The sequence below is a fragment of the Thaumasiovibrio clandestinus genome (assembly GCF_047250365.1).
Taxonomy (GTDB): domain Bacteria; phylum Pseudomonadota; class Gammaproteobacteria; order Enterobacterales; family Vibrionaceae; genus Thaumasiovibrio.
Genome location: NZ_JBLBVL010000001.1, coordinates 460,519 through 518,189, shown reverse-complemented (window position 1 = coordinate 518,189; position 57,671 = coordinate 460,519). Strand labels below are relative to the sequence as shown.

The 57,671-nt window shown below is 44.7% G+C and carries 53 protein-coding genes, 1 tRNA gene and 1 other RNA gene (2 of these 55 only partly in view); 26 read left to right on the top strand and 29 right to left on the bottom strand.

Annotated elements, in window-relative coordinates; translation table 11 throughout:
• From ACKLNH_RS02445 to ACKLNH_RS02375, 15 genes are all read right to left on the bottom strand, one after another.
• Positions 1-305 carry the 5' portion of an efflux RND transporter permease subunit gene (locus tag ACKLNH_RS02445; protein WP_413110639.1) on the bottom strand. 2,836 nt of this gene lie to the left of the window's left edge, so only the first 305 of its 3,141 coding nucleotides appear in the window; its start codon is at positions 303-305; its stop codon lies off the left edge, out of view.
• Entirely contained in the window at positions 302-1,606 is a 1,305-nt protein-coding gene (locus ACKLNH_RS02440) for an efflux RND transporter periplasmic adaptor subunit (RefSeq protein ID WP_413110638.1), read from the bottom strand. Before ACKLNH_RS02440 ends, ACKLNH_RS02445 begins: the two co-directional genes overlap by 4 nt.
• Positions 1,607-1,795: 189 nt before the next feature.
• Complete coding sequence (locus ACKLNH_RS02435) at positions 1,796-2,590, bottom strand: ABC transporter ATP-binding protein (RefSeq protein ID WP_413110637.1); 795 nt, start codon at positions 2,588-2,590, stop codon at positions 1,796-1,798.
• Positions 2,587-3,489 carry an ABC transporter permease gene (locus tag ACKLNH_RS02430; protein WP_413110636.1) on the bottom strand — a complete coding sequence of 301 codons (903 nt, stop codon included), beginning with the start codon at positions 3,487-3,489 and terminating at the stop codon, positions 2,587-2,589. The genes ACKLNH_RS02435 and ACKLNH_RS02430 overlap by 4 nt, the downstream gene beginning before the upstream one ends.
• A 57-nt stretch (positions 3,490-3,546) precedes the next feature.
• Positions 3,547-4,512 (bottom strand): ABC transporter substrate-binding protein, encoded by a 966-nt coding sequence (locus ACKLNH_RS02425; protein WP_413110635.1) that lies wholly within the window; start codon positions 4,510-4,512, stop codon positions 3,547-3,549.
• Between the two features lie 391 nt (positions 4,513-4,903).
• Positions 4,904-5,725 carry a 23S rRNA (guanine(745)-N(1))-methyltransferase gene (gene rlmA / locus ACKLNH_RS02420; protein WP_413110634.1) on the bottom strand — a complete coding sequence of 274 codons (822 nt, stop codon included), beginning with the start codon at positions 5,723-5,725 and terminating at the stop codon, positions 4,904-4,906.
• 138 nt (positions 5,726-5,863) lie between these two features.
• Positions 5,864-7,135: a sigma-54-dependent transcriptional regulator gene (locus ACKLNH_RS02415; RefSeq protein ID WP_413110633.1), complete on the bottom strand. Its 1,272-nt coding sequence runs from the start codon at positions 7,133-7,135 to the stop codon at positions 5,864-5,866.
• Positions 7,119-9,464: an ATP-binding protein gene (locus tag ACKLNH_RS02410; protein WP_413110632.1), complete on the bottom strand. Its 2,346-nt coding sequence runs from the start codon at positions 9,462-9,464 to the stop codon at positions 7,119-7,121. Before ACKLNH_RS02410 ends, ACKLNH_RS02415 begins: the two co-directional genes overlap by 17 nt.
• Before the next feature lie 152 nt (positions 9,465-9,616).
• Positions 9,617-10,117 (bottom strand): YfbU family protein, encoded by a 501-nt coding sequence (locus tag ACKLNH_RS02405; protein WP_413110631.1) that lies wholly within the window; start codon positions 10,115-10,117, stop codon positions 9,617-9,619.
• 192 nt (positions 10,118-10,309) lie between these two features.
• Positions 10,310-12,064, bottom strand: a complete 1,755-nt coding sequence (locus ACKLNH_RS02400) for a formate--tetrahydrofolate ligase (RefSeq protein WP_413110630.1) — start codon at positions 12,062-12,064, stop codon at positions 10,310-10,312.
• A gap of 218 nt (positions 12,065-12,282) precedes the next feature.
• Positions 12,283-13,416: a hypothetical protein gene (locus ACKLNH_RS02395; RefSeq protein WP_413110629.1), complete on the bottom strand. Its 1,134-nt coding sequence runs from the start codon at positions 13,414-13,416 to the stop codon at positions 12,283-12,285.
• Positions 13,394-13,834, bottom strand: coding sequence for a hypothetical protein (locus tag ACKLNH_RS02390; protein ID WP_413110628.1), 441 nt, complete (start codon positions 13,832-13,834; stop codon positions 13,394-13,396). Before ACKLNH_RS02390 ends, ACKLNH_RS02395 begins: the two co-directional genes overlap by 23 nt.
• 106 nt (positions 13,835-13,940) lie before the next feature.
• Complete coding sequence (gene pflA, locus ACKLNH_RS02385) at positions 13,941-14,681, bottom strand: pyruvate formate lyase 1-activating protein (RefSeq protein ID WP_413110627.1); 741 nt, start codon at positions 14,679-14,681, stop codon at positions 13,941-13,943.
• 208 nt (positions 14,682-14,889) lie between these two features.
• Complete coding sequence (gene pflB, locus ACKLNH_RS02380) at positions 14,890-17,166, bottom strand: formate C-acetyltransferase (RefSeq protein ID WP_413110626.1); 2,277 nt, start codon at positions 17,164-17,166, stop codon at positions 14,890-14,892.
• A gap of 227 nt (positions 17,167-17,393) precedes the next feature.
• Positions 17,394-18,938, bottom strand: coding sequence for a DUF3360 family protein (locus ACKLNH_RS02375; RefSeq protein WP_413110625.1), 1,545 nt, complete (start codon positions 18,936-18,938; stop codon positions 17,394-17,396).
• Positions 18,939-19,514: 576 nt separating this feature from the next.
• Here ACKLNH_RS02375 and ACKLNH_RS02370 point away from each other — a divergent pair.
• The 11 genes from ACKLNH_RS02370 (at position 19,515) to purF (ending at position 30,046) form a co-directional block, all read left to right on the top strand.
• Positions 19,515-20,507, top strand: coding sequence for a hypothetical protein (locus ACKLNH_RS02370; protein WP_413110624.1), 993 nt, complete (start codon positions 19,515-19,517; stop codon positions 20,505-20,507).
• 393 nt (positions 20,508-20,900) lie between these two features.
• A complete protein-coding gene (locus ACKLNH_RS02365; RefSeq protein WP_413110623.1) occupies positions 20,901-21,671 on the top strand; it encodes an ABC transporter ATP-binding protein in 771 nt (256 codons plus the stop codon).
• 75 nt (positions 21,672-21,746) lie between these two features.
• Positions 21,747-22,520 carry an ABC transporter substrate-binding protein gene (locus ACKLNH_RS02360; protein WP_413110622.1) on the top strand — a complete coding sequence of 258 codons (774 nt, stop codon included), beginning with the start codon at positions 21,747-21,749 and terminating at the stop codon, positions 22,518-22,520.
• A gap of 121 nt (positions 22,521-22,641) precedes the next feature.
• Positions 22,642-23,382 (top strand): ABC transporter permease, encoded by a 741-nt coding sequence (locus ACKLNH_RS02355; RefSeq protein ID WP_413110621.1) that lies wholly within the window; start codon positions 22,642-22,644, stop codon positions 23,380-23,382.
• 6 nt (positions 23,383-23,388) lie between these two features.
• Positions 23,389-24,072 carry an ABC transporter permease gene (locus tag ACKLNH_RS02350; RefSeq protein ID WP_413110620.1) on the top strand — a complete coding sequence of 228 codons (684 nt, stop codon included), beginning with the start codon at positions 23,389-23,391 and terminating at the stop codon, positions 24,070-24,072.
• 89 nt (positions 24,073-24,161) lie between these two features.
• On the top strand, positions 24,162-24,947 hold the full coding sequence (gene truA, locus ACKLNH_RS02345; protein WP_413110619.1) for a tRNA pseudouridine(38-40) synthase TruA: 786 nt from the start codon (positions 24,162-24,164) through the stop codon (positions 24,945-24,947).
• 179 nt (positions 24,948-25,126) lie between these two features.
• Complete coding sequence (accD, locus tag ACKLNH_RS02340; RefSeq protein ID WP_413110760.1) at positions 25,127-26,038, top strand: acetyl-CoA carboxylase, carboxyltransferase subunit beta; 912 nt, start codon at positions 25,127-25,129, stop codon at positions 26,036-26,038.
• A gap of 84 nt (positions 26,039-26,122) precedes the next feature.
• Entirely contained in the window at positions 26,123-27,379 is a 1,257-nt protein-coding gene (gene folC, locus ACKLNH_RS02335) for a bifunctional tetrahydrofolate synthase/dihydrofolate synthase (protein WP_413110618.1), read from the top strand.
• A gap of 8 nt (positions 27,380-27,387) precedes the next feature.
• On the top strand, positions 27,388-27,939 hold the full coding sequence (locus ACKLNH_RS02330; protein ID WP_413110617.1) for an SPOR domain-containing protein: 552 nt from the start codon (positions 27,388-27,390) through the stop codon (positions 27,937-27,939).
• A 64-nt stretch (positions 27,940-28,003) separates the two neighbouring features.
• Entirely contained in the window at positions 28,004-28,492 is a 489-nt protein-coding gene (locus ACKLNH_RS02325) for a CvpA family protein (protein ID WP_413110616.1), read from the top strand.
• Between the two features lie 36 nt (positions 28,493-28,528).
• Positions 28,529-30,046 (top strand): amidophosphoribosyltransferase, encoded by a 1,518-nt coding sequence (purF, locus tag ACKLNH_RS02320; RefSeq protein ID WP_413110615.1) that lies wholly within the window; start codon positions 28,529-28,531, stop codon positions 30,044-30,046.
• 72 nt (positions 30,047-30,118) lie between these two features.
• On the opposite strand, the gene ACKLNH_RS02315 is transcribed toward purF, so the two are convergent.
• Both ACKLNH_RS02315 and ACKLNH_RS02310 read right to left on the bottom strand, forming a co-directional pair.
• Positions 30,119-30,718 (bottom strand): Yip1 family protein, encoded by a 600-nt coding sequence (locus ACKLNH_RS02315; protein ID WP_413110614.1) that lies wholly within the window; start codon positions 30,716-30,718, stop codon positions 30,119-30,121.
• A gap of 280 nt (positions 30,719-30,998) precedes the next feature.
• Complete coding sequence (locus ACKLNH_RS02310; RefSeq protein ID WP_413110613.1) at positions 30,999-31,877, bottom strand: LysR family transcriptional regulator; 879 nt, start codon at positions 31,875-31,877, stop codon at positions 30,999-31,001.
• A gap of 279 nt (positions 31,878-32,156) precedes the next feature.
• Here ACKLNH_RS02310 and ACKLNH_RS02305 point away from each other — a divergent pair, with 279 nt between their 5' ends.
• The 3 genes from ACKLNH_RS02305 to galU all read left to right on the top strand — a co-directional run bounded on the left by ACKLNH_RS02305 (position 32,157) and on the right by galU (position 34,863).
• On the top strand, positions 32,157-33,341 hold the full coding sequence (locus ACKLNH_RS02305; protein ID WP_413110612.1) for a response regulator: 1,185 nt from the start codon (positions 32,157-32,159) through the stop codon (positions 33,339-33,341).
• Between the two features lie 115 nt (positions 33,342-33,456).
• Positions 33,457-33,945, top strand: coding sequence for a transcription/translation regulatory transformer protein RfaH (rfaH, locus tag ACKLNH_RS02300; protein WP_413110611.1), 489 nt, complete (start codon positions 33,457-33,459; stop codon positions 33,943-33,945).
• Between the two features lie 24 nt (positions 33,946-33,969).
• Positions 33,970-34,863 (top strand): UTP--glucose-1-phosphate uridylyltransferase GalU, encoded by an 894-nt coding sequence (gene galU, locus ACKLNH_RS02295; RefSeq protein ID WP_413110610.1) that lies wholly within the window; start codon positions 33,970-33,972, stop codon positions 34,861-34,863.
• Positions 34,864-34,929: 66 nt separating this feature from the next.
• Here galU and folD read toward each other — a convergent pair whose 3' ends face one another.
• A complete protein-coding gene (folD, locus tag ACKLNH_RS02290) occupies positions 34,930-35,787 on the bottom strand; it encodes a bifunctional methylenetetrahydrofolate dehydrogenase/methenyltetrahydrofolate cyclohydrolase FolD (RefSeq protein ID WP_413110609.1) in 858 nt (285 codons plus the stop codon).
• 267 nt (positions 35,788-36,054) lie between these two features.
• Between folD and ACKLNH_RS02285 the strand changes: the two genes are divergently transcribed.
• The 8 genes from ACKLNH_RS02285 (at position 36,055) to ACKLNH_RS02250 (ending at position 45,649) form a co-directional block, all read left to right on the top strand.
• Positions 36,055-36,131: transfer RNA gene (locus ACKLNH_RS02285), tRNA-Arg, on the top strand.
• 593 nt (positions 36,132-36,724) lie between these two features.
• Positions 36,725-38,029: a trigger factor gene (gene tig / locus ACKLNH_RS02280; protein ID WP_413110608.1), complete on the top strand. Its 1,305-nt coding sequence runs from the start codon at positions 36,725-36,727 to the stop codon at positions 38,027-38,029.
• A gap of 96 nt (positions 38,030-38,125) precedes the next feature.
• On the top strand, positions 38,126-38,749 hold the full coding sequence (clpP, locus tag ACKLNH_RS02275) for an ATP-dependent Clp endopeptidase proteolytic subunit ClpP (RefSeq protein ID WP_413110607.1): 624 nt from the start codon (positions 38,126-38,128) through the stop codon (positions 38,747-38,749).
• A gap of 104 nt (positions 38,750-38,853) precedes the next feature.
• A complete protein-coding gene (clpX, locus tag ACKLNH_RS02270) occupies positions 38,854-40,134 on the top strand; it encodes an ATP-dependent protease ATP-binding subunit ClpX (protein WP_413110606.1) in 1,281 nt (426 codons plus the stop codon).
• Positions 40,135-40,271: 137 nt separating this feature from the next.
• Positions 40,272-42,644, top strand: a complete 2,373-nt coding sequence (gene lon / locus ACKLNH_RS02265; RefSeq protein ID WP_413110605.1) for an endopeptidase La — start codon at positions 40,272-40,274, stop codon at positions 42,642-42,644.
• Positions 42,645-42,798: 154 nt separating this feature from the next.
• On the top strand, positions 42,799-43,086 hold the full coding sequence (locus ACKLNH_RS02260) for an HU family DNA-binding protein (protein ID WP_413110759.1): 288 nt from the start codon (positions 42,799-42,801) through the stop codon (positions 43,084-43,086).
• 244 nt (positions 43,087-43,330) lie between these two features.
• A complete protein-coding gene (gene ppiD / locus ACKLNH_RS02255) occupies positions 43,331-45,178 on the top strand; it encodes a peptidylprolyl isomerase (RefSeq protein WP_413110604.1) in 1,848 nt (615 codons plus the stop codon).
• A 168-nt stretch (positions 45,179-45,346) separates the two neighbouring features.
• Positions 45,347-45,649: a ComEA family DNA-binding protein gene (locus ACKLNH_RS02250; protein ID WP_413110603.1), complete on the top strand. Its 303-nt coding sequence runs from the start codon at positions 45,347-45,349 to the stop codon at positions 45,647-45,649.
• A 30-nt stretch (positions 45,650-45,679) separates the two neighbouring features.
• Here ACKLNH_RS02250 and queC read toward each other — a convergent pair whose 3' ends face one another.
• The gene (gene queC / locus ACKLNH_RS02245) at positions 45,680-46,366 is read right to left on the bottom strand and encodes a 7-cyano-7-deazaguanine synthase QueC (protein WP_413110602.1); all 687 of its coding nucleotides are present in this window, start codon (positions 46,364-46,366) and stop codon (positions 45,680-45,682) included.
• A gap of 76 nt (positions 46,367-46,442) precedes the next feature.
• Positions 46,443-47,303 (bottom strand): acyl-CoA thioesterase II, encoded by an 861-nt coding sequence (gene tesB, locus ACKLNH_RS02240; RefSeq protein WP_413110601.1) that lies wholly within the window; start codon positions 47,301-47,303, stop codon positions 46,443-46,445.
• 126 nt (positions 47,304-47,429) lie between these two features.
• Here tesB and ACKLNH_RS02235 point away from each other — a divergent pair, with 126 nt between their 5' ends.
• Positions 47,430-47,849 (top strand): YbaY family lipoprotein, encoded by a 420-nt coding sequence (locus ACKLNH_RS02235; protein WP_413110600.1) that lies wholly within the window; start codon positions 47,430-47,432, stop codon positions 47,847-47,849.
• On the opposite strand, the gene ACKLNH_RS02230 is transcribed toward ACKLNH_RS02235, so the two are convergent.
• The gene (locus tag ACKLNH_RS02230; RefSeq protein WP_413110599.1) at positions 47,846-48,145 is read right to left on the bottom strand and encodes an MGMT family protein; all 300 of its coding nucleotides are present in this window, start codon (positions 48,143-48,145) and stop codon (positions 47,846-47,848) included. The genes ACKLNH_RS02235 and ACKLNH_RS02230 overlap by 4 nt on opposite strands.
• Positions 48,146-48,279: 134 nt before the next feature.
• Between ACKLNH_RS02230 and ACKLNH_RS02225 the strand changes: the two genes are divergently transcribed.
• Both ACKLNH_RS02225 and ffs read left to right on the top strand, forming a co-directional pair.
• The gene (locus tag ACKLNH_RS02225; protein ID WP_413110598.1) at positions 48,280-49,011 is read left to right on the top strand and encodes a VP0952 family biofilm-associated protein; all 732 of its coding nucleotides are present in this window, start codon (positions 48,280-48,282) and stop codon (positions 49,009-49,011) included.
• A gap of 130 nt (positions 49,012-49,141) precedes the next feature.
• An RNA gene (gene ffs, locus ACKLNH_RS02220) (signal recognition particle sRNA small type) lies at positions 49,142-49,238 on the top strand.
• A 656-nt stretch (positions 49,239-49,894) separates the two neighbouring features.
• Here ffs and ACKLNH_RS02215 read toward each other — a convergent pair.
• The 5 genes from ACKLNH_RS02215 to ACKLNH_RS02195 all read right to left on the bottom strand — a co-directional run bounded on the left by ACKLNH_RS02215 (position 49,895) and on the right by ACKLNH_RS02195 (position 54,890).
• Complete coding sequence (locus ACKLNH_RS02215) at positions 49,895-50,608, bottom strand: hypothetical protein (protein ID WP_413110597.1); 714 nt, start codon at positions 50,606-50,608, stop codon at positions 49,895-49,897.
• A complete protein-coding gene (locus tag ACKLNH_RS02210; protein ID WP_413110596.1) occupies positions 50,601-52,364 on the bottom strand; it encodes a hypothetical protein in 1,764 nt (587 codons plus the stop codon). The genes ACKLNH_RS02215 and ACKLNH_RS02210 overlap by 8 nt, the downstream gene beginning before the upstream one ends.
• Positions 52,365-52,426: 62 nt before the next feature.
• Positions 52,427-52,687, bottom strand: coding sequence for a hypothetical protein (locus ACKLNH_RS02205; protein WP_413110595.1), 261 nt, complete (start codon positions 52,685-52,687; stop codon positions 52,427-52,429).
• A 979-nt stretch (positions 52,688-53,666) separates the two neighbouring features.
• Positions 53,667-54,005, bottom strand: coding sequence for a cytosolic protein (locus ACKLNH_RS02200; protein ID WP_413110594.1), 339 nt, complete (start codon positions 54,003-54,005; stop codon positions 53,667-53,669).
• Between the two features lie 375 nt (positions 54,006-54,380).
• On the bottom strand, positions 54,381-54,890 hold the full coding sequence (locus ACKLNH_RS02195) for an RNA methyltransferase (protein WP_413110593.1): 510 nt from the start codon (positions 54,888-54,890) through the stop codon (positions 54,381-54,383).
• A gap of 82 nt (positions 54,891-54,972) precedes the next feature.
• Here ACKLNH_RS02195 and ACKLNH_RS02190 point away from each other — a divergent pair, with 82 nt between their 5' ends.
• Complete coding sequence (locus tag ACKLNH_RS02190) at positions 54,973-55,302, top strand: NnrU family protein (protein WP_413110592.1); 330 nt, start codon at positions 54,973-54,975, stop codon at positions 55,300-55,302.
• Here ACKLNH_RS02190 and rarD read toward each other — a convergent pair.
• The 3 genes from rarD to ACKLNH_RS02175 all read right to left on the bottom strand — a co-directional run.
• Positions 55,264-56,157, bottom strand: a complete 894-nt coding sequence (gene rarD / locus ACKLNH_RS02185; RefSeq protein ID WP_413110591.1) for an EamA family transporter RarD — start codon at positions 56,155-56,157, stop codon at positions 55,264-55,266. The genes ACKLNH_RS02190 and rarD overlap by 39 nt on opposite strands.
• A 57-nt stretch (positions 56,158-56,214) precedes the next feature.
• Positions 56,215-57,369 carry a M20 aminoacylase family protein gene (locus tag ACKLNH_RS02180; protein ID WP_413110590.1) on the bottom strand — a complete coding sequence of 385 codons (1,155 nt, stop codon included), beginning with the start codon at positions 57,367-57,369 and terminating at the stop codon, positions 56,215-56,217.
• A gap of 123 nt (positions 57,370-57,492) precedes the next feature.
• Positions 57,493-57,671, bottom strand: partial view of a maleate cis-trans isomerase family protein gene (locus tag ACKLNH_RS02175; RefSeq protein WP_413110589.1) — the 3' end only. Its footprint extends 643 nt past the window's final position; only the last 179 of its 822 coding nucleotides appear in the window; its start codon lies off the right edge, out of view — the gene reads right to left on this strand; the stop codon is at positions 57,493-57,495.

The window sequence follows — 57,671 nt, the reverse complement described above, 5'->3', positions numbered from 1 at the left end:
ACAGGCATGTCTGCATCAAATTCAACGGAGACGATAGAATAGGAGTTATATGAGCCGCTGGAAAAGCTCTTGAGTCCTTTTAAACTGACAATTTCATCTTCGAGATGTTTTGTGATCTCTTTTTCGATTTGCTCGGGTGCAGCACCAGGCCAATAAGTCATCACAATCGCGGCTGGAATTTCGAGATCTGGGTAGTTCTCTCGCACCATATTGTTGTAGCTCAGCACGCCAGCAAGAAGCAGCATGCCAAGCATGAGACGAGCAAAAAGGGTATCGACAAACAGTTTTCGGCTCATCGCAATCATTGGTTCTCTCCAATCACTTCTACGATGGCGTTATCAATAAGCAAGTGTTGACCGCGAACAACAATGCGTTCATGTGGTGCCAATCCCGAAGATATTTCGACACGGTCGATACCTTGAGACCCGATAGTGATATTGCGGCGTTCGACGCTATTTGTCTTCGGGTCAATAACAAAAACAAAGGGTTTGCCATCGCTAAATGACAAGGCATGCAAAGGAAGGGCGATAACATCTGTTTTTTCGTTGGCAGCTATCCACGCTCGAACAAATTGACCTTCTTGAAGCTGATTAATGGTCTTTTCTACACGTACTTTTACTGTTTGGGTTCGACGCTGTAGGTTGATTGATGGGCTAACAGACCAGATAACGCCGTAAGCGACATTGTCATTGAGCTTGTTATCACGCTCAGCGTGGTAAAGCCGTTCGTCATCACTGGCTAAGTAAACGATTTGTCCTTCACTGAGCAACTTGGCATCGTTTACATTGATCTCTAATTGCACTTCCAGCAAAGAATCATTCACTAACACAATCGCTGACGTCGCTTCTCGCTCACGGTCGCTGTTGCCGCCCATTGGTGGGTAATAGTGATTATTTTCTGAAATGTTCATGGCGGTAATCACACCATCAAAAGGGGCAAATAAGCTGGTTTTTTCTAAGTTGAACGTGGCACGATTGAGCTCGGAAATTAAACTGGTTATCTCAGAGGCCAATGAGGCAATGTTACTTTCAGCGGCTTTTACCGTTGCTTTAGCATTCAGATTGGCGGTTTTTATTCGCTCAAACTCATCTTGTGAAATAACACCCCGCTCATACACTTCAGCCATACGCTCAAAATTTTGCTGGCTGAGTTGGCGCTCGTTTTCCGCTTGAAGAAGACGGATTTCCATCTCATCTTTTTGTGCCCGCATACTTTGCAAGCGCGCTTCTAAACCTTGCACGACGGCCAGATTATCGCGGTTGTCAATTTGTGCGAGCAATTGGCCATTGCGAGAGCCATCGGCGGGGCCAAACACCCGGCTGCCTTCTCGCAACTGAGTGCCATCGCTTTGTGTTGCAATGCTTTCAACTTTCCCAGCCATTTCAAAGTCAAGATAGACTTTTTGTTGCGCTTGTACTGTTCCTTCGGAAAAGACCCATGTAGTCAGCGATTGCGGGCTTAGATGTAAGGCGTTCACTTTTGTCGGTGCAGAGGGTGGGCGAGTTACATCGGTAGCATCGACGGCTAGCGTATGAAAACGGTATAGCGTTAAGGCAATCAGTGAGGTGGGGATAATCAACCACCAAAAACGACGAATAAACAACATGGTAGATCTCTTGAGCGGAAAATGAACGTCATTTTATATACATTCACGCATGTATGTAAATGGTCAGTAGGCAGTGTTCGCTATTATTCGGCCTATTTAGTGAGGCAAAGTCAGGATTACGCTGTGAACAAGCAAATGGGAAACAAAAAGACCCTATCTGAGGATAAGGTCTTTAAAATTAAGAGAGTTTTAGCCAAGCAATAGACTATCGTCTGCGAGCTCTTCGCCGCGGACTTTACTAAACATCTCTAGTAGGTGCGGCACATCAAGTTGTGCCCGCTCTTTACCAGCGACATCGAGTACAATTTCGCCCTGATGGAGCATAATGGTGCGATCGCCACACGCGAGGGCGTCTTTCATTGAGTGCGTAACCATCATCACCGTTAAATTAAATTCATTGACGACTTTTTTCGTTAAATCAATGATAAACGCGGCCATGCGAGGGTCTAATGCCGCAGTATGCTCGTCAAGTAACAGCAAGCGGCTATCTGACAGTGTTGCCATAATCAGGCTTACGGCTTGTCGCTGCCCACCTGAAAGCAAGCCGATGCTGTCGCCAAGTCGGTCCTCGAGGCCAAGGCCAAGAATGCTAATGCGCTCTTGAAAGAGTTTGCGACGCTTAGCGCATAACGCTAGCTTCCAACCACGCTGTTGACCGCGTTGATAGGCAAGGGCCATGTTTTCTTCAATGGTCAATGATGCACAAGTGCCAGCGAGAGGATCTTGAAATACCCGCGCTGCATATTGTGCGCGTTGATGAACAGGCCAGCGAGTAACATCAACATTGTCGATTTTAACACTACCGCCAGACATTGGCGTTTCACCACTGACAGCACCAAGTAGTGTTGATTTACCTGCGCCATTGGAGCCGATTACAGTGACAAACTGCTTTTCTGGCACTTGTAATGACACACCGCATAGTGCTTTGTTTTCAAGAATAGTCCCGGCATTAAATGTTACCTGAACATTGTTTAGTTCGATCATGATGTTACCTTCTGAGCTCGCTTGGCTTGAATCCCTGATTTCATTTTTGGGGCAATGAGTGCAACGGCCACTAAAATTGCCGTGATCAAATTAAGATCAGAGGCTTGAAGCCCAAACATACCGCTACTAAGAGCAAAGGCGACGGCAAGACGATATAGCAGGGAGCCAATCACAACCGCAACTACCGCCATCCAGATTCGTCGTCCGGAAAGTAGTGTCTGGCCTAGAATAACGGCGGCGAGGCCAACAACAATGGTTCCAACTCCCGATGTGACATCAGCAAAGCTATTCGTTTGCGCAAACAGAGCACCAGCAAAGGCAACAAAGGCGTTAGAGAGGGCAAGGCCAAAATAGGTCATTAGCGAAGTGCTACCCCCTTGAGCGGATACCATGCGACTATTGACGCCAGTGGCACGTAGCGCTAAGCCAAAATCACTGCTCAATAAGCGAACTACAAAAAATGCACTTAATAGAGTTAGAAAGGTGACTAAGGCTAACTGACTATAGCTAGGATCTATATCTAGGCTTAGTAGTGGGGTGAAGATGGTATCCTCGCCAAGTAACGCCATATTAGGCCGGCCCATGATGCGAATATTGATCGAAAATGCCGCTATCATGGTTAAGATACTGGCGAGCAGATGGAGAATACCACAACGAATAGCAAGAAAAGCGGTGACAAGCCCACAGGTTGCGCCAGCAATTATCGCAAGAAATGTCGCGATCCAAGGGTTCACTCCTGCCACAATAGCGGTTGCTGCAACGGCAGCCCCCATCGGAAAACTGCCGTCGACGGTCAGATCGGGGAAATCGAGGACTTTAAATGTCAGGTAGACGCCAAGCGCGACTAAACCATAAATTAATCCTATTTCTAGGGTTCCAATAAACGCGAACAGAGACATTAACAACTCCTTGTCTTCTATTAATGAGAGAGGCTCTCCAGCCTCTCTAATATCAGGTTATTCAGTAATGCTTGTTGCACGCTCAACGATTGAGACAGGAATGGTAATGCCTAACTTCTTCGCTGCACTTTGATTTAGCGCTAGATCGGATCCTTTTGCGACGGTGACATCTAATTCACCGGGCTTTTCACCTTTAAGAATGGCATCAACATAGTCAGCGGTTTGAATTCCAACTTGATAATAGTCGAACCCTAGTGCTGCTAATGCGCCCTTTTGAACATAAGAGGTTTCTGCGCCAACAATTGGCGTTTTAGCTTGATTTCCAGCTTTTACCAGTGCTTCAATCGCAGATGCAATGGTGTTATCGGTGGGGGCATAAATAACATCTGACTTAGAAGCAACAATTTGTGCCGCGGAAAGAACGTCAGCCGTCTTTAATGCAGTACCTTCAACCACGATAACGCCACGCGCTTTGGCTGCATCTTGCAATAGTTCAACCAGCGCAACAGAATTGGCTTCGCCTGGGTTATAAACAACGCCAATCGCTTTTAGACCGGGTATCAGCTCCTGCATAAGTTCAACATGTTGAGCAACGTTAGATAGATCGGATAGGCCAGTCACATTACCGCCCGGCTGTGCCAGTTGTTTAACTAATTTTGCGCCAACGGGATCAGTGACGGCAGTAAAAACAACGGGAATTGACTTGGTTGATGCTGCTAATGCTTGCGCGGTTGGCGTTGCAATGCCAACAAGGACATCTGGGCGTTCGCCAACAAACTGTTTGGCGATTTGCACTGCGATCGCAGGGTTACCTTGTGCGGTTTGATAGCTGAACTTGAGGTTTTCCCCTTCAACATACCCTTTACTATTTAGACCATCGAGTAGCCCCTGACGCGCGGCGTCTAGCGCAGGGTGTTCAACAATTTGCGATACTGCCACTTTGACAGTGTCAGCAAGTGTGGTCGCAGAGAAAAGCGTTGAAGTCGCTAATATCAGTGCTGATAGTGCTTTGATTCCTTTCATTGATTACTCCTATGTTTCTACTGAGTTCAGCGATTTATATCGCATGATCGTTGTCTTATTCTTACCTTTTTAGCGCAAAACGCGCTAAATAGGTACATAAATGTTATTTAATTGTAAGCGTTTGTTTGGGCATTATAGCTGTATATTGAATAAGATTAGAAGCTGGATTTTGATTTTTGTGTAATTGTCAATATCTTACACTAAATATAAGGTTCTTGCTGGTGTAAAATATTATTAACACAATTGTGTTTTAGTCGATACAAAGAACCGTTGCTGGCGAAATTGTCATCACCTTGCTGTGTGGTCAGTAAGCGGGTTAGAGGGAGGATAGAAGAGAATGGGCCATAACGCGTGGTTATTTGAGCCCTTTCTCTTGTTGCTGGGGGCTAGGTTAAGTTAGTGCTGGTCGATAGAAGCGGATACAAAAATGTGCTTCGCAGTCAAAATGGGTGGATTGTTCTAATGTCGCCCATGTACTTTTTTTAGCTCGCCATGCGAATGGGGTCATTTGCAAGAGTGCCGTGGCCATCGTCGGCTCGAGTGACATCATGTAGTGTATATCTTCACGATCGATTAATTCAAAGCCGGGTAGTTGCTCTACCTCTGGATCGTGAAGAAGAACATCATCGTAGATTAGCGCTTTCAGTTGATAAAGGTGCCGTGCTGCTGGTGTCACTGTAACCAGCAGGCCATCCTGTTTCAGCGTACGCAGCAGCTCAGTACTTTTACAAGGGGCGTATATTTTAATGATGGCATCGAGAGTATGATCTGCAAACGGTAAGCGATGACTTGATGCCACACTAAATGAGCAGGCTGGATAGCGCTTAGCAGCATAACGTACAGCCACTTTTGATATATCCAGACCAAAAACAGCGAAGTCATCACGGTGCTTAGCTAACTCGGTCATGCTGGTGGTGTAATAACCTTCGCCACAGCCAATATCGAGAAGAGACGTTGCATCTGGCGTGAGCTTGTTATCCAATTGAGAGAGCAATGCTGCTTTTAATGGGCTGTAGTGACCACTGCCTAAAAACAGTCGCCGCGCCTGCATCATCTCTTTATTGTCCCCGGGATTTTTGGAATTTTTATGGTGCGCTGGAAGAAGATTAACATAGCCCTCTTTAGCGATATCAAATTGATGATGGTTACTGCATTGCCAGCTGTGTGTTTGCTGGATGAGGGCTTTTTGACAAAGTGGGCATTGATAAGACATGAGCGACGGTACCGGCTAGTGTAATTCGCGGCGAGTGTACAAATTCCTTAGTCTTGGTGCAATGGAAAAATGAGGTTGGGGCAGTTTTGATACTTGACCACAGAGAGATCAACTCTCGGTGGCCAGTTCTATATTGTATTATGGTCTGATTTTGTATTCCGCTTTATCTAGGTTATGTTTTTTCATGCGTAGATAGAGTTTTTTGCGCGGGACTTGTAGATAGGCAGCCACTTCATTAATACGCCCAGAAAATAAAAAGAGTGCATCCTCAATCACCTGTTTCTCATAACCGTCGACAAGATCATCGAGCGGGCTACTCAGTTGCTCTATGGGTTGAGTGCGTTCGTTGCCAGCCAGTTTGACGATACCGATAGCATAAAGCTCGGCGATATTTTTTATCTCTAATACATTGCCTTGCCAGTTATGTTGCTGTAATCGCTTTAGGTAGGCATCTTCAATGATCGGCTCTTCCTTGTTGAGTTTAATGCAGCTCTGGCGTAAAAAGTGACGGAAAAGTGGGATTATGTCCTTGGTTCTGTGCCGAATAGCGGGCATAGTAATCTTGCACTGTGAGAGATAATAATAGAGTTCGGGCAGGAGGTTGTTTTGCTCAACATCTTGTTCTGCAACGCCATCGATGACGGCAATGATTCGACACTCTTTACGCCCCAATCGATCGTTCTCTAATAATGTTTGAGATAGCCAACGCTGGGTTTCGATTGGAATAAGTTGTGGATTATGAATCAGCAATGTACCACGCGTGGCCTGTTTGATAGACGGTAGAATAACACCGAGGTGGGTCACTGTTTGCCCTGATATGCTGACAAACGGTTGATGTTTTTGTTTGCTCTCTTGATGAATAAGACGAGCTGCGGTTTGGCGACCAGTGCCAGCCTCCCCTTCAATTAATATATCCTTGTTGCTGACTGAAAATTCGCGGATTTGTGCATTGATGTGCAGCATCGGCGGCGTGTCACCGATTAGGACGATATCGTTACTGTTGTTGATAGCTAAACGGCGTTGTATTAGTTTGCGACGCACCTCGAGTAGCTCTTTCAATTTCTTTAATAATGCCGGTGGCTGTAATGGTTTAGTGAGAAAATCAACGGCGCCTTGTTTGACGGCATCGACCGCCATTGGGATATCTCCGTGCCCAGTAATAATGACAACGGGAAGCTCTTCATCAACCTTTTGCAGCTTGTCGAGTAGTTCCATTCCATTGATACCCGGCATGTACATATCGCTGACAATGACGCCAGGCCAATTATCCGGCAGGAGTGAAATAACCTGTGTAGGATCGGCACATGCTAGGGTGTTATAGCCAGACAGTTGTAATAGGTTTTGATAGGCATCAAGAACATCAGTATCGTCATCGATTAATAAAACCTGAATGTCATCCGTCAAGATCATTGTTAAATAACTCCAATACGACCATGGCTCCACCATCGAGAGTGGATGCCAAAAAAATGTTACCTTTTAACCGCGACATGATATTGCGGCAAATGTTTAACCCTAACCCGAGGCCCACATCTTTTGTTGTGGTAAATGGGGTGAACAGCTGATTGATAATATTACTTTGGAACCCATCGCCAGTATCACTAATGGCGATGAGTGTGGTTCTGCTATTTGTATGCATATGATTAATATCGATGGTTCGTCGCTTTTTCTTCGCGATAGCATCAATACTATTTACCATAAGATTGACAAAAACTTGCTCGAGTTGAACCAAATCTGCGATCACCTCAAGATCTTTAGGTAAGTTGTTGTTGAGACTTACTTTTGCATTACGTGCTCTGCTTTCAACGATGGCCCAGCTTTGCTCGGCAGCGAGGTAAGCCGTGACATGAGATAGGGTTGCATTATCTTGATTCTTTTTAGAAAAGTTGCGCAAGTTGGTTGTTTGCTGACTGATTCTTTCTACCATTGCATTAATGCGTTGCAATTGGTTTGGTAACTGATTGTATTGTTCACTGTCGATAGCAAGCTGGCAACTGTATAAGTAAGTGCTGATGGCAGATAAGGGTTGATTTAGCTCATGAGCAAGTGATGTCATTGTTTGGCCCACTGTTGCCATCTTGGCGGCTTGTAGTAGGTCGTTTTGAGTGTTGAGTAGAACCTGTTCGGTTTTCTTTCGTTCCTCAACTTCATTTTGTAGTTGGGCATTGTTCTCAAGCAAGGAGTGGGTCTTTTCTTGCACCATTTTTTCTAACCAACGTGCAGTCTTCTCTTGTTCAGTAATATCGGTAATGGTGATAATAACGTTGTGATCGCGGTTCTGCTCAAAGAGACGAAAATCTAAGCGTAAGTATTTTTCACTTTGAAAGGCACTGAATTGAAATGTCATCGTCATTGCGCCTCGACGCAGTAAGCTGCTATCCGGTGAAAAAATGCCACGGAGACGCGGCATAATATTTTTGTCAAACAGATGCCAAAGGTAGACTTGGTGTAATGAACGCCCAGAACTGAAAAGTCGCATTGCACTAGGATTTATCGTTTGGATTAACCCATTGGTTGTGCAGGTGATCAGGCTAGCCTGAGTATGATTAATGAGGTTCAGCGCATTGGTTTGTTCTATTTCCACCATCTGTTTACGAAACTTTTCGAGATGGTGACCGATGTCCGCTATCTCATCATCCCCTTCAATGCGCACGGGCTTGCTTAGGTTGCCTTGATTAACAATCATCAAGTTGGTACTAAGCTGGTTTAACCGTTTTACAATCCCTTTGCTGATAAGATCAATAGCGACGGTAATTGCGGAGAAAATGGTAATACACATCATGATGAAGATGACCATATTACCACCAGTGATAATCTGCGATATCACTTGGTTGAGGGTGGTCATGCTTAGTGCCATTTTTTCCACTGAGCTTAATAGGAGATCTTCAATGTGTTCTAGCCGATTTTGTATGGTCTGATAGGTGTCGCCAAAGGCTGTGCTGTTTTCTGCCGATAGCTCAAGGGTTTTCATAAAAACGCCTTCGTCATCGATCAGTGCGAATAACTGGCTGAGCGTCTCTTTGTATTGTTGAAAAGAGGAGTAATGTGAGAAGTACGTACTTTGCCGCGCAACACTGCTCCTCAGCGAACGGATTACTGCGGTTGAGGTGGGGTTGTCAGCAATCGCTTGTCGAACGGCGATATGCAACTCTGCAAATAGTTGGGTTTGATAATAATTGAGGCGTTGTAGCTGGCCATACTCCTGCGTGATGATATGCGAACTCGGCTTATATGACTCAATATCATATTGAAGTTGGTTAAGCCGTGCGGTCGCTCCTTGGTTCAGCTTGAATAAACGTTCATCAAGTTGATTTAGGGTGCGATTAAACTCAAGCTGCCTTCCTTTTAACCGAATCAAATGTTGAATGTCACTTTGAACACGAGCGTAGCGTTGTTTTACTATAGGAATGTCTTGCTGGACGCCACTCACATCGACTAATCCATCGATCGTATTAAAATGCGCCTCAATACGCTGGGTAAACTCAGGTAGCGAGTCAGGGTCTTGTGCAATGATAATGGCATTTAAGCGCGTATGAATTTGTGCGGTGTAATGTTCTAGCTGGTAGTTGGTGGTGAGTGTTGGGAGTTTTTGGTTAACTAATAAGTTAACGCGATCATCGAGCATCTCCCATATCACGAAGGCAATAATGCCGATACTGACTGCAAGTCCAGCAATAAAGCCAACAGACAGTATTAGTCGATTACCGATTGTATTTCTGGGTGATTGAAGCCTGGCTGACATTTACGCTTACCTAATAATAAGTTAGCGCCATTGTAGTGTGAATCAGTACAGAGATCTGCGTTTTTACATCAATAAGTGAATGACTTTTGTTCATTTAGGCAAAAGGGGTCAAAAGTAACCCCTCAAATTTGAACCTTATGAGAACGTTCTGTTTAGGCATTGATGATTTGTTGTAGCTCGGTAGCACTCAAGTGGTACTGACGAGGACAGTTGCGCCAAGTTTGTAACATGCGTAGGTATTTGTCGAACAGCGGCACCTGACTATTAAAATGATGTTCTGATTTATCAAATTGAGGATAGAGGCCTTCTTCTTCAGTTAAAAAGCGCACGTAGTGCATAAGCTGAGCTTCAGTCGCAGCATCGAAGCCTAGGAACTGCAGGCGTCGTAAATCGACGTGGTGTTGATCCTTATCGGATAGCATTTTGTATGACTCTTGCATGGCGTGATGCATTTCCATAAAGTCGATAATCGTACGGCATTTTTCTTCGGAAAGCTCCCCGAAATCCTTATCTAACTCACGCATTTGTAAGCCATAGCCTCTTTCGACAATGAGCTGTAGACGACGATATTTTGCGGCCTGCTCTGGGGTGAGCTTAGACATCAAATAGTACTGGTTTGAGAGAATTAGTCGTTGAGCATTGGTCATTTCCATGATGAATAGCCTTACTAGTATTATGATTTCTAGTTAGATTACCAGTTTGTAAGCGGAAATGAAGTAAATTATTATCAAAGTGTTTCTGTATGGTGGGGCTTGATTGTAGGCTTGTTGTGCTTGATTTCGGTGTGTCTCTTAAGACACTGAGGCTATCCTCAGTGTCTTAGTGATTACCTAACGCGTAAGGGCTTAACTGAGGCCAATAATATTACCTTGATCATCCAGATCAAGTGCCATGAATGCGGGCTTCTCTGGTAAACCAGGCATGGTCATTACGTTTCCACATAACGCATAAATAAACCCAGCACCAGCGCATAGGCGCAGTTCACGGACAGGTACAGTAAACCCGCGTGGCGCTCCTTTTTGACTGGCGTCTGTGGTTATTGAAAGTGGTGTTTTTGCCATGCATAACGCTAAATGGTTGAAGCCTTGTTCCTTAAATTGTGCTAACTGCTGTTTAGCGACATCGCTAAGCTCGACATTGGCAGCGCCATAGCCAACTTCAGCAACGGTACTTAGCTTAGCTTCTAAATCTTGCTCAAGTGAATAAAGAGGTTTGAAGTTAGCTGGAACCTGACATGCTTTATCAACGGCTTTAGCGAGCGCAGCGGCGCCATCACCGCCATTAGCAAAGGCTTCACTGACTGCGACTTCAATCGGTGTTTTAGTCTCGATTTCTCTAATGAGTGCCGCTAATGTGGCTAACTCACTGTCGCAATCTTGCGGGAAGCGGTTGATCGCCACCACCACAGGTACGCCATATTTAGCTGCGTTGTTAATGTGCCACTTGAGGTTATCGAATCCGGCAAGCAAAGCTGCTTCATCAGGGGCAAAAATGGCTTCTGGTAGAGGCTGACCTGGGCGAAGGTCGTAAAGACCAGAGTTGGCTTTTAAGCCACGTAGTGTTGCAACGACAACGGCACAATCTGGGCCACGCTGTGCTTGCTGTGCTTTGATGTTGCACGCTTTTTCAAAGCCCATATCAGATCCGAAGCCACCTTCAGTGATGGTGTATTCACCGAGTCTAAGGGCAATACGATCGGCTATCACTGATGAGTTGCCATGGGCGATATTTGCAAATGGCCCAGCGTGAATAAAGGTAGGAACTCCTTCGAGAGTTTGCATTAGTGTAGGCTCAATCGCATCTCGCATTGTGACAGCCATCGCGCCCGCTACCTGCAGATCTTCTGCGGTTACAGGTTGTCCATCAAGGTTGTACGCTAATACAACTTTGCCAATACGTTGACGCATATCTTTAAGATCGTTAGCTAAGGCTAAAATGGCCATCAACTCAGAAGCGGCTGAAATATCAAAGCCGTCTTCTCGTTCAACCCCATTGATCGTTTTATTCGGGGCATTCTTACCAATGGTGATCATGCGTAAGCTGCGATCATTATGATCAATAACACGTTTCCATACAATGCGATTGATATCGATCTTAAGTGCTTTGAGGCCAGTTTTTTGTTCAAACTCGTCATAGCCGTGACGTTGCTCGTGATAAAGACGCGCATCAAGTGCTGCTGCTGCCAAATTGTGGGCAGCGGTAACAGCATGAATGTCACCGGTTAGGTGCAAATTGAGTTGTTCCATTGGCGCAACTTGGCTGTATCCACCACCAGCAGCCCCACCTTTAACACCAAATACCGGGCCCATTGATGGTTGTCGAATACAAGCTGATACCGATTTTCCGATTTTTTTAAGTCCCTGCGCTAACCCCAATGTGGTTACGGTTTTACCTTCGCCTAGCGGAGTCGGTGTAATTGCTGTTACAACGACCAGTTTCCCTTCAGGGCGATCGTTAAGGCGTTGGATTATCGACGTCTTAACTTTCGCTTTGAATGTCCCTTGTGGGGTTAAGTCTTCGGCAAGAATACCGTGCTGTTGAGCGATATCTTCGATCGGAAGGAGGGTGGCGTCTTGGCAAATCTGGATGTCACTTTTCATTGGGGTCACTATCCTTTATGGAACTGCGTAGTGAGATAAACACGTAAATTGGCGAGTAATTGAGCATTCACTGCTCGCGCAATCGTTTGCGGGGCATTTATATCACAAATTTGTATATAATGTAGTGTTTTGTGGCGACTTTATTTTATGCGCACGATTTTACACCAATTTATACGTACTGAGAATAGACTCAATTATGTGATGTGATGAAAGTGTGATTAAAGTGAAAAGCTATAACTTAATCCGAGAGAGAAGATAGTCGCAGAGTTATCACTGAGCCCCGGTTGACCCGTAAATGAAGGAGGGTGGGTAAAACTACCACGGTATTTGATATCGGGAACCCGTGTATAGTGCCACTCGCCAATAATTGAAAGGTTAGGTTTTATATCATAGCGTAGGCCTAAGCTAAGGCTATCAGATTTGTCGACGCTAACGCCTTCCGCATCACTAGGTAGGCGCTTGCCATACACGATGTAAGGAGACCAGTCATTGTAGTGATAAATGGCGGATGCATAGGCGCCCCAGCTCGATCCTTCCGCTGTTGTGGCTTCAAACATCAGTGTCCAGTCATCAATGTCCACTTTGGCCCCATAGGACCATGTATCAGTGTTTATCGCAAAGGCGAGTTGTTGTGGCGGTATTTGCGGCGGAAGGCCGGGGATCGCGTAACGCTCTACCGTTGAAATATCGACGCGGCTTTTAAAGTAGTTAACGTATAGCCCCCAGTTCACGCCTTCAAGGTCAATTCTCAGTCCATAAACTTCTTTAACGTCTACATCAAATTTCAATTGATTCACTTCATTGCCATTTATCTTTGAAGGAAACGCAATATAGGGTTGGATGTCAGCAAATAGTTGGTCACTGAGTTCGACATTAATTAGGGCGTCAATCGCTTCAAATCGAGTGAAGCCTGCCGTTGTATCATAGACCTCAGCGGGTAAGCGGATCCACGGGTAGGCTTGATTGACAAAAACAACCTGCGAGTACATGAACATAGGCGAACGTAGTCGGCCTGCGCGCAGCTGAAATGTATCGGTTGGGTTGACGGCCACATAAGCCCACTCTAATTCAGGGTCGCGAAAGTGATCGCTGGGTCGTTTAACCCCTTGCACAGAGAAGTGTAGCCAGTCGGTAGGGTAGAGGTCGAGCTGTATCCCTAAGGTTGTGTCGCAGTCAAAGCACCATTCATCACCAATATCTCGAGTGTAATAGTATGGGGTGGCGTTATCACTTTTTGCTGCAGCGACAGACGCAAAACCTGAAACATTCACCCATTCAGGAAGCGAAGAAGCAGCAACAGAGATTGAGCTACAGGCGGCAAATAAAGCACTAGCGAACTTCATATAAGACATTTAAGCCTCCTGCTGCGTCAATAGGTATGTAGCCAATTGCATTGGGGTTATTTATAAGCCACTCTTTTAGTTGCTCAATGTCTTCGTTAGGCATTTCAAACGGTGGTTGCGCTTTACCAGAAAATGCTAATGAAGCCCACTGGCGGCTCATTTGTGCCTCTGTTTTGTTCAAAAAGCGCTGATAAAACTCGATTCGAAGCGGGCTTCCTACGGGCAAGTCGACCAATTTTATTTTACCCATGCCATCAATGGTGCGACTTTTCCCGCTGAACACGCGGCGTGCTTTGGCTTCTGAAATATCGGTTGGCGGTGGTGGGGTAGCGGTAACAATAGCAAATCCCTGAGCAGTACTAGCACTACTCAGGGCAGTTCCAATGAGCAACGTCATAACAGGCAATAAACGATGAAAAGCAAACAAGGGAATTCCAATGCATGTTGTTTCATACAAGCATAGATGTGAAGTACAACTATTTCAACACTACTGCCTGTCTCGCTATTGCCTGAAGCTTAAAGACACACCAAAATCAGTACATGACAGTGTGACCATAACTGGTAAGAATGATTTTGATTTTTTCCATCGTTTCTTTTGATGGGGGTTTAACGTCAGCTAGCGGATAATCGTACCCCATGGCTTCCCATTTATGTGCGCCTAACTGGTGGTAGGGTAAGAGTTCGACCTTCTCGATATTATCCATGTCTTGAATGAATTTGCCGAGTTGATGCGCTGACGCCTCATCATCGGTAAAACCGGGTACAACAACATAGCGAATCCAGGTTTTTTGACCGCGTTTGTGCAAATATTCGGCAAACTGTAGAACGCGCTTGTTAGGAACACCGACCAAATTTTGATGAATATTGTCGTCAAGCTGTTTTATATCCAGCATAACAAGATCAGTAACATCCAATACCTCGTCTACGACGTCTGTATGTTTTCGGATATATCCATTGGTATCGAGGCAGGTATGAATACCTTGCGCTTGTGCTGCTTGGAAGAAATCGCGCACAAATTCTGGCTGAAGCATGGCTTCGCCGCCAGAGGCAGTGACTCCGCCACCTGAGGCGTTAATAAAATGGCGATAAGAGAGAACTTCCTTAATGATTTCCTCAACGGAAACCTCTTTACCGTCATTAAGATCCCACGTATCTCGGTTGTGACAGTATTGGCAACGCATTAAACAGCCTTGCATGAAGACAATAAAGCGAATACCTGGGCCGTCGACGGTGCCACAAGATTCATAGGAATGGATTCTACCGATTGTTGACATCTAAACTCTCGCTGACTTTATCATTTTTGTTAGCGGTATTTTATTACAAACGGGGGTAAAAATCTCAACAATGGATGACGTTTTGCCGTTTTGTAATAGGCGTGTGTATAGGCGTTTGGGTAGGTTATGAGAAAGGGCATCTAAGAGTCAGCGATAAAAAAGCCTCGCGAGTGCGAGGCTTTTTTTAAGCTATCAATGCGTTACTGAATTATAGTGATTCAGTAAAGGTACGTGCGATAACGTCTTTTTGCTGCTCTGTAGTCAGAGAGTTAAAACGTACTGCGTAACCTGATACACGGATAGTTAGCTGAGGGTATTTCTCAGGGTGCTCTACTGCGTCTAGCAAAGTTTCACGGTTTAGAACGTTAACGTTCAAGTGTTGACCGCCTTCGATAGTCTCTTCGTGGTGGAAGTAACCATCCATTAGACCTGCAAGGTTAGCACGCTGTGTGCCTTCATCTTTACCTAGAGCATTAGGTACGATAGAGAAGGTGTAAGAAATGCCATCTTTCGCATCAGCAAACGGTAGTTTACCTACTGATGTTAGAGATGCTACTGCACCTTTCTCATCACGACCGTGCATTGGGTTAGCACCAGGAGCAAATGGAGCACCTGCTTGACGACCGTCTGGCGTAGTACCTGTCTTCTTACCGTATACCACGTTTGAAGTGATAGTTAGGATCGATTGAGTAGGAACTGCATCACGGTAAGTCTTAAGCTTACGGATTTTGTTCATGAAGTTACTAACAAGTTCAACAGCTAAGTCATCAACACGAGCGTCGTTGTTACCAAACTTAGGATAGTCGCCTTCGATTTCGAAATCGATAGCAATACCATCTTCGTCACGAACTGGCTTCACTTTAGCGTGCTTAATAGCAGACAGTGAGTCAGCCGCAACAGATAGACCAGCGATACCACAAGCCATTGTACGCTTAACATCACGATCGTGAAGTGCCATAAGTGCAGCTTCGTAGCTGTACTTGTCGTGAGAGTAGTGGATAGCATTCAGAGCAGTAACGTATTGCTTCGCTAACCAATCCATTAGGTTGTCTAGGCCAGTCCACACTTTGTCGAAGTCTAGTACTTCGTCAGTCATTGCGTCTTGCTTAGGACCAACTTGGATCTTAAGCTTCTCATCCACACCACCGTTGATAACGTAAAGTAGTGTTTTAGCAAGGTTTGCACGCGCACCGAAGAATTGCATGTGCTTACCGATAACCATTGGAGATACACAACAAGCGATAGCGTAGTCATCGTTGTTGAAATCTGGACGCATTAGATCATCGTTTTCGTACTGGATAGAAGAAGTATCGATAGATACTTTCGCACAGAAACGCTTGAAGCCGTCAGGTAGTTGCTCAGACCATAGAACAGTGATGTTCGGCTCTGGAGAAGGACCCATAGTGTAAAGCGTGTTTAGGAAACGGAAGTTAGAACGCGTAACAAGAGTACGACCGTCAACACCCATACCACCCATAGATTCTGTTGCCCAGATTGGGTCGCCAGAGAATAGCTCATCATACTCAGGAGTACGTAGGAAACGGACCATACGTAGCTTCATTACGAAGTGGTCGATCATTTCTTGAGCATCAATCTCAGTGATCTTACCGTCAGCGATATCACGCTCGATGTACACATCTAGGAACGTAGAAGTACGGCCTAGAGACATTGCAGCACCGTTTTGAGACTTAACAGCAGCTAGGTAGCCGAAGTAAGTCCACTGGATAGCTTCTTTAGCAGATGTAGCAGGACCTGAGATATCGAAGCCGTAAGATGCAGCCATCTCTTTTAGTTGACCAAGTGCACGGTACTGTTCTTGAATTTCTTCACGAAGCTGCATCGTCATTTGTAGGTCTTCACCCGCTTCCAGTTTCTCTTGAGTAGAGTGGAATTGAGCAAACTTGTCTTTCATTAGGAAGTCTACGCCGTATAGAGCTACACGACGGTAGTCACCAATGATACGACCACGGCCGTATGCATCAGGAAGACCGGTTAGAACACCAGACTTACGACATTTTAGGATGTCTGGAGAATAAACATCGAAAACGCCTTGGTTGTGCGTTTTGCGGTACTCAGAGTAGATCTTAGATACTTGTGGATCAAGAGTACGACCGTACGCTTTACAAGAACCTTCGATCATGCGCACACCGCCGTTAGGCATGATTGCACGCTTAAGAGGCGCTTCAGTTTGCAAACCAACGATAGTTTCTAGATCTTTCTCGATGTAACCAGCATCGTGAGACGTGATGGTAGAGATCACTGAAGTGTCAAAATCAACAGGAGCGTGCGTTGAGTTCTCCTGCTTGATGCCTTCCATAACTTTTGCCCAAAGCGTATTAGTTGCTTCGGTACCTTCAGTTACGAGGAAAGACTCATCACCCTCGTAAGGGGTGTAGTTTTTTTGAATGAAGTCGCGAACGTTGACGTTTGTTTGCCAATCACCCGCAGCAAATCCTTCCCATGCTTTAGCAAATTGCTCTGCCATGACATACCTACCTTTTTAGTAGAAAAAAAATGCACATACAGCCTGTATTGTGACGTATATGTACTCTCTGATAAATATCAATACGAATAGCACCCTAGTTAGTTTTATGTGGTGCTATTTGGATTGCTATTTCTTTACATCAACACGACGCATTTGCGCTGTGGTGTTAAACAATGTTAGTGGTAATTAGAGGGCAATGTCATACACCACCCTCTATTTTATATCTACTACAGTAGTGCAGGAATACCGTATTGGCCTTCCAACATACCGACAGCCAGCATTGCCGCTAGACAAATAATCAATGCACCAGCAGGGATTACCACTTTATCTAATAACGTCAAACGTGCCGCACGCTCTTTGTTGCCGATGAGACCGTTGTTATCTAAAAGCATTGTTAAAGCCCATGCAAGTACAGGGTTGGTCACCATTGCCGCAAAGACACAGATACCAGCAGCTTGCGCATCTTTAGTATCTTTGATCATCTGAACACCAGCTTCTAGCAAAGGAAGGAATACACCAACCAATAGCGCAATACGCATCACTGGAGGCCATACCGCAACATCCATTGGGAAGCCAAGGATAGCCACAATAATACACATCACACCGAGTAAGATGGCACCCGCTGGGATTGGACGCTTCGCAATACCGGCAGGAATAATGTACGTGCCCCAAGACGATGTAATATTACCGCCACCCACTGCAGTACCAACGATTTGGCGTAGTGAACAAGTGGTCATCGTATCATCAACATCCATCAGCACGCGTTCTGAGCCACGTGGGTAGTTCAACTCTTGGAAGATACGGTGTCCTAAGAAGTCAGGAGACCACATCGCTACCGCAAGAATCGCGAATGGTAATGATGCAATAAAGTGCTGTGCTGTAGGTAAACCTAACATCCAACCTTGTTCAGTGCTTCCCCACCAGTAAACAGGGTTCAAGTTTGGTAGTCCTGTTTTGGTTTCGAAGATCAAATCAAAGCCAGCGCCGAGCGCTAATGATACCGCCAGTCCTGCTGCTGCACAGGCTGGGATCGCTAACCATCGTTTGTTTACTTTTGCCAAAAAAGCGTATAAACAAATGTTTACGGCAAGAACAACCAAACCAATATAGCCTAAGCTTCCTTTCGCATGCTCAGCGCTCTCTAAACCGACCGCCCAAGATTGAATGTCACCAATCTGTGTCATGGCGCCCGTAAAGCCGAGGAATACTAACAGACCACCTGCAACCCCCTCACTGGTGAGGTTGACGAGTTTGGAGCCGCCTTTAAAATAACTAAGTAGAAGGCCAAAAACACCAAGTAAGATCGCTAAAGCTAACGGGTGTGCGCCCGCGAGAGCAATAGTACCAATCAATGGGATCATTGGACCATGGTTGCCTGCGAGGTTAGCGCGAGGATTCAAAAATCCAGAGGCTAATACACAGAAAAGCAGGGCAGGGATTAACATTTCAACTCGTGCTACTTCAATAGCAAAAGCTTTACCCAATTCAACATGGTCCCAAGCTGTCGTTAGACCTTCAGCCCATGACATTGCGACCGAGGAGTACATCGCGATAATGGCGATGGTTCCAGCTAATGCAGGGACTAAATCTTCAAGTTCAAAACGAAAGTCGCGGCCTGGAAGGTTAAGCTTCCAGCGACGAGGCTTCATGATTTTAAGCTCATGGTCTAAATAATCGGAACGAGAACTAAATTCAGAAGCTGGGCGATGCAGCTCCTGATAGCTCTTTTCCTCATGTGTATCCAAGCCATCTGTATTTGCGTTTGATGACATATGTTCCTCGTTTATAAGTGTTCAAATATGATTGAATTATGGTGCTAATTATAATGTTTTTCATGCTACAAACTGCTCGTGCTATTGTGAAGCAATTGCAAAATGTTTGTAAACACGTTTCACCGATTTTTAGCAAAGTGTACGCTGTCACCTTCGAAAAGGTATTGATCTTGATCACTGCCGCTTAAAAAAAAACGAGAATAGACTAAAAAAAAATTGATAGTTTCTTCATCTTTTTAAATGTAGTCAGTAGATCTAAATCAGGCGTTTCACGCATAAGTTTATGTTTATGTTGAATTTATGTGCTTGGTTCTTCGGTGGTAAGCGTATATTGTAATGTAAAAATACTTAACAGCAAGTGACATACATTGTTTTGTGCGTGATTGTTTACTGAATGTCAGATGGCGATGGTATAAAAATCATGCAGTTTTTTTGAGTGGTGTTAGGCAGGGTGATGGCTATGTTACTATAAGTAAGCACTTTTTCGGCGATTTGTATCGCGAAGTTATCTAAAATAGGTACTCCTTTCTCACTCGAATGATATGATTTTGTCACATTTATTGTTGGTGATTTGTTATGCGTGTAGTTTTGTATGCAACCTCTTTGTTATTGGTTGGCTTTGTGGCGAATGCTGAAGTTATTCGACATCATGTCTATGATAGTTTGAGTCAAGCGCATGAAGAAATGCGCCGTGAACGTTATACCCAAGCCATCAGTATACTTGAAAGCACCCATACTGTTTCATCCCCAGAACTTGCTAACGTCGAGCGCCTAAAAGCATATAGCTATGCGCAATTATCGCGCTTTAATGACGCTGCACGCAGTTGCCATATTGCTTTAGAAGAGAAGCAGTTTGTTGGCGAGTATTTACTCGACTTAATGTCTGATTGCCAAGGTTGGGAAAATGCAGCCACTATCAGTAGTGATACTGTGAGTGATACTGTGAGTGATACTGCTGACGTAGAGCCGACGCTAGCAGTCATAGCGAAACCGACGAGAGTCGACCCTGCGCAGCTGGCAATACAAAAGAAGATAGAAAGTTATCAGCAACAAGGGCGTTATCAGGATGAGGCGTTAGCACGGATAGAGTGGAGCCGTATTAGCACAGAGCCAGAAGCTCAAGACTTTGCAAAAATAGCAAGCCTGTTTGCGCAGGAAAACAACATGGATCAGGCTAACTTTTGGCTCGGCTATGGCCTGAATCAAGGCCATATAAAAGCCAATAGTCAGCACTTATCACAATGGGCCAAGTATGCCGTTGCCGATAGTGACTGGGCGACAGTAAAAGACGTTGCCGTGCGGTTACGAGATGAAGAAGACAATGAGCAGTGGCTCTCACTTCATTTATTGTCGTTATATCACCTCAAAGATTGGGTAACACTGCAGTCATTATCCCAGCACGCCACAACACGATTTCCCTACCTCAGTGCGAATTGGCGATACTTGGGAATAAGTAGTTACTACCTTACTGAATATGCGCAAGCAGAATTTGCGTTTACTCGCTTGGCAGAATTAAATCCGGGCAGTGATGCTCACGGTTGGTTATTGATTATCCGGCGCCAAAAATAGCAGTAGCGCACCCATACAGATCTTCCTGCTTAAAATGCGCCCCAGCGCAGGGTTTTGTGTGGGGCGTATACTCTTCTTCTGTTTTTTTTCACCCTTAACGCTGACTTGTTAAATTTTTTACCTGTGTAGCCCTGCGGGGTTAATGCTTTTTTATTCTCGTCGTTTGCGTCTGCATTCAGTTTGCTCTTGCTTTTCTCAGTCTGTGTTGCCATTTCTTATTGATATTTTTGGTATTATCTTGACGCTTGTTGATTATTTATGCACGATTGTTTTACGTTGAGTGCTTTGTTGGTGTTGCTATAATGTTGCTGGGAGTTTGATGCAGCTTAGTGTGATTTTGCTATAAGCGATGTCACTCACGAATTTTTTATTAGCAGGAATGGATGCGGCGTAATGACAGAAACGGCAGCGCTACAGGTGAATAATCTGTATAAGCAGTTTGGTGAAAATGAGGTGCTAAAAGGGATTTCTCTTAAGGCTCATCGCGGGGATGTTATCTCGATTATTGGCTCATCGGGTTCTGGGAAAAGTACCTTCTTGCGTTGTATTAATTTACTTGAAATACCGACATCAGGTGAAATCTTGGTCGATGGTGAACTGATTGAAATGAAGCCTCAACGTAAAGGTGATGCTGTTCCTGTGAATGAAAAGCAGGTACAGCGTATTCGTTCTCGTTTAGCGATGGTTTTTCAAGGCTTTAATTTATGGTCGCATATGACAGTGCTGCAAAACGTTATTGAAGCACCGATTCATGTCTTAGGCGTACCGAAAGCGGAAGCAATAGAAAAAGGCCTCGCATTGTTAAAAAAAGTGGGGTTGTATGAACGCAGAGATTATTACCCCGGGCACCTTTCCGGAGGACAACAGCAGCGTGCAGCTATCGCAAGAGCACTGGCAGTTGATCCTGAAGTGATGCTGTTTGATGAACCCACATCGGCACTCGATCCAGAGTTGGTCGGAGAGGTACTAGGCGTCATGCGAGACTTGGCTGAGGAAGGCCGTACCATGTTAGTCGTAACCCATGAAATGGCGTTTGCTCGGGATGTGTCAAGCCATGTGATGTTTCTGCATCAAGGCAAAGTTGAAGAGCAGGGGTCCCCTGCGGCGTTATTCAATCAGCCGAAATCAGATAGGCTAAAACAGTTTATTTCTTCTATATATTAAATTTTTTCGTCTTAAATAAGGATATGCCGTGAGTCAAATTAGGCTAACGGAAAATAGTGGATAAGGAGACATACAATGAAAAAATGGATAACGATGGCAGCCATCTTGGCGGCATGCAGTGTAACGAATGTAGTAGCAAAAGAGTGGAATGAAATTCGTTTTGGTATTGAAGGAGCTTATCCTCCATTTAGTTGGACGGAGCCAAATGGTGACCTCAAAGGTTTTGATGTTGATATGGCCAATGCGCTGTGTGAAGAGTTGCAAGCTAAATGCGTAGTGGTTCCCCAAGACTGGGATGGGATCATACCGTCGCTATTAGCAAGAAAATATGATGCGATTATCGCAGCCATGTCGATTACAGATGAACGTAAAAAGCGTATTGACTTTACGGGTAAGTATGCGTTGATCCCCAATAAGTTTGTGGCGAAGAAAGGGACAGAAATTGATTTTACCCAAGAGGGGCTGAAAGGTGTCAAAATCGCGGTTCAACGTGCCACGACTCACGATAAGTATCTAACAGACAATTACAAATCTGTGGATATCGTTCGTTACGGTACCTTTGATGAAGCATACCTTGATCTTAAAGCGGGACGCGTTGCGGCGGTATTAGGGGATGCGTCAGCACTCGAAGAAGGTTTGCTAAACAAAGCGGGGGGCGATGATTATGAGTTTATTGGCCCATCGCTAACCGATCCACAATGGTTTGGTGAAGGGTTTGGTATTGCGGTGCGTAAACAAGACAAAGATCTCACGGCCAAATTGGACGCGGCGATTTTATCTTTGCGTGAAAAAGGGATTTACGACCAAATCGCTGACAAATACTTTAACTACGATGTTTATGGTGAGTAAGTCATTTGAATGGACAGCGGCAGCTGTCCATTTTTATGTCAATTAAGCGAAAGCCAATAGAAATGGGTGTGGAGCCTTTTTTTGTTGGTGATTGCATCATCATAGCGATAGGAGTTGAGTGTTGTTAGATTTGCAAGGTTATGGCAGATCCCTGCTTGAAGGAGCGTGGGTGACGATAGAAGTCGCATTGTTGTCACTGCTGATTGCTGTGTGTTTAGGGATGGCGGGTGCATTGGCCAAGCTCTCGCCTTATGCTTGGGCGCGAGGCATCGCAACGTTGTATACAACGGTAATTCGAGGCATCCCAGACTTAGTGCTGATGATGCTGATTTTTTTTGGAGGCCAAGTGTTACTCAATAACAGCCTTTATGCGGTTAATGAGTGGATAAATAATTGGTTTATCTCGCAGAACTCAAGCCATGAGTGGCAAGCATATCTACCTGATTATATTGATGTTAGTCCTTTTGTGGCGGGTACATTAACCATTGGGTTTATTTTTGGTGCTTATATGGCAGAAACCTTTCGAGGCGCAATTTTAGCCGTCGATAAAGGAGAGTTAGAAGCTGCGAAAGCCTATGGAATGAGCGGCTTTTTGAGTTTCAGGCGTATATTACTGCCACAAATGGCAAGGCATGCACTACCTGGCTTTGGAAATAATTGGTTAGTGTTGCTTAAAACTACCGCATTAGTTTCAATTATTGGCTTAGATGATATGGTCAGAAAAGGGGCACTGGGCGCTGGAGCCACACAACAGCCGTTTACCTTCTATCTTACGATTGCGTTTATTTTTTTGTTTTTCACATCGGTATCAACGGTGCTGTTGAGTTGGGCAGAGCGCCGATTCAGCATTCACACGAGGTAAGTGGATATGGACTTTTCTATCATCGTTGATACATGGCCAATTTATATTGATGGTTTAATCACGACAACGTGGTTGGTGGCAGTCTCTTTGTTGATTGGCCTTTTGCTGGCCATTCCTGTTGGGGTCGCGCGTAATAGCTCTATAAAGTTAATTGCATTTCCGGCGTGGGCGTTTATCTATTTTTTCCGTGGAACGCCGTTACTGATTCAGTTGTATCTTATCTATTATGGTTTGAGTCAATTGATCAATGTACAAGGAACGTTATGGCAAGAAGCGTGGTTTTGTGCATTGGTCGCTTTTGTGCTCAATACTGGTGCCTATACCGCTGAAATTGTCCGTGGTGCCATTAACGGTATTCCCAAAGGTGAGGTAGAAGCTGCATTCGCTTATGGGATGGGGCCATTGAAAGCCTTTCGACGCATTATATTGCCGAGTGCATTGCGCCGTGCGTTACCGGCTTACAGCAATGAAGTTATCTTTATGCTGCATGGTTCTGCTGTTGCCGGTATCGTCACTATTATTGATTTAACTGGTGCAGCGCGCATTGTTAATTCTCGCTATTACGCACCGTTTGAATCTTTCCTTATTGCTGGCCTATTCTATATGAGTCTAACCTTCATCATTTTGTGGGGCTTTCGTTATCTAGAGCGACGCTTTCTTGTTCATCTGCGGACGCGAGAAGAGGTGTAATCGATCTTAGCGATCGCAGGGATAGCTATTTGTTGTTGGTTTTGACTATAATCCTCGCCCTTGAACGATAACTTACACAGGTGGTCTTAATGCGTATCGCGTTGGGGATTGAATATGATGGCTCAAAGTATGCAGGGTGGCAACGACAAAAGCATACAATAGGCGTGCAAAATAAGTTAGAGCAAGCACTGTCTAAAATCGCGAATCATCCAGTTGAAGTGCAATGCGCAGGACGTACCGATGCGGGCGTACATGGCACCGGGCAAGTGGTGCACTTTGATACTGCAACGTCACGTAAAATGATTGCTTGGCAGATGGGGGCGAATGCCAATTTACCCAAAGACATTGCCGTGCGTTGGGCAACCGAGGTGAGTGATGAATTTCATGCTCGCTTTAGTGCGACAGCGCGTCGTTATCGTTACATCATCTATAATCATCATCTTCGCCCTGCAATTTTACATACAGGGGTTAGTCACTATCATGGTGAACTCGATGCTGACAAGATGCATCAGGCTGCCCAATATTTATTGGGTGAGAATGATTTTTCTGCCTTCCGTGCCGCGTTTTGTCAATCACATAGTCCGTGTCGCAACATCATGCACTTGAATGTGTCTCGACAGGGGCGTTATGTCATTATCGACATCAAAGCCAATGCCTTTGTTCATCACATGGTGCGTAATATTACTGGAAGCTTGATTGCTGTAGGTAAAGGTGAGCAACCGCCGGAGTGGATTGCTTGGTTACTTGAAAACAGAGATCGTACCGTAGCAGGAGCGACGGCTAAGGCTGAGGGACTCTATTTAGTGGATGTCGATTACCCAGAGGCCTTTAACTTGCCGCGCGCACCATTGGGGCCATTATTTCTTCTTGATTAGCGGATAATTGACAACCAATTTGGTACAAAAAAACGACTCGATGTCACCTTTACCAATAGGTACAACCAGTTTTTTGTCTACAGTCAAGGGAGATTATGCTTTAATCCTAGACTGTTAAATTAATAATGATTGAGTTACCGCCGTTTGATGTGGTGGCAAATGTTGAGATAAGGTCGTCCATGAGCTGGCTTGAAAAGATTAAAAGTAATATTGGGTCTTCGCGAAAAGCGTCAATTCCAGAAGGAGTATGGACTAAGTGTTCATCGTGTGATCAAGTTCTTTACCATGCAGAGCTAGAACGTAACCTGGAAGTTTGTCCAAAATGTAATCATCATATGCGCATGAAGGCGCGTCGTCGCTTAGAAACATTTTTGGATAAAGAGGGGCAAGTCGAGTTGGCGAGTGAACTCGAGCCTAAAGACATTCTCAAATTCCGGGATTCAAAAAAATATAAAGACCGATTGGCCACGGCACAGAAAAACAGTGGTGAAAAAGATGCGCTGATTGTGATGCAGGGCACTCTATTGGCTCAGCCGATTATTGCTTGTGCCTTTGAGTTCCAGTTTATGGGTGGCTCAATGGGATCGGTTGTAGGGGCGCGCTTTGTTAAAGCGGTAGAGGCTGCGATTGAAAATAACTGTGGTTTGGTTTGCTTCTCTGCGAGTGGCGGCGCACGTATGCAAGAGGCGTTAATGTCGCTAATGCAAATGGCGAAAACCAGTGCAGCCTTGGAGCGACTCTCGCAAAAAGGGCTGCCATATATCTCTGTGCTAACGGATCCGACAATGGGTGGAGTTTCTGCCAGCTTAGCGATGTTAGGTGACATTAATATCGGTGAGCCTAAAGCGTTGATAGGTTTTGCGGGCCAGCGCGTTATCGAACAAACGGTTCGTGAGCAACTGCCGGAAGGCTTCCAGCGTAGTGAGTTTTTGTTGGAACACGGTGCGATAGATATGATTATTGATCGTCGTGAGATGCGCCAACGAGTGGGTGGTTTGATTGCTAAGATGACACATGCGACGTCGCCGCTCGTTGTACCAGTAGAAAAACCAGCGGAAGTTGTCGAAGGTGAGATTGTTGACGAGGATTAATAACCTACGTCCTTTCTCTTCTTTCAAGCTGTTAAAGTCTGTTATAGTTGTGCTCTTGCAATTTCAATTGAGTGACTCGACTTCATGGCAGAATTAAAAGCCCCTCAAGCCACGTCGCCTCTAGCGTCGTGGCTTCATTATTTGGAAAACCTTCATACCAGTGCAATTGATCTCGGGCTTGATCGCGCACTCTCTGTCGCCCAACGGGCTAACCTTATCAAACCTGCGCCTTTCGTGATTACTGTTGCTGGTACTAACGGCAAGGGGTCAACATGTGCTTTGCTTGAGGCTATATTACTGGATGCGGGTTACCGTGTTGGGGTATACAGTTCACCACACCTTGTTCGTTATACCGAACGTGTGCGCCTTAATGGTCAAGAACTTCCAGAGTCTGCACATACGCAGGCTTTCGCTACTATTGAGAGGCAGCGGGGTGAGACGAGTTTAAGTTTTTTTGAATTCGGTACCTTGGCAGCCCTTGAACTGATGAAACAGTACCAGCCGGACGTGGCGATATTGGAGGTGGGCCTTGGCGGTCGATTAGATGCGACCAATATTGTTGATCATGATATATCGGTTATTACTAGTTTGGCGGTCGATCATGTCGATTGGCTTGGCGACGACATTGACGTTATTGGTTATGAGAAAGCCGGTATTTTCCGTTCAGGCAAGCCGGCTGTTTGTGGGCAACCCACCCCCCCAGCCACTGTATCTGCGCACGCTGATGATATTGGTGCTACGTTGTATCAAGTAGGGTATCAATTTGATTATCAAACCGATAATTCAACGTGGTCTTGGCATAGTGGGGCATTCTCTATGGACGACTTGCCACTGCCTTCGTTACCGATAGCCAACGCCGCCACCGCTTTGATGACGCTAGGGGTATCCCCGTTTAAGATCAGTGATAAAAACGTGGTAAATGGTCTACAATCAGCCCAACTGCCAGGCAGAATGCAACTGATAGCAAGCACACCCCACACACTGTTAGATGTGGCCCATAATCCGCACTCGGCGCAATATCTTGCAATGAAGCTGACACAGTTAAAACAGAGTAAAGGTAAGGTGCATGGTGTTGTGGCCATGCTTCATGATAAAGACATCGCTTCAACGTTATCAATGATGCAGGCGGTGGTGGATGAGTGGTATCCGGCTTCGCTCTCGGGCCCAAGAGCGGCGAGTGCAGAGCAGCTAATGCAGCACTTACCATCATCTGTCGTTGTGTGCTTCGATACTCCTGTGACAGCATATGAAGCCGCTGTTCAGCAGGCAACGAAGGAAGATATTATTGTAGTATTTGGCTCCTTTCATACAGTGGGACAACTGATTGAGCGAGAGCGGTAGGAGAGTTTGTGGCAAGTAAGTTTCAAAGCCGACTGGTGGGGACAATTATTCTCGCTGCGATTGGTATCATTTTTTTACCCGATTTGTTTGACGGACAAAAGACCCATTATCAGGAAGAGTTTGCCAGTATTCCTCTGCAGCCAAATGATGAAGCGGTTTATACGGCAACTCCGGTATTAGCACCAGAGCCGTTACCTGAAGCAGATGTGGTGCCAAGTGAATTAGTGCTCCCTGTTGACAGCACGGATGTAGCACTGCGTTCTCAAGAAGAGGCTCGTGTCCCCATTACGCCTGAAAAGACTCAGTTTGAGCAGAGTAGCTGGGCGGTGCAGTTAGGGGTATTTCGCAACTTTAACAACGCAAGCAGCTTAGTTTCAACACTGCAAGAGGCGGGTTATCAAGCACATGTGTTACCAGAAAAACCAAAAGATGGTGAGTTAGCTCGCGTTTTGGTGGGGCCAGATTTGTCTCGAGACAAATTGGATGCAGAACTTGATAAACTACAAAAAATTACCGGGTTACGTGGCCGATTGGTCAAATTTAATCCACTTAACCCTTAGGAAAACGTTTGCGTCGTCATTTTTTCTGTTAGAATACGCGCCAACTCAATAGTGATAACAAGATATGTTTTGGATTGATTACCTGATTATAGGGATTATTGGCTTTTCTGCACTGGTGAGCTTAGTACGGGGTTTCGTTAAAGAAGCGTTATCTTTAGTAATTTGGTTTGGGGCCTTTTTTGTCGCGAGCAACTTCTATCAAGAGTTAGCGGCATACCTGACCAATATAAACGATACCCTTGTTAGAAATGGTGTCGCGATTGCGGCATTGTTTATCGTGACGTTAATCGTCGGGGCTGTGGTTAACTATGTGATCAGCCAATTGGTACAGAAAACGGGATTGTCAGGGACAGACCGCGTGTTGGGTGTTGTCTTTGGTGGATTACGGGGTGTGCTAATCGTATCAGCATTGCTTTTTGCTCTTGATGCTTTTACAACGCTATCGAGCAGTGATTGGTGGACGCAATCAGAATTGATACCTCGCTTTGGTGTTGTTATTGAGTGGTTTTTCTCTTACCTGAAAGAGACATCTAGTTTTTTACCCGGCGCGTAATCGCGCCGTTTTTATACGAGACGAGGACTTAAGGGCATGTGTGGTATTGTCGGAATCGTAGGGTCATCCCTGGTAAATCAGTCGATCTATGATGCATTAACCGTGTTACAGCACCGCGGTCAAGATGCTGCAGGTATTATTACCATAGATAGCAATCGTTTCCGTCTGCGAAAGGCTAATGGATTAGTAAGAGATGTGTTTGAAGCTAAGCATATGCAGCGCTTGCAAGGTAACGTTGGTATTGGTCATGTACGTTATCCAACAGCAGGCAGTTCAAGCGCCTCTGAAGCACAACCGTTTTATGTAAACTCTCCTTATGGTATTGCATTGGCGCACAATGGTAATTTAACCAATGTGGCTGAAATTCGTGAGACGCTGTTTGAAAAAACACGCCGCCATGTAAATACGACATCTGACTCGGAAGTTTTGCTCAATATTCTGGCTTTTGAGTTAGAGAAGGCAACCAACTATCCTTTGCAGGCAACAGACATTTTTGCTGCTGTGCGCGAAGTGCACAAAACGGTACGCGGTGCTTACGCTGTCGCGGCAATGGTGATAGGTCACGGCTTAATTGCCTTTCGTGACCCACACGGTATTCGCCCTCTTTGTTTGGGTAAACGTGAAGAAAATGGTCAAGCAGAGTATATGGTCGCCTCTGAATCTGTCGCCCTAGATGCGGTAGGGTTTAGTTTTGTTCGTGATGTCGCCCCTGGTGAAGCGGTATATATCACATTCGACGGTCAGTTACATACCATGCCTTGTGCCGAAGCGGCAACGCTCAACCCTTGTATTTTTGAGTTTGTCTATTTTTCTCGTCCAGATTCGTTTATCGACAAAATCTCTGTGTATGGCGCAAGGGTACACATGGGTAAAAAGCTGGGCGAAAAGATCAAGCGTGAATGGGGGGATCTTGATATCGATGTTGTTATTCCTATTCCAGAAACGTCATGTGATATAGCGCTAGAAATTGCCCAAGTACTCGATAAGCCTTACCGTCAAGGATTCGTTAAGAACCGCTATGTTGGTCGCACATTTATTATGCCAGGCCAGCAAATGCGTCGTAAATCAGTGCGCCGCAAATTGAATGCGATTCGTTCAGAGTTTAAAGGTAAGAATGTACTGCTTGTTGATGACTCGATCGTGCGCGGCACAACATCAGAACAGATCATCGAAATGGCTCGAGAAGCCGGCGCAGCAAAAGTATATATGGCATCAGCCGCACCAGAGATCCGCTTCCCAAATGTTTACGGCATTGATATGCCTAGCGTGAGTGAATTGATTGCTCATGGTCGTGAAGTAGAAGAAATTAGCCAGTTGATTGGCTCTGACGGATTGATCTATCAGGATTTAGACGATCTGGTATCAGCAGTACAAGTTGGCAACCCAGACGTGGTTAAGTTTGAGACCTCAGTGTTTAACGGTGAGTACGTTACAAAGGACATTGATCAGTCTTATCTCGATTACTTAGACGCGTTGCGTAATGATGACTCAAAGAAAGAGCGAGAAATAAAGCAAGACCTCGCTAATTTAGAGTTACATAACGAAGGGGCGTAATGATTGAAAAAGGAGCGTTTATCGCTCCTTTTTATTTCCCACCGACTCTTCTTTGCTCATGCACATACGAGGTTAGTGGACAAACTGTGGTCCCAAGCCTGAATTCCACAATATTACCGTACTGGCCAGTATGGAAACCAGTAGTACTAATCCACACGTTACCACTGAACTTGCGTAAATAAAGCCTCGCTCTTCTGGGATATGCATAAGAATTGGTACGCCAGTATAGAGAAGATAAACGGAAAAGCTCAACCCAATCAGGCCAACAACCATTAAAAACCACAGGTGCGGATAGAACGCCCCTATCGCTGCCATAAATAGTGGGGTTGCAGTATAAACGGCGACTTCAAAGCATTGCGTAAAAGAAGGGGTCGAGCCAAACGTTCTACTCATCCATAAGGTTAAGTAACTGAGTGCAAACACACCGCCGATTAAAGCGATATACATTGCTGCAGCCATATATAGCGCACTAGAAGCTGTCAGGAAAATGGGTGCACCTGCTCCGATCTTCCAACCAATGAAAACACTAGAGATATACGCACACAATGGTGGAATGAGCGCGATGAATAATAGATGACTTAGGCTCGAAGAAAGCCCTTCGTGTTGTTTATCTATATTGTGCCACTCCTGTTTGGGGTGGGTATATAGACCAACGAGATGGTTCAATAGCATAACGTGCTCCTTGTAAATCACAATGAATCAGCGTGCGCCTAATGTTGGCGTTATATCGTTTTATCGTTGTGTTGGTTTAAGACCGATACTGATGATCTTGCTAGCAGAGCTAAATGGCTATTATCCCTTCCTAATGCGACTCGTCGCTCCATGGGTCGCCTCTGACCGTTAACACAGTAATAACATTTAGCGCTAAAACGGCATCGAAGCAAGTCTAATCGTGGATAAAGTAGGAACAAAAAAAGGGCGCTAAGCGCCCTTGTGTCGGTTTCTGTTTGATTTAATGTCCAAATTTAAAGTAGTCGCTAGCAAACTCAATAAACAGGCGTAATTTTTCGGGTTGATGATCTCGATGGTTGTACATCATATAAATATCACGCGGGTTAGCTGACCATTCGCTTAAGATTCGGACAATTTGCCCACTATTGATGTACTTTTGCAGCATTGGCTGTGGCATTAGTGTGATGCCTAAGCCATCACAGCAGGCTTCTCTAACCACATTTAGTTGCGTCGCTTCAAAGCGGCCTCGGTCACTGATGGTGACGGTTTCGCCTTGTTTATTTGACAAGCGCCAACGTAAAAGTGGCTGGCCTTTTAGCAAAGAATGCGCATGTAAGTCGTTGGCATGTGTTGGCTCGGGATTGTCACGCAGATAATCAGGACTGGCGACAAGGATGTCTTCGACGGCACTGATTTTCCTTGCAATGAGGCTTGAGTCTCGTTGCGGCCCAACGCGAAAGATCAGATCCCAATCTGTTGGGTCGAGTTGTTCTGAGTGGCTGATAGATAATTCAATGTTAATGGATGGGTGTTCAGCCATAAAGGCATTGAGCATCGGTTGCAAGACGGTTTTAGTCAGGTTAAATGGGCCGGCTATGCGCAATTTTCCTGATGCGCCTCGCACTTCTTCACTAATATGTTCAGTGCTATTAACCAGTTGCTGCAGCAATGGACCACACTCATCGTAGAACTTTTTTCCTGCTTCAGTGAGGGAGAGTTTACGGGCGTGTCGGTTAAGTAAGCGAATATTCAGCGACTCTTCTAGTGCTTGAATTCGTCGAGTTAGCGTTGCAACTGGAATCTGGGTTTTACGAGATGCCGCTGTAAAGCTACCGTTTTCGACCACAAGGCGAAAAATATTTAAATCATCCAGTTTCATAATGTCAAAATTTTTAAAAATGTAAGCATTGATTGTATATCAGGTTGGTTCAACGATAACTGTTTTTTTTGTGGTTTTTATTATTAATCGTAGTTTGTACGTTTGTACGCCTTTAAAGGCGGATTATTATTAATTACTATACACTCAGTAGCGACGTAAAACTTGCCAACAAAGGAGAATGCGACATTGAATGCCTTTCAGACTACGCTTGTATAAAGAGAGTACAAGGCGTCAAGAGCATCGTGCCGGGCTGAGCTGCGGTAAGTTTTTTTGTTCATCATGAAATGTTCCTTGGTTGATCTGGTTGTCACGCTAGAAGGTCGAGTACAAATTGGCGGTGATATGCGTAATGAAAATAGTCGAGCAAATGGCATTAATACAATGGCATCGAGGTTAACGGTAGAAGAGGAGGGCTCTGTGCTTGCAGGAACAGAGGTACTGGTTGTTGAAGATGACCCAATTTTCCGTCATATGGTTACCCAGTACTTAAAATCGGTAGGGTGTCAGGTTATCGAGGCTGAAAACGGCCTTGATGGGTTGCGCGCGCTTAGACAATCGATACCGGATGTGCTTCTGTGTGACTTATCTATGCCAGTAATGACGGGGATGGAATTTGTAGAAGAAGTTGGCATCCAGTACCCAATGTTGCCAGTCATTGTTCTATCTGGCACTGAGAAGATGTCAGATGTGGCTAGCGCGCTACGCTTAGGTGTTAAAGATTTTCTTATCAAACCGCTGACAGACATTCGAATACTGGGGTCAGCATTAGAGTCTATTTTGCTAAGTGCAGATGATGCGATTAGCCAGCAACAGGACTTTTCACATCATTGGTTTGACGTCGATGGGGTTAAAAGTGAAAACGATGAGTTGGAGCGACACTTACAAGAGTTGAAGCAAAACCCACAAGCTGCTCGGGATTTGTTGTTGGGCTTAATGCCAGAGCCTGCTTCTCAATCTGGTGATTGGGAGTTGCGCTACCAAGTGTTGCAGGCAGCGGATAATTCTCCAGTGATGCTTGACTATACATGGTTAATGGATGGCCGGTTGGTTTTCTATTTGGTCGATTCACAATCAGCGCAAGAAAGTGCTACAGCGACAACCTTACTCATCCGTGCGTTCTTTAATGAGTATCTGCGTAACCGCATGGGTCAGCAGTATGATCTCATGGCGTTGGTAAATATGCTTGAAAATAGCATGATGGAATCAGGATATGCTGTACCGATCAAGGGACTTTTTGGTGTTTTTAATGCTTGTGACCGTTCTTTACACGTATTACCTGCCGGCATTGGCGGCAACTTAATTTGCGCGCAGCAGACGCAGCATCTAGCACCTTTAAATTGGTTAGGTGAGGGCGCAAAAAATAATCATATTTACCGCAGTTTTTTGACTGACTCTGGGGTGAAAATATCCCTGTCGGAGGTTGGGGCTGCGACATTTAGTGTAACGATTCACCCAATACGTTAAGGCAAGCGCTCTTTTTTGGAGGAAATATCACGCTTGTAGCAGTTATCCTCGGTTTCATTCAGTCGGTGACCTCTCTATAATCGGTTTGGCAAGTCAACAGAAGATAGAGAAAGCTATGAACCCTTGGTATTTGCTGTATTGTAAACGCAGCGAACAGGAACGCGCGCTGGTGAATTTAAACCGGCAGGGGGTAAATTGCTACTACCCGACAGTGACAATAGAGAAATTACGACGCGGGAAGCGCGTAGAAGTCGTAGAGCCTTTGTTCCCGTGTTATATGTTTGTTTCGTTTGACCCTGAGGCCGTTTCTTTTACTTCTGTACGCTCATCTCGAGGTGTTGCAGACTTTGTCCGTTTTGGTGGCTATCCGCAACAGGTTTCTGAAGAGGTTGTTTTTGCTATTATGGAGGCAGAAAATGCCGAGAAAAATAGTGAAAAATTGAGCGAAATGCCACAAGCTGGTGAAGCCTTTGTTTTAGAACATGGCCAATTCAAGGGTTATGATGCTATTTATAAAGAACCCGATGGTGAGAAACGTTCCATTATGTTTGTTACCATGATGGGAAAACAAGTCGAAGTTAGCGTATCTAATCGCGCACTTTAAAGTTATTTTTAAACAGGAAGTGGTATGCCACAAGTTAAAAAGGCAGTGATACCGGTCGCGGGCCTAGGCACGCGTATGTTACCGGCAACAAAAGCAATTCCCAAAGAGATGCTGCCCATTGTTGATAAGCCATTAATTCAGCATGTCGTTAATGAGTGTGTGGCGGCTGGAATTAAAGAGATTATTCTAGTCACGCATTCATCGAAAAACTCGATTGAAAATCATTTTGATACCTCCTTCGAACTAGAAGCCACGCTAGAGAAACGCGTTAAGCGTCAGCTACTTGATGAAGTTCAATCCATTTGCCCGAAAGACGTCACTATCATGCATGTGCGTCAGGGGCAGGCGAAAGGGTTGGGTCATGCTGTATTGTGCGCGCACCCATTAGTGGGCGATGCCCCATTTGCCGTGGTACTCCCTGATGTTATTCTTGATGATGTGGCGAGTGATCTGCAGCGTGATAACTTGGCAAAAATGGTGGCATTATTTGAAGAGACAGCCATTAGTCAGGTTATGGTTGAGCCGGTACCAATGGAGGCGGTATCAAATTATGGGGTTGCAGACATAGAAGGTGTCGAGCTTAAAGCCGGTGAGAGCTCTGCGATGACGGCAGTGGTAGAAAAGCCCGCCCAAGCAGAGGCGCCGTCTAATCTTGCCATTGTAGGGCGCTATATTTTACCAGCTGACATTTGGGCGCTGCTTGAACGCACTCCACCGGGGGCGGGCGATGAAATTCAACTGACTGACGCAATCGACATGCTGATGGAGAAGCAGCAAGTTAATGCGTTCCATATGTCGGGCAAAAGCCATGATTGTGGAAGCAAGTTGGGTTATATGAAAGCATTTGTTGAGTATGGTCTACGCCACAAAGAGATGGGCTCGGCATTTGAAGACTATTTACGTCAGTTGCTTAAATAACGCATGTAAATGGTGCTGAAAAATAGGGCTGCCTCTGGCAGCCTTATTTTATTTCTTCCAATACGGCTATTTCTGATGATATTGCTCGCAGGCCAATAACGTATTTTCGATCAGCGTTGCAACTGTCATAGGACCAACGCCCCCAGGCACCGGGGTGATATAGGCGGCTCGTTCGACGGCTGAGTCAAACGTAATGTCGCCAATCAATTGACCGCTATCAAGTCGGTTGATACCCACATCAATAACCACTGCGCCAGGCTTAACCCATTCGCCAGGAATGAAGTGAGCCTTACCAACGGCGACGATGAGAATATCTGCTTGTTGTACGTGTTTTTCTAAGTCTTGTGTAAAACGATGACAAGTGGTGGTTGTGCACCCGGCCAGCAAAAGTTCCAGGGTCATAGGGCGGCCCACAATATTCGATGCGCCAACAATGACCGCGTGTTTGCCATGCGTGGGGATATTGTAACGTTCGAGTAGCGTGATGATGCCGCGCGGCGTGCATGAACGCAGCTTTGGGATGCGCTGGCAGAGGCGACCAACATTATAAGGGTGAAAGCCATCGACATCTTTGTCGGGTAGAATGTGTTCGATTACCCGTGTGGTATCGATGCCCGCTGGCAAAGGGAGCTGAACTAAAATACCATCGATGCTGTTATCCATATTTAGCTCATCGATGAGCGAAAGTAGCTGCTGTTGCGATGTGTTACTGGGCAGATCGAATGATTTAGAGATAAAGCCCACCTCTTCACAGGCTTTTCGTTTACTGTTCACGTAGACGTGCGAAGCAGGATCATCACCCACCAATAACACTGCCAGCCCAGGTGGTCGTAACCCTGCTTCTATTCGCGCCTTCACTCTGGCGCCGACTTCATTTCGAATGGTTTGCGAAATCAGTTTTCCATCAATCAATTGTGCTGGCATGTCATTCCTTGCTTAATCCAGTTGCATTCGTGTTGTTATTGTTGCAGATAGTCGCATTCACATCCAGCGCAATCGTTTGCGCCGGAGTGATCGAGCTACGCTTTTAAGTAGAGGCGAGGTGAGAAGGTGAGGGAAAAATCATCACTGACGACGGTTTCCCATTAAGAGCGATGATAGATTGAGCAAACGAACATAAAATCACGATTTTATTTGGGTTTAGCGTTGACGTCCGTTGGCGGGGACGTATAATCAGCACACATAAAAGATGCGCCCTTAGCTCAGCTGGATAGAGCACGTCCCTTCTAAGGATGTGGTCGTAGGTTCGAATCCTACAGGGCGTGCCATATTTTGAGAAGGCCTCAACACCTTACGGTGCTGAGGCCTTTTTCGTATCTACGATATTTAGTGCAGTAGCTAATGTAGTTAGCGATGAATAGGCAATAATTTAAGCGCGGCCCCATCGCTTAACGCCAGCCAGAAGTAAGGCCAACAAGCGAAGTAACCCCACCGAACCAACGCATATTTCCTGATGATGATAGTCATGACTACAGTGATGCGCCTTTATCTGCCAAATTGTGCTGTGCGTTATTTGGCAACGTACTCTGTTAAGCCTTTCACAGTTCTAATCACGTAGGGCGATAAAAATCATTTTTTTTCATATTTTGGCCTTGAAAGCCGAAATTTCGCCCCAATAACACGGATTAATCACGTTTCGTCATGGCTGTCTCGACGATAGCGAATGAGATCGTTATAATGTCGCGTCTTTATTTCCATCCCTGAAGGTATGCGTGATCTAGACTTGATTCGCGACAGCAAATTCAGGTGTTATGGTAGCGTCATGATGACAATGCCGTAGCAAGAAAGGATGCCACGGTTGGTACTACTGTACTGACCATTTACTCAGTCATCCTGAGTTAATTTTGAGGTTTATAAGAAAATGCAAGTTACCGTTGAAACCACTGAAGGCCTAGGTCGTCAACTTACTATTACTGTCCCAGCTGCGAACATTGAAGATGCTGTGACTGCACAGCTGCGCAACATTGCGAAAACGCGTCGTTTCGATGGTTTCCGTAAAGGTAAAGTGCCACTGAAACTAGTTAACCAAATGTTTGGTGCTTCTGTTCGTCAAGACGTGATGGGCGAAGTTATGCAGCGTCACTTCATTGAAGCAATCGTTGCTGAAAAAGTTAACCCAGCAGGCGCTCCTACATTTGAACCTGTAGAGACTGAAGCAGGTAAAGATCTAGTATTCAAAGCGTCTTTCGAAGTTTACCCAGAGATCGAGCTAAAAGGTCTGGATGCAGTTACTGTTGAAAAGCCAATGGTAGAAGTAAAAGACGAAGACATCACTGAAATGCTAGAAACGCTACGTAAGCAGCAAGCAACGTGGTCTGAAGTAGAAGCAGCAGCTGTAGCTGATAGCCGTGTAACTATGGACTTTACTGGTTCTATCGACGGTGAAGAGTTCGAAGGTGGTAAGGCAGAGAGCTTCCCACTAGAGATGGGTCAAGGCCGCATGATTCCTGGCTTCGAAGATGGCGTTGTAGGTAAGAAAGCGGGCGACGAGTTCACTGTTGAGGTGAGCTTCCCAGAAGATTACCATGCAGAAAACCTAAAAGGTAAAGCAGCATCTTTCGCTATCAAGCTACACAAAGTTGAAACGCGTGAACTACCTGAGCTAAGCGACGAGTTCGTTGCTAAGTTTGGTGTTGTTGAAGGCGGTGTTGATGCGCTTAAAGCAGAAGTGCGCAAAAACATGGAGCGTGAGCTGAAGCAAGCAGTGAAGAACCGCATCAAAGATCAAGTGATTAACGGCTTGGTTGAGCAGAACGAAATTGCAATCCCTGCTGCGCTAATCGATCAAGAGATCAATGTTCTACGTCAACAAGCGGCACAACGTTTTGGTGGCGACGCGAAGAACATGCCTGAGCTACCACGTGAGCTGTTCGAAGAGCAAGCACATCGTCGTGTATCTGTTGGTCTACTATTAGGTGAAGTGATCAAGTCAGAAGAGCTAAAAGCAGATGACGAGCGTGTTAAAGCGCTAATCGCTGACATGGCTTCTGCGTATGAAGATCCAACAGAAGTTGTTGCTTACTACGAGAAGAACGAAGAGCTAATGAACAACATGCGTAACGTTGCTTTGGAAGAGCAAGCAATCGACGCACTATTAGCGAAAGCACAAGTTTCTGAAAAAGAAGTTGCCTTCAGCGAACTAATGAATCAGCAACCAGCAGCATAATTGTTGTTAAAGGTTTGACATCAGTTCAAATCAACTGCTAATAATGGTCCGTATGATACACTTCATTCGGGCCATTTATTTTAGGGATATAAGATTATGAGCTTCCAAGAGAAAAATGCGATGTCACCAATTTTGGATGCATTGGTGCCAATGGTGGTCGAACAAACGTCACGTGGCGAGCGCTCTTACGATATTTACTCGCGCTTGTTAAAAGATCGTATCGTTTTCTTGACCGGTCAGGTCGAAGACCACATGGCGAACCTAGTCGCAGCACAACTACTGTTTCTTGAGTCAGAAAATCCAGAGAAAGACATTTTCCTTTACATTAATTCACCGGGTGGTTCAGTGACTGCGGGCATGTCTATTTATGACACCATGCAGTTTATCAAGCCAAATGTGAGTACAGTTTGTATGGGTCAAGCTTGTTCAATGGGTGCGTTTTTATTGGCGGGTGGCGCTGAAGGAAAGCGTTTCTGTTTGCCTAATTCGCGCGTGATGATTCACCAGCCGTTAGGTGGTTTCCAAGGCCAGGCTTCAGACATCCAGATCCACGCTCAAGAAATTTTAACCATTAAGAACAGGCTGAACAGCTTACTATCCAAACATACCGGTCAACCTCTCGACATCATCGAGCGTGACACCGATCGGGACAACTTCCTGTCAGCAGATCAGGCAGTGGAATATGGTTTGGTTGATGCTGTGTTAGCACATCGCGCCTAACCTTTTATCTTCCGCGTTCAACGGAGATAAGCAAAGTTAGACGAGTTGTTATAAACTCTAAACAGAGTAGAAATCGGACTGACGTCCATAAACGAGGTTAGCGAATGACGGATAAGCGAAAAGAAAGTGGTAGCAGCAAGCTGCTTTACTGTTCTTTCTGCGGAAAAAGCCAGCATGAAGTTCGCAAGCTAATCGCAGGCCCTTCTGTATATATTTGTGATGAATGCGTTGATTTGTGCAACGACATTATTCGCGAAGAGATACAAGAAGTGATGCCGAAACGTGATGGCAGTGATCTTCCGACTCCTCAGGAGATTCGGGCAAACCTTGATGATTATGTCATCGGGCAGGCACACGCAAAAAAAGTTCTAGCAGTCGCCGTATATAACCACTATAAGCGTTTACGCAATGGTGATACTAACAGTGAAGGTGTAGAGCTCGGTAAGAGTAATATCTTGTTAATTGGCCCGACAGGTAGTGGTAAAACGCTGCTTGCAGAAACATTGGCACGAATGCTTGATGTTCCGTTTACGATGGCTGATGCAACCACGCTAACTGAAGCCGGTTATGTTGGAGAAGATGTTGAAAACATCATCCAAAAGCTGCTGCAGAAGTGTGATTATGATGTCGCCAAAGCTGAGCGCGGCATTGTATACATTGACGAAATTGACAAAATTTCTCGCAAGTCTGAAAACCCATCTATTACCCGTGATGTATCTGGTGAAGGTGTTCAACAGGCATTGCTAAAAATGGTAGAAGGCACCATTGCTTCCGTACCTCCTCAAGGTGGACGCAAACATCCTCAGCAAGAGTTTTTGCAGGTAGATACCTCGAAAATCTTGTTTATCTGTGGTGGTGCTTTCGCGGGCTTGGATAAGGTGATCGAGCAGCGTGTAACAACCGGAACGGGCATTGGTTTTGGTGCAGATATACGCACTAAAGATGCTTCACGCACACTGAGTGACTTATTTGAGCAGGTAGAACCAGAAGATTTAGTCAAATATGGCTTGATCCCAGAGTTCATCGGCCGTTTACCGGTTACCGCGATTTTGAATGAGTTGGATCAAGAAGCGTTGGTGCAGATATTGCGTGAGCCTAAGAACGCCCTAACTAAGCAGTATGCTGCTCTATTAGAGCTAGAAGGGGTTGATCTAGAGTTCCGTGATGATGCGTTGATAGCGATTGCTAAGAAAGCCATGGAGCGTAAGACTGGCGCACGTGGCCTACGTTCAATTGTGGAAGCTGTATTGCTAAATACCATGTATGATCTTCCATCTCAAACAGATGTGAGTAAAGTCGTAATTGATGAGTCAGTAATTAACGGTGAGTCAGAGCCATTATTGATTTATGAAAATACTGATAATCAAGCCGCTGGAGCGGAATGATTGTTTGAAATAACGACAAATTAAGTTTAAAAAGGAGGCATTTGCCTCCTTTTTTATTTTATCGGCGAGATAACGTTGAATCTTAGCAATAAAGCCCCATATACTCATTAATGAGTCCGAATGGAAGAGAGAATAATATGAACTTGGAGCGTTCAGAGCGCCTCGAAATCCCGGTTCTACCGCTGCGTGACGTAGTGGTATATCCGCACATGGTTATTCCGTTGTTTGTTGGTCGTGATAAATCGATTCGTTGCCTTGAGACAGCGATGGATAACAACAAACAAGTATTGTTAGTCGCGCAAAAAGATGCCGCAACAGAAGACCCAACGTTAGAAGATCTGTATGACGTTGGCACAGTTGCCACCATCCTCCAACTCCTAAAGTTGCCCGATGGCACGGTTAAGGTGCTGGTAGAAGGGCAGCAGAGAGCGAAGATCGAGCGTATGTATGAAGACGAGTTCTTCCAGGCTGAGGCGCAGTTTATGCTAACGCCTGAGATGGAAGAGCGTGAGCAAGAAGTCTTAATTCGTACCGCTATCAGTCAATTTGAAGGCTTTATTAAGCTCAATAAAAAGATCCCACCTGAAGTCCTCACCTCCCTGTCAGGTATCGAAGAAGCCGCCCGTTTGGCTGATACCATTGCAGCACACATGCCGCTGAAGCTTTCAGATAAGCAGCAGGTGTTGGAAATTGTCGACATTACTGAACGTCTTGAGTTCTTGATGGCGATGATGGAGTCAGAAATTGACTTATTGCAGGTTGAAAAGCGCATTCGTGGTCGCGTTAAAAAGCAGATGGAAAAGAGCCAGCGCGAATACTATTTGAATGAGCAGATGAAGGCCATTCAAAAAGAGCTTGGTGAGTTAGACGATGCTCCTGACGAGTTTGAAACGCTAAAGCAGAAGATTGAAGAAGCAAAAATGCCTGCTGAAGCGAAAGAGAAGACAGAGCAAGAGCTGCAAAAGCTTAAGATGATGTCGCCGATGTCAGCAGAGGCCACCGTTGTTCGTAGCTATATTGATTGGATGATCAGCGTACCTTGGCAGAAGCGTTCTAAAGTGAAGAAGAACCTTGCTAAAGCAGAAGAGATTCTAAATGCTGATCATTACGGTTTGGAGCGCGTTAAAGAACGAATTCTCGAGTATTTAGCGGTTCAGAACCGAATCAATAAGCTGAAAGGGCCGATTCTGTGCTTAGTTGGACCGCCAGGGGTTGGTAAGACCTCGCTAGGCCAATCCATTGCGAAAGCGACGGGGCGTAAATATACGCGTATGGCACTGGGTGGGGTTCGTGATGAAGCGGAAATTCGTGGACACCGACGCACTTACATCGGATCTTTGCCGGGTAAACTTATTCAGAAAATGGCAAAGGTGGAAGTCAAAAACCCACTGTTCTTGTTGGATGAGATCGACAAAATGTCATCAGACATGCGAGGCGATCCTTCATCGGCGTTACTGGAAGTGCTTGACCCCGAGCAAAACAATGCGTTTAACGACCACTATCTAGAAGTCGATTACGACTTATCGGATGTGATGTTTGTTGCGACGTCGAACTCGATGAATATTCCGGGTCCATTATTGGATCGTATGGAAGTGATACGTTTGTCGGGTTATACCGAAGACGAAAAGCTCAATATTGCGAAGCGCCATCTATTGAGCAAGCAAATTGGTCGTAATGGACTAAAAGAGCACGAAATTAGCATTGAAGATAGTGCGCTAATCGGCATTATCCGTTACTACACACGTGAAGCGGGTGTACGTAGTTTAGAGCGTGAGATTTCAAAGCTATGCCGTAAAGCGGTGAAAGAGATCTTACTGGATAAAGCGCTAACCTCGGTAACAATCAACGCAGATAACTTGAAAGACTATCTTGGTGTGCAACGCTTTGACTATGGTAAAGCGGATGACAACAATCGAATTGGTCAGGTTACTGGTCTCGCTTGGACTGAAGTTGGTGGCGATTTGCTTACCATTGAAACTGAATCCATGCTTGGTAAGGGTAAGTTGAGTTACACAGGCTCACTGGGTGACGTGATGCAAGAGTCAATTCAAGCCGCAATGACCGTGGTACGCACTCGTGCTGAGAAATTGGGTATCTCACCTGATTTCTACGAAAAACGTGATATTCATGTTCACGTTCCAGAAGGTGCGACACCAAAAGATGGTCCAAGTGCCGGTATTGCGATGTGTACTGCTCTAGTCTCTAGCTTAACTGGTAATCCTGTTAACGCCGATGTGGCAATGACAGGTGAGATTACACTTCGTGGTGAAGTGCTGCCTATTGGGGGCTTGAAAGAAAAGCTCTTGGCTGCTCACCGTGGTGGAATCAAAACCGTGGTCATTCCGAAAGAAAATGAGCGTGATTTGGAAGAGATTCCCGACAACGTGAAAGGCGATTTATCCATTCACCCAGTCCGCTGGATTGATGAAGTGTTGCAACTTGCACTAGTTAACAATCCTTCGGGGATCGAGCTGGTAAAGACCGAAAACAGTGATATGAAGCAAAATTAATAGATGAAAAAACGCTGATAGTGATAAAAATCTTGTCAGCGTTTTTTTGTGCCGCTATAAGGTATACAGAATTTGTTTTTTCTTCTTTGTTCGTTAGGATATATGAACAAAGGAGGGTTTATAATCATTCGCCACTTTGAATGTGGTTAGGTTCATAAGGGGATATATCGTGAACAAGAGTCAACTGATTGACACAATTGCTGACAACGCAGAATTATCAAAAGCATCAGCAGGCCGTGCGCTGGATGCATTTATCGAAGCGGTGTCAGAGTCATTAAAAGATGGTGATACTGTTTCACTGGTTGGTTTTGGTACTTTCTCTGTACGTGAGCGTGCAGCGCGTACAGGCCGTAACCCGCAAACGGGTGCAGAAATCGAAATTGCTGCAGCAAAAGTGCCTGGATTTAAACCGGGTAAAGCGCTAAAAGAGAGCGTAAACTGATTGGTACTACCGTTAGACTGTTTGTCGGTGTAAAATTGCCACAAGTGGAACGTTTGCTGATTAACATGGTCTATGATAAGCGCATCTGAAGATGCGCTTTTTGTTTATTTTTACTCTTGTGTTATTTTTCGCCAGCTTTGCTGCCCTCGGCAGCGTGATGCTGTAATCAGAACCAACCTCAACTGCTCAGTTCAGCTGGGTTGACGAAAAATAACCGGAAATTCTGTTTGGGAAGCGTCAAATTATGATGGAACGACTTCGTGAAGGTGCTAATAGCCTTGTCGTTAAAATTATTCTAAGTCTTATTATCCTCTCATTTGTGTTTGCAGGTGTTGGTAGTTACTTAACAGGAGGCGGACAACTTGTTGCTGCGACTGTTAACGGTGAAGAAATTGATATTCGCCAATTTGAACAAACGTTCCAGCAAGAGCGTAACCGTATGCAACAGCAGGGCGGTGAGCAATTTCTTGCCATGATTGCGGAGCCAGCCTATTTAGCTCAAGTTCGTCAGACTGTGTTAAATCAGATGATTAACGATAAGCTGATTCAACAATATGCTGAGACGCTAGGCCTGCGCGTTAGTGACCAACAAGTGCGTGAAGAGCTGCTGAACATTCCCGCTTTCCATGTTGATGGTCGTTTTGACAATGATACGTATACGGCCATGCTACGTCGTATGGGTTTAACGCCAGATACGTTTGCTGAACAAGTGCGTGCTGACTTGCGCCGCCAGCAATTGCTATCAGCCTTGGCAGGTAGTGAATTCGCGTTAGATTATGAAGTGGAAACACTGAGCTCACTAGAGCAACAAACCCGTGAAGTACGCACGCTTACGCTATCTGTGTCAGAAGCGGCAGAGAAAGTGGTACTAACCGACGAAGAGCTTGAAGCGTATTATCAACAAAATAGCTACCAGTTTACTCGCCCTGATGAAGTGAAAGTGGCATATATTGAACTTTCTGCTGAGAACATGGCAGATACGTCAGAAGTAACAGACGGTGAAGTCGAAGCGTACTATGAAACGCACCTAGCGCGCTTTAGCACTGAAGAGAAGCGTCGCTTAAGCCATATCCTATTTACAGGTGATGATGCTGCTGAGCGTGCTGATGAGGCGCTACAACGCTTGAAAGACGGTGAAGATTTCGCTGAACTAGCTAGCGTTTTATCTGCTGATACCTTCAGTGCAGAAAATGGCGGTGATCTTGATTGGATTGAGCCAGGCATCATGGATGCAGCATTCGATGCCGCCGCTTTTGAGCTAGCTGCCGAAGGTGATATCTCTGCACCGGTCGAAACGGATTTTGGTATTCACTTGATTAAAGTGACTGATATTCAGGCAGCGCAAGCGACGCCAATGGAAGAAGTGCGTGATGAAATCATAGCGACCCTTCAACAGGATAATGCTGTTAACGCGTTTTATGAGCTACGTAATGCCTTAGCGGATATTTCATTTGAAGTGGGAGACTCGTTAGCTGACGCAGCACAAGCGACAGGCACAGAAGTGGTGACCACCGACTTCATCTCACGTCAGAGCGCATCCGGTGTATTGGCAGACCCTCGTGTACTTGACGCCTTGTTTAGTGCTGAAGTGCGTGAAGATGGCTATAACTCACCGGTTATCGAGCTGGATGCAGAACATGTTATAGTTGTCCGAGTCGATGACTATCGCTACGAAGAAGTGTTGCCACTAGCTGAAGTGAAAGAGCAGGCTGAATCATCATTGGCAATGCAACGTGCACGAGAAGAAGTACAAGCTGCTGCTGAGGCATTGGTGAGTGGATTGAATGCTGGTGAAGCAGTGGACGCTGAGTTTGAAGCTACCGAAACTTACACGCGTATGGGGCCAAACTGGTCTGTCGCTAACGCAGTGTTTACCCAGCCAAAACCTGACGCTGATAGCGTTTATGGTATTGCTAACGACTTCAATGGCGATGTAATTGTTTTTGCGGTTGATAGCGTAACCGAAGGCGAAGTCGGTGATAACCTCGATATGCTTAGCCAGCAGCTATTGCAAGTACGTTCGCAACAAGGTTTGAGCGATATTGTTGCAGCCTTGCGTAGCGCAGCAAAAGTGACAACAAATATTAACTAAGCTCACAGCTGGGTGTAATCGATAAATGACTAAGGCATGCTTTTTAGAAGGCATGCCTTTTTTTTGTTTCTTAAGACAAGACAAAGGCGGATTATTCATTACTGTCACTTGAGTGTATGTAACGCCGTTACATATTCACATGCTCAATTTAAAGATTAGGAGACAGTGATGATAAAACCGGGAAGAACCTTGGCGATGAGTGCGCTACTTATTGGTGCACTAATGGGAAGCGCTGCTTTTGCTACGGATAGTGTGTCTAGCCAACAAACTGATATCAAAGTTAATATTAATAGCGCCACGTTGGAAGAGCTAGATAAGCTGTTGATTGGCATCGGTCCAGATAAAGCGCAAGCGATTATTGATTACCGTAACGCGCATGGTCAGTTTGCGACAGCGGAAGAGTTGATAAACGTTAAAGGTATTGGTGCCTCAACGGTGAAAAAGAATGCGCAGCGCATAGTCCTTGATTAGAAGAGGAGCAGCCCGCAAGGGCTGCCTGTACTATTGTGACTTTTTTGCCAAGGAGGCGAGAACATTTGATTTATCCTCAATATACTCATTGAGACCAGCTTGGCGCAGGTGGCAAGCTGGGCAATCACCGCAGCCATCCCCAACAACGCCATTGTAACATGTCAGTGTTTGCTGGCGGACAAAGTCGAGTTGGCCTAATTGATCAGCCAGCGCCCATGTTTCGGCTTTATTTAGCCACATCAGTGGCGTTTCGATATTAAGATCACGATCCATGCCTAGTACGAGTGCGTTGTTCTGTGCTTTAACGAACTCGTCACGGCAATCTGGATAGCCTGAAAAATCCGTTTCGCAGACACCAGTAATGATAGACTCTGCGCCAATTTGATAGGCATAGATTCCAGCAAGGGTAAGAAACAGTATGTTACGTCCCGGCACGAAGCTGTTTGGCAATCCGTTGTCCATCAGTTCATGAGAAACTGCGATGTTGTCTCTTGTTAATGAGCTGATAGCCAGTTCATTCAAAAGCCCGACATCGAGCACTTTATGGGCCGTTACATTTAGTGTTTTGCAAATGGCCTTAGCAATGTCGATTTCTTGTTTATGGCGCTGTCCGTAGTCGAACGTGATGCAATGCACTTCATCATAACGGTTGAGCGCGTCCAGCAAACAGGTAGTAGAATCTTGGCCACCACTAAAAACAACAACAGCTTTACGCATGTTTACCTCAGATAGAATAACGTGTGCGACAAGCATAAGCCTTCATTTGTGCCTGTCAAATATAGCGTGCTTGTTTCTACATTGTTTGCCGCATTAACCCCTCTTGCGCAGCCGAAGCAATTAACTCGCCTTGTCGATTAAACACTTCACCCCGTACAAACCCTCTCGCTCCACAGGCAGATGGGCTTTCGATAGAGTAGAGTAGCCATTCGTCCATTTTAAAAGAACGGTGAAACCACATGGAGTGATCAATAGTGGCAACCTGCATACCAGCAGTGAGTAGTGAAACTGAGTGAGGGTGTAGAGCGGTTACCAGAAATCCCCAATCAGAAGCGTAAGCGAGCACATATTGATGAATTCTTCGGTCGTTGGGCAGCTCACCATTGGCTTTAATCCATAAATATTGATGGCTTTCAGCCGGCTTTGGATTAAGAGGGTTAATCACCGTTACGGGTCGAACTTCAATTGGCTTTTGATGGCAAAAAATATGACGTATTTTGGGTGGAATTTTGTCGGCGATGAGGTTGGCAAGTTGGTACTCACTTTGCAATGTCTCAGGATCAGGAACGGATGGCATGGGGTTTTGGTGCTGCAAGCCAACTTCGTCTTCTTGGTAGGACGCCGTAAGAAAAAAGATCGGACGACCATTTTGAATCGCTTTTACTCTGCGCGCACTGAAACTTTTTCCGTCTCTAAGCGTCTCAACATCATAGACAATTGGTTTGTTTGGGTCGCCAGGCAGTAGAAAGTAGCTATGAAAAGAGTGCACAAAGCGCTGCGGTAAGACCGTTTCTTTTGCTGCAGAGAGCGCTTGTCCTATTACTTGCCCTCCATAGACTTGAGGAAGGCCCAAATTTTCGCTTTGTCCCCGGTATAGGCCTTGTTCAATGCGTTCAAGTTTCAATAAATTGAGAAGTTCGTTCAGTTCAAGACTCATACTTGCTTCCTGTAACGTGATATTATGCTGGTCGGATCTGAAACATGTGCTGACAGCACATATTTTTGAAATCGTGCAAAACTCACTCGTGTGTCCATTTAACGTTAAAAATTGATGAGGTAATTAATGAAAAAGGTGCTGACTCTAACTATAGGTTTAATTGCAGCATTGATCATTACAGCGTGCACATCTGTTGTGGTGGCAGAAAACCAGCGTGGTGAGATCACGGGAACAGTGAATTACCGAGAACGCGTGATCCTACCTGAGAACGCAAAGATCACGGTATCATTGCAGGATGTATCTATCATGGATGTTAAAGCTGAACTGATAAGCCAGCACGCATTTATAGCACAAGGGCAACAAGTCCCGCTCTCGTTTAGCCTGACATTTGATAACGATGTTATTGAAGAAGGGCGCAGATACGCGTTAAGTGCACGTATTGAACATGATGGTAAGTTGCTGTTTATTACCGACCGCCACTATGGGGTATTGACGGATACCGAACGCACTACATCGGTTGACCTGATGCTAATAAAAGTGAACTAGCCAAGCCAGCGATATTTGCGCAGGGAGACCTTGCCTTGCGCAACATCAACGCCATCATTTCTTAATGCTTCTATTTGACGTGCTGCGTTATCCCCTTTTAAAGAGATCTCTCCTTTGCCGTTGATCACTCGAAACCATGGTAGCGTGGTCTCTTTGGGTAGATCGGATAACAGTTTGCCAACTTGGCGTGCATAGCCAGGATAGCCAGCCCGTTTCGCGACATCTCCGTAAGTCGTGACATAGCCGTGAGGAATTTGATGTAAAACGGCGTAGATTTGTAACTTAAAATCAGTCATATTAATAGGTGTAGATCTCGTTATAGCAGGAAGCAGAATGAGGTTGATTATACATCACTCTGGTAAGAGATTATTGCTAGAATTACTGTAGTCAAAACAGAGTCATTTCGTAGTAGGCGCAAGGAGGTGCATCAATGTATGCCGCGTTACTCATTGTAATTAGTATATTCCTTTCCATCTTGGGAGTGTTTTCCCTCGGTATTATTGATGGCGATATCCCTGCGTTAGTTCTCGCTATCCCCGCAGTGTGGCTTCTTCCGCAAGGCGGCGCAGCGGCATGGCTGTTACTGCTTTCTTTGGGTACTTATGGTCTGACACTCGATAGCCAGCCCTTATCCATTTCAATTGGAGTATGGATGGTCATGCCGGTACTGGACGTCACCTTCTCTCGCAAAGGAAACTGGCAGCTCGGGATCTTAATGACGGTTATCGTACTGGCTATGTATGGTGGCCTGATGGCATTGCAACGTGATGGCAAGCTTGACGGCGAGGCGTTCTTTACGGTTGTGCAATTAGTTGGGGTTGTGGGGGTGTGGTGCGCCGCTCGTTGTTGGCGTATGGTGAAAGGTAACACTTGGTGGCCGATTGCAATTATGCTTCCGCTCTGGCTCACTGGGGGCGCACATGCCTCTCTGATTGGCTTATGCGTTGTCGGTTTAATTGCCAGTATGCAAAGCATGGCGAAAACCGAGCAGTCTGAATATCTAGAGAGGTTAGTTTGGATTTTGCCAGCCGTGACGTTTGCAGCTTTGGTCGTTACCCCAAGGTTTCCTGTTCCTAATGCGGTTTTAGTTTGTTGGTTACTTGTGTTGTGCAGCGCTTGGTTGGGCGAGTACTTGCTTGATGATCCAGAAGAGGACTTTTGACGGTATAATCGTTCAAACAGTGGTCAGTTGAACGTTTAAACAAGGGATTAGTCTTGCATTCTTTCCGGCTATCCCTGATAATTCAGCCACTCAAGACGATATCGTTTTGAAACAGAATCTATGGAGGCCCCATCGGTCCTCCCGCAACACTAACTTGTGAACCTGGTCAGGCCCGGAAGGGAGCAGCCACAGCGAGCGACGTGTGTGCCGGGATGTGGCTGGTGGGGCTTCCACCCATCTGTCGCTATGTCGTTTGCATCATAAGCTCACATATTTCCCTCGATACCGTGCATAACTGGCAGTATAAGCTTGCATAGTCTATTTTTGATGTAGTTTTACAACAAATGGGCTAGTTCCGATGTACCGACGTCAGCTCAAACATTCCCGTGTAAAAAACCTGTTCAAATTCGCTAGTGTCTTGGAAATTGACTTATTTTTTACCTCGTTAAGTGATTTTACTCGCTTAACGAGGTGTCTAAAACTGCTGATTCAGATCATAACTTGAGCAGAAAAATTGGTTGGACATTAACATACGTGTGCACTAGACTGCGTCACATTTGACGTGACGATTAATCTCTTATAAATTTCTTCATGACCCAAGCAAAGTGTTTCATTTGTAGTATAAGGATCTTCGGTAACTTCTATCTGAGGGTGAGAATATGAGAAGCTGGAGAAGAACAATATTGGTATAAGTACAAATAATTTATTAATCATGTAAAATTCCAGAATTACCAAGAGGCCAAAAATAATTAATTACAATTTATCGGTCTGGCGAATCGCCCCAACAAAATTAACTATGACATAAAAACCTATCTAAATACATTCGGCACTTTATCATCCGCAGCAATAGCCCCTTGTGAAATAAATTATGAAAAGACAAACTTTACTTTATTGATTTAGACTTAAAGTTTAATAGCTCTTGCCTCTGATATCTGCCCAGTTCATCGCTATAAAATACTCTTTCCAATGACTCAGCATCGCACGCATTTTCATGACAAAAATACACAATGTAAATTTCAGAGCCTCTAAACGTTAAGTCTTCACCCTGGAAAGTCACAATCGTTTCAAATATCTCATCTTGATAATCATCTTGACTTAAGTAGCGTCGGTATACGACACCACCGTCAAAATCGGCAACATTAACATTTACAGGGTATTTCCCAGCATCACGCTCATAAGTATATGAGTATTCATCTTTTGTAACATAATCAAGAAAGTCAAATCCTATATCGTTATCATATATACCATTAACTGGTAGAGACAGCCCGCAGACTGCTTTCCTTATGCTTAAGCCATTCTGCTTGATTCTATTTTTATGGTAGATACAATCAATACTTTCAAGGTTTTTATTAGAAAGTGTATAAAAGTGCATAGTACTGCCATGTCCACGATGAATTATTGCATGACCATAATCAAACCTTCTTAAATAAGTATAAAAGGATGGGTATTTAAAAAAAACCTCTTCTATTTTATTCTCTTTCTCACCATCATAAATCAATAAAGATCCATCATCAGACTCTACGTACATGGTTGCTCCAACATGAAAAGAAAGTACAAGCAACATTAATATTTTCACAATACTCATCAAATTACGCACTATTAACCACCTCCATAAGTATCCGCTCAAACTTTCGAGCATATTCTGCTATTTTATCTCTTCTGTCCCTACCATTGATAACCCACCTAGCACCTACATAATCAACTTGATCATCATTTATATAGTGACTTAACCTTCGACCAGTGATGGTTCCTTCGGTCATTCCCCAGATCATTATTGGAACAGCATTTTTATGTTGCCCAGCTAAATCAGGGGTAGACACCAAATCGAGAGCAAAATGACGTCCAAATCTTTCATAATTACTTTTCCAGGTCAATTGAACTAAACCTCGCCCCCTGTACTTATAACCATCGCCCTCCTCTGTATTACCATAAGAAATAGCTGTTTCTCTTATTTCTTTTGTCGCACCTAAAACTGGATCATATTTATTAAAGTACTCACGATCGCCTACTTCAGGTCTTTCACTAAAATACTCACCAGATGTAAAGTGATATGCCTCAATCTGAGCAGTCGCTAACATATACGCCACGTGATGCAAGTTCCATTCTTCTGGATTTTCTGCGTAATACTCATTCAACAGGTTCAAAATTGATCTCAAGTTCGCTGTTGATGTCGGACCAAACCTAAATCCTTCAATTAGCTGTTGAAATGCAGGGATATATAACGCTATAAACTCATCTATATTGATGTGAACTCCTCTAGCACTAGGCATCAAGCCCAACGGCCAAAAGTGCCATGCATTGCCAGAGTCAACGATAGGCTGTAAAGCACTCACACCCTGTGAGACTGCGTCTTTGACCCAAACGCTATCGTCTACTCGTATTTTTTCATGAGCTACGTAGTCATTATACGTTTCTTGCAAATTTTGGAAGAACACAGTTCTTCGATACTCCTCAAAATTACGAAACCCTCTTGCGCATCGAGTATGCATTTGGTCACGTTCAATTTCCAGTTGGCATGTTATATAAATGCTGGAATTGGAATCACTTAGCCACTCTGTTGGGTGGCAGATCACCGCTTTTTCAAGCTGATTACTTCCACTGTTAAAGTAACGCGATATATCCTCGCCAGTTATACTTGCTCTTGGTACCCAACCGACAAGCTTTGCCATTTCAATATAAAACTCATTCCCGGAGTCATAGGCGCCGTTACTATTAGCCCCGTCAATAACGTGAAACCCATGCGCCTCTTCGCCTTCCTCTGTTGTTCCTGACAAATGATGCAAAAACCAAGAAGGAGGCTTTTTTGGTGCGAACACTTCTAGGTGACATCTATATTCGAATCTTATATCACTGTTGGTATTTTCAGGGTACTCGTGAATACCAATATAACCAATTGGCTCACCCGCTTGAATAGGTATTGGAGTGGCTGGTGCATTAACTGAGCCATTTGTCGATATTTCTTCATCTTGGCTTACTCCATCCCGATTCTGCCAAGCTATGGCTGTGTCAAATTTGCTGTAGTGTATATCAAAAAAACCAAACTTTGTGTGCTCTGGTCCAGAAACGTTGGCAGCCAGCCACACGTTTTCCCCAGCTAATCGCATTAAGGAGCGGTCGCTGTCAGGACCAAGCTCAACAACGGTACACTCTACCCAATCAAACTCTGTATTGTTACCACCATACACCTTAGAAGAGGTGACGATATTTTCATGCTCTACAAATTCGATCACTGTGCCTTTTGGAAGCTTAAGTTCATTAGCATCGCTCATCGATTTAAAAGCAACGCGCTCCTTATTTGCTTTATAGTGATTCTCTCGATAACTGGTAAGTAATGCCTGTGGTTTTAGATGCATGTACAGAGAATAGAAGCAATAACTTTGCTCCGCGTTACTTGGATTGGTACAAGTGTGCTCAATCAAGCAAAAATTATTGCTAAAGTTAAACTCGCGCTCACCAAACGGAGTACGAATGTAGTCGTCACTGATCCGGTAAGCAACGACATGACCATCAGCAATGGCTCGAATTGGACATCGATTGGGTAACCATGGAGCAATGGCACCACTAATATGTGTACCACCATGCCAACCCGTTGTGCTTTTATTGACAGCAAAACGACCAGAAGCGACACCACTAAATAATTCTCTAATTTCACTAATGCTTCGGTATTCAGAGCCATCTTGTTTAGCTAAGGGAAAAGCAAAATTTATTATTCAATCCACTCTCAAAAATCATCCAATACATCGGATAATAACGACATTTTGCTGGTAACTTAACTCTCTTGATAAGCAAGCAGACGCTCATGCAAAACAGTCATATTAATCTTTACAATACTCAAAATAACTAAAGCGCCAGGCAGGGCGAAAAATAAGGCAATCAAAATGACTTTTATTACGTAACTGATAATCTGATCTTTGAAGTAATGGTTAACAAATAGTTACAAATTATCTTTCATAAATATTCTATAAAGTTAAATACCAACTGAAAAGTAAAAATGCTCCAAACTAGGGCTCTTAACAAATCTTCACCCTTCTAGATGATAAATCAGCCCTTTCCATTCTTTACCATAGTCATACCCTAGTATGAGTAGAAAACCCTGCTGTTGTGATATGATACCTGCATCCCTAGAGCTACTTATAGCCTTATGTAAGTAGTCAAGTTCAGCTTGCTCATGGATTGCCATATGGATAGGTAACGAAAACCATTAAATCACACTTGATTGGTTAATATCCCCAACAACAATTCCTTTTAATCTCACCTCGGTCACTAATATTCTAAATAGCGAGTGCTATTCTAATGAGGAGTCTTGATACTCATCGATATATACACATTTATATCTGGCCTTTAAGTGTTCCATACAACTAGAAGAGCTGCTTGTTATTAATTTAGGGCACATTTTGGCATTGGGTGATTTTAATTTTTTGATAAATAAGATGCTATTGAAACGTTAATTTGACTTGTCGATAACCCATCTGTCGCAAAATCATATCCTGTCCTTTTAAAAGTCAAAATGTGCCTTAATCTTAATTTGGTTGTTTTTTCATCATTAAGGGGCATGTATGTACATTCGTGATCTTCGTATCCTGTTAATAAACGAAACGCTTGCGGATGAAGGGCTAGGGATACCAATTCGCCGATTTCAACTTACTGAATAACTTTCAGTCCAATCGGGTAATTAAGGTTTGCTCGTCATCCACAAAAGCCACAAAGCCGCCGTGATAGATAAACACCCGACCACGCCCCTCAACTAGGCAGGCAAGTTGTGGGTTCAAATCTTCCTCGTTATCCTGACTTTGAAAAGTGCCGGTATCGGTGATTACGCCGCTTAGTGTAGGCAAGTAGCCATAAGTGCGCTTGGCTTGATCAATCAGACTCAATTCGCTGGCGGTAGAGAAGCAAAAGGGGATCGCACCAGCTTCTTCGATAAATATAGTTTTCAGTTCTTCAAAAGCTGTAATCACCAGCCAGTCGATGCCGTTAACATGATGGATAAACATAGAGTTTCTCGGTAGTTCTGATGCGGTGATTTTATCACTATCAGGGGAGAACGTAGTAGAGATTTAGTTGCTAAAGGCGTAATTCTGTGCCATTTCCTGACATTCTCTAGGCCAACTTGAAACACGTTTTTGTTCAAGAACAAGTTACAAAGCTTCGAAAATGTTTGTGATCACCAAGCGATTCAATGCAATCGGTGTTTAAGTTGGTAGACTGACAGATTAGCAACCTGACATCGTCCGCTTGTCAAAATAGTTCATTTTTATGTCGACTTACGGCGCATTTGCAGGCGGAACACATTGATAGTTGCACTTGCCCAAGTTGACGAGGCGAAAACGCTTCGCCAACTTGATGGTTGGTGTTTATCTCACCCGTCATTATTTAACGATTAACCGATTCTTGGTGTCTCGGTTGGCAATCACTTGTTGTTTGTCATCAATGGCGCCTAAACGCTTCGCTAAGCGATCATACAAGACCACATTGACGGTAGCAGCGAGGTTCATGCAGCCATTGGTGGGGACATACACGACATGATGCGCTTTATCGACAACCTTCTGTGGTATCGAGTTGTCTTCTGGTCCAAACACATACACCGCATTTTCTGGATGGGTAAACAGCGGTAGGGCTGTGGCACCCACAGCCAACTCGACACACACGATCTCTACATTATCTGCGATGTTAGCCGTCAGGTCGTCCATTTCGATTAAATCAATTCGTTCATGGGTTTTTTGTGTATCTGTTTGAAATCTTACGGCGCGATTATAGCGCGCACCGTTATAGCGTACTTGTGTGGCGTCATAGCAGCCCGCGGCACGCATTACGCCGCCAACATTGGTTGGGCTCTTCGGGTTGTACAGTCCAATAATGACCGTGGATGGTGTTGTCATTGCAGTTGTTCTACTTATGCTGTTAGAAGGTTAGAGATGGAAACTTTAGTGGTTGGGGGATTATGGATCTAATGCGCCTTAAGTGCTATTGCTAGGCAATAATTTTTTCCTCCTTGAGGTGAGGGCATTTTCGCATTTATTAGTTAATGGCAACGTAGCAGACACGCTGTTGTTCGGCTCTTTTTTAATCTGGGCTATCGCTGATCTTATTTTGATGGAAAAACGCCAGCAGAGATCTTCCTCACCCTTAAAGGCTTCTTGGGTCAATGACGTGATAGTCATCGCCATTGGAACCACTGTTTGTGCCATATTGGCTATGTATTTGCATGGTTATTTAATCGGTATTCCACTAAATGCTCACAACAGCCAATACTTAGCCTACGGTAGACGGAGGGTAGGTTGGCTTTTGTAATATTATGTCTGCGGCACACAATAATAAGCCAAGCCAGATTAAGCCAAAGCTTAGAACATTCACGCGCAATAGCACCTCACCAAAAACGATAACCGCCAGTAAGAATTGAAGGCTAGGCTCGATATATTGTATAAACCCCACCATGACTAAGCTGGTGCGCTCTACAGCTATCGAGTAGAGCAATAGTGGAATGAGTGTAATCGGCGCAGATAACAAGTAGAGCCACATCTTACCAAGGTCGCCTGACTGCCATACCGAGGTATTGTCCCACATTTGACTAAATAGCAGGACCAATGCAATCGGTAGAACGGTGAGTAACTCAATCATCATGATGCTCATCGCATCGAGGTTGGCGAATTTTTTCATCAGTCCATATAGCGCAAATGTGCTGCCCATAATGATGGATAACCAAGGTAATTCACGAAAGTAAAGTACCTGACAGCCAATGCCAGCGACAGAAAGAACAACGGCGACCATTTGAAAGCCGGATAAGCGGTCTTTTAGAAATAATACGGCAAAAATAACAGCAAATATGGGCGTGATAAAATACCCTAAGCTCGCCGCGAGCACTTGGCCATTTGTTACCGCCCAAGTAAAACAGTAGAGAGAAATTAAGTTAAATAGTCCAGCTAAAAAACAAAATAAAAGCGTTCTTTTATTGCGCATAGCCATCCAAATGTTTTTAGTAGGAGCAGAGAATAACTTGATCCATAAGTAAATACATGGAATGGAAAATAAAATTCGAATAGAAAGTAATTCAAATACATTGGCGTTAGGAATATATTGAAAATAGAGTGGTAGTAATCCCCAACACAAAAAGGCATAGACTGCCATCCAGTTTCCTGAAAATAACATTAGAATACCTCGAGGCATAGACATGCCAACTGCGTAGCAGTCGGCATGTTGTTTCTATTATACTGAGAGTTGATCGCGTACTAATTCAACCCAATACTTAGCGCCAATAAGCAAGAGGTCATCATTAAAGTCGTAATGGGGGAGGTGCAATGCAACACCGCCTTTTTCTTCCGCGAGGCCATTACCGACTAAGATATAGCAGCTTGGCACTTCACGTTGCATGAACGAGAAATCTTCTGAGATACAGAAAGGCTTGCAGTTGTCATCAACCATCTTATCTCCAACCAGTTGTTTCGCTACTCGGGCTGCAGCCTGTGCTGTTTTAGCATCATTAACGGTCGACAATACACAGTTGGAAAATGCATAGTTATAATCAAGCCCAGCGGCAGAGGTGATACCTGAAACAACCCGCTCCATCGCACCTTTAATATACTCTTGGGTGTCATCTGAGAAGCAGCGTGTATCCCCCGAGAGAGTGACAACGGTTGGAATTACATTGGCACCACCATTGGTTTTAATGTCAGTAACGGATAGTACGGCGGGTTCGTGAATCGCATCTAAATTACGTGTAATAATTGTTTGTAGTGCAGAGACAATATTACACGCGGCAATCACAGGATCGCTGCCTAAATGGGGCATTGCAGCATGGCCTCCAGTGGCAAGTACTTCGATTTTGAAGTGGTTTTCACTGGCCATAACAGAGCTTGGGCTAATTAAAAAGCGGCCAACCTCTAAGCCTGGAAGGTTGTGCATTGCATAAATGGCGTCTATCTTCCAGCGAGAGAATAGCCCATCTTCAATCATGGCTTTGGCACCCGTGCCTTGTTCTTCTGCGGGCTGGAAAATAAAGTATACTGTACCGTCAAAGTCATCTTGGTGTGCGAGTTGATATGCCGCACCCAGTAGCATGGAAGTATGACCATCATGCCCGCAGCCATGCATCATACCGCTGGTTTTCGATGCATAACAAAAGTCATTTTGTTCTTCAACCGGGATTGCATCAAAATCTGCGCGCAATGCAATAGACCTTGTTGATGTACCACGTTTTAGAATGCCCACCATGCCTGTCTTGCCAATACCGCGTACTACTTCAATGCCAAACTCTTCGAGTTTTTGTGCAATAAAGTCTGCCGTTTTTGTCTCTTCAAAACCAATTTCAGGAATGGAATGTAAGTGATGTCGCCACTCGACAATGTCATTTGGTAAGTTCATATTACTCACTTAGTTAAGTAATGATAGCGACAATATGCTGTCGCTATCTCAACCTATTGAAATTCAAACCGCCATAGATGGCATGCTAGCCATCTATGGAGCTCCCTAAAAGGTCAATAAAAATTACAGTACTTCAACGGGCTCCTTTTTAGCCACAGTGTCCTTGCTGATTGGAATTTCCCCCGAGAGCAGTTTGCCATACCCAGGGCATTGCGCGTTCTTGCCGCATAAATACATGGAATGCCAAAATAGCGCGGAGTTGCTCGATACAATAGGCACGCCGTACTTATCTTCTAAATATT

Bases quoted from the DNA above. Each gene is read 5' to 3' on its own strand.
- folC (WP_413110618.1), top strand. From the start codon at position 26,123: ATGGCAGAATTAAAAGCCCCTCAAGCCACGTCGCCTCTAGCGTCGTGG.
- ACKLNH_RS02305 (WP_413110612.1), top strand. From the start codon at position 32,157: ATGAAATGTTCCTTGGTTGATCTGGTTGTCACGCTAGAAGGTCGAGTA.
- ACKLNH_RS02440 (WP_413110638.1), bottom strand. From the start codon at position 1,606: ATGTTGTTTATTCGTCGTTTTTGGTGGTTGATTATCCCCACCTCACTG.
- queC (WP_413110602.1), bottom strand. From the start codon at position 46,366: ATGCGTAAAGCTGTTGTTGTTTTTAGTGGTGGCCAAGATTCTACTACC.
- lon (WP_413110605.1), top strand. From the start codon at position 40,272: ATGAACTTGGAGCGTTCAGAGCGCCTCGAAATCCCGGTTCTACCGCTG.
- ACKLNH_RS02360 (WP_413110622.1), top strand. From the start codon at position 21,747: ATGAAAAAATGGATAACGATGGCAGCCATCTTGGCGGCATGCAGTGTA.
- rarD (WP_413110591.1), bottom strand. From the start codon at position 56,157: ATGTTATTTTCAGGAAACTGGATGGCAGTCTATGCCTTTTTGTGTTGG.
- ACKLNH_RS02210 (WP_413110596.1), bottom strand. From the start codon at position 52,364: ATGCATCTAAAACCACAGGCATTACTTACCAGTTATCGAGAGAATCAC.
- rlmA (WP_413110634.1), bottom strand. From the start codon at position 5,725: ATGTCTTATCAATGCCCACTTTGTCAAAAAGCCCTCATCCAGCAAACA.
- ACKLNH_RS02410 (WP_413110632.1), bottom strand. From the start codon at position 9,464: ATGTCAGCCAGGCTTCAATCACCCAGAAATACAATCGGTAATCGACTA.
- ACKLNH_RS02370 (WP_413110624.1), top strand. From the start codon at position 19,515: ATGCGTGTAGTTTTGTATGCAACCTCTTTGTTATTGGTTGGCTTTGTG.
- ACKLNH_RS02180 (WP_413110590.1), bottom strand. From the start codon at position 57,369: ATGAACTTACCAAATGACATTGTCGAGTGGCGACATCACTTACATTCC.
- ACKLNH_RS02230 (WP_413110599.1), bottom strand. From the start codon at position 48,145: ATGACTGATTTTAAGTTACAAATCTACGCCGTTTTACATCAAATTCCT.
- pflA (WP_413110627.1), bottom strand. From the start codon at position 14,681: ATGTCAACAATCGGTAGAATCCATTCCTATGAATCTTGTGGCACCGTC.
- ACKLNH_RS02395 (WP_413110629.1), bottom strand. From the start codon at position 13,416: ATGTCTTATATGAAGTTCGCTAGTGCTTTATTTGCCGCCTGTAGCTCA.
- clpX (WP_413110606.1), top strand. From the start codon at position 38,854: ATGACGGATAAGCGAAAAGAAAGTGGTAGCAGCAAGCTGCTTTACTGT.
- ppiD (WP_413110604.1), top strand. From the start codon at position 43,331: ATGATGGAACGACTTCGTGAAGGTGCTAATAGCCTTGTCGTTAAAATT.
- ACKLNH_RS02350 (WP_413110620.1), top strand. From the start codon at position 23,389: ATGGACTTTTCTATCATCGTTGATACATGGCCAATTTATATTGATGGT.
- truA (WP_413110619.1), top strand. From the start codon at position 24,162: ATGCGTATCGCGTTGGGGATTGAATATGATGGCTCAAAGTATGCAGGG.
- clpP (WP_413110607.1), top strand. From the start codon at position 38,126: ATGAGCTTCCAAGAGAAAAATGCGATGTCACCAATTTTGGATGCATTG.
- tig (WP_413110608.1), top strand. From the start codon at position 36,725: ATGCAAGTTACCGTTGAAACCACTGAAGGCCTAGGTCGTCAACTTACT.
- ACKLNH_RS02425 (WP_413110635.1), bottom strand. From the start codon at position 4,512: ATGAAAGGAATCAAAGCACTATCAGCACTGATATTAGCGACTTCAACG.
- ACKLNH_RS02200 (WP_413110594.1), bottom strand. From the start codon at position 54,005: ATGTTTATCCATCATGTTAACGGCATCGACTGGCTGGTGATTACAGCT.
- ACKLNH_RS02205 (WP_413110595.1), bottom strand. From the start codon at position 52,687: ATGGCTCTGAATACCGAAGCATTAGTGAAATTAGAGAATTATTTAGTG.
- ACKLNH_RS02325 (WP_413110616.1), top strand. From the start codon at position 28,004: ATGTTTTGGATTGATTACCTGATTATAGGGATTATTGGCTTTTCTGCA.
- ACKLNH_RS02365 (WP_413110623.1), top strand. From the start codon at position 20,901: ATGACAGAAACGGCAGCGCTACAGGTGAATAATCTGTATAAGCAGTTT.
- ACKLNH_RS02315 (WP_413110614.1), bottom strand. From the start codon at position 30,718: ATGCTATTGAACCATCTCGTTGGTCTATATACCCACCCCAAACAGGAG.
- ACKLNH_RS02405 (WP_413110631.1), bottom strand. From the start codon at position 10,117: ATGGAAATGACCAATGCTCAACGACTAATTCTCTCAAACCAGTACTAT.
- galU (WP_413110610.1), top strand. From the start codon at position 33,970: ATGCCACAAGTTAAAAAGGCAGTGATACCGGTCGCGGGCCTAGGCACG.
- ACKLNH_RS02400 (WP_413110630.1), bottom strand. From the start codon at position 12,064: ATGAAAAGTGACATCCAGATTTGCCAAGACGCCACCCTCCTTCCGATC.
- accD (WP_413110760.1), top strand. From the start codon at position 25,127: ATGAGCTGGCTTGAAAAGATTAAAAGTAATATTGGGTCTTCGCGAAAA.
- ACKLNH_RS02430 (WP_413110636.1), bottom strand. From the start codon at position 3,489: ATGTCTCTGTTCGCGTTTATTGGAACCCTAGAAATAGGATTAATTTAT.
- ACKLNH_RS02225 (WP_413110598.1), top strand. From the start codon at position 48,280: ATGTATGCCGCGTTACTCATTGTAATTAGTATATTCCTTTCCATCTTG.
- pflB (WP_413110626.1), bottom strand. From the start codon at position 17,166: ATGGCAGAGCAATTTGCTAAAGCATGGGAAGGATTTGCTGCGGGTGAT.
- rfaH (WP_413110611.1), top strand. From the start codon at position 33,457: ATGAACCCTTGGTATTTGCTGTATTGTAAACGCAGCGAACAGGAACGC.
- folD (WP_413110609.1), bottom strand. From the start codon at position 35,787: ATGCCAGCACAATTGATTGATGGAAAACTGATTTCGCAAACCATTCGA.
- ACKLNH_RS02235 (WP_413110600.1), top strand. From the start codon at position 47,430: ATGAAAAAGGTGCTGACTCTAACTATAGGTTTAATTGCAGCATTGATC.
- tesB (WP_413110601.1), bottom strand. From the start codon at position 47,303: ATGAGTCTTGAACTGAACGAACTTCTCAATTTATTGAAACTTGAACGC.
- ACKLNH_RS02250 (WP_413110603.1), top strand. From the start codon at position 45,347: ATGATAAAACCGGGAAGAACCTTGGCGATGAGTGCGCTACTTATTGGT.
- ACKLNH_RS02195 (WP_413110593.1), bottom strand. From the start codon at position 54,890: ATGACAACACCATCCACGGTCATTATTGGACTGTACAACCCGAAGAGC.
- purF (WP_413110615.1), top strand. From the start codon at position 28,529: ATGTGTGGTATTGTCGGAATCGTAGGGTCATCCCTGGTAAATCAGTCG.
- ACKLNH_RS02435 (WP_413110637.1), bottom strand. From the start codon at position 2,590: ATGATCGAACTAAACAATGTTCAGGTAACATTTAATGCCGGGACTATT.
- ACKLNH_RS02375 (WP_413110625.1), bottom strand. From the start codon at position 18,938: ATGTCATCAAACGCAAATACAGATGGCTTGGATACACATGAGGAAAAG.
- ACKLNH_RS02310 (WP_413110613.1), bottom strand. From the start codon at position 31,877: ATGAAACTGGATGATTTAAATATTTTTCGCCTTGTGGTCGAAAACGGT.
- ACKLNH_RS02415 (WP_413110633.1), bottom strand. From the start codon at position 7,135: ATGATCTTGACGGATGACATTCAGGTTTTATTAATCGATGACGATACT.